Raw genomic sequence first — 57,671 nt, 5'->3', positions numbered from 1 at the left:
TTCCAACATTGACTTGCACCGTCGCAGTCGTTCCGACGATCAGGCGATCGACATCTTTGCGCGGGATGCGGACCCGAACCGGAATGCGCTGGGCGAGCCTGACCCAGGAGAACGATGGATTGACGCTGGCGAGCAGGCTTGACCCCAAACTTCGATCGCGGTCCTCTATTCCGCCAGCGATACTCTCGACCCGACCGCTCAGCGTCGTTCCGCTCATCAGCTTCACGTCAACGGCGTCACCGACGTGGATCCGCGGGATCTTGGTCTCCTCGAAATAGCCTTCGACACGCACGGTGTCGATGTCGATCAGCGCCATGATGCCGCGCCCCGCGGCGAGATAGGTGCCGGGCCGTAAATCGAAATTGGTCACGCGGCCGTTCGCGGGCGCCCGGATTTCGGATCGATCGAGATCGAGCCGCGCGATCTGAAGGTCGGCCACGGCCTCACCATAAAGCGCCTTGGCTTGCAAATCCGTAGCGCGGATCGTCTCGCGCTGTTGCTGCGACACGACACCTTCGCTCAGCTTCTCGTATCGTGCGCGGTCGCTCGCTGCCTTCTCCGCGGCGGCTTCGCGGTTGGCCAGAGACGCCTCTGCTTGTTGGACGGCGAGGCGGAAACGGTCGGGATTCAGCCGCAGCAAGATATCGCCCTTGCGGACGACCTGATTGTCCCGGACCAGCACCTCGTCGACCAGCCCGGAGACATCGGCGGCAACGGCGATGATGTCGGCGCGGACGCGGCCGTCCCGTGTCCATGGCGCCGCCTCATAATGCTCCCACATGCCGATGCCGACCGGTGCCGCGACGCTCACCATCAGGACAGTGAGCATCATGCGGGGAAACATCGAACTCATCGTTGTCATAGCGGCAGCTTTCCCAGAGCAGCGTAGAAGATCTTGGTCAGAATGACGAAGACGGCGAAGTCGAACAGCGCGGGGTGCGACGCATACCTTCGAATATGGACGCCGATGAATTTGCGGTTGGCCGCGGAGGCGATAAAGCAGGCCGCGAGCGCACAAGCACAGGCCAGCGCAAACGTCGGAACGTAGGCGCCGGCAATGGCGATTTCCTCGTTCATGGCATGGCCTTTCTGGACAAAGCATGAGCATCCGGAAACATCGTCCGACGCAGGCCGATCAGCGCGAGCGTTCGCTGCTGGCAGGCGGTCGTGTCTTTGCGCGTGTCGCACAGCGCGTTGTCGATCGCGGCCAGAAGGGCGCGCGCATCGTCAGGCTTCAGTTTCGCGTTGCCGCGGGCCAGCCAGCGGAATGCCTGCGACAGCATCGGCAGAAGCTGCTGGAGGCCAGGGTCGCTGCGCTCGTCCTCGTGCACTGCGGCTTGCCTGAGCGCGAGCAGATCGAGGCCGATTTGCAGCGCGGCCAAAGGACGGGCTTCCACCGCGATGTCCGTCGTCGCGCCAGCCAGCCGAGGGATCACCATGCCGAATCGATCAAGCATGATGCTGGTCCATCTGGCGCGGCTCATCGGCCGCCGTGCAGCAGCCAGCCTCGCCAGATCGGACCAGCCGTGGCGCAGCAGACGCTGCGCCGCTCCCGATGCCGACAGTGAACGCAGCAATCGAATTGCGATGAACGCTGTGAGAAGTCCGATCATCGCAGCCGCATTGCTATTGATGAACAGAGCGAAGTCGGCGCTGAATTTGTTCTGGAGGTCGAGCGCGCTGATCAGTCCGAGACCGAGCGCCAGCGCCTTGATGAAATGCCGGGGATTGGCCTGCAGATAGCCGATCACCAGAAAGGTCGGCGCCAGCGAGAACACCAGCATCGGAAAGCCGGTGATGGCCGGGAAGATCACGAACAGGTAGATCGCGGCGATCGGCAGGCAGGCCAGCGTCCAGAGCGCGGAGCAAATCAGCGTTGGCGCGGGATCGTCGAGGCTGCTGTAGAGCGCCGCGGCGATGGCGGCGATTTGCGTGGCGACGCCGCCTTCCGGCCAGGCCGTCGTGATCCAGACCGTGCAGCAGCCGAGCACGGCGACGCCAAGAGCCACGACCGACAGAACGGCAAGGCCGGGATCGCTGTGCAGGCGTCGCCTCACGTGTCGATCCCGCAGGCCAGCTTGGCTCCAAATGGCAGGGTGAGCACCGCTGTGCAATGCGCGCGACAGGTTTCGCGCGGCAGCCAGCGCTTCGATCAGCGTGGCCAATCTGGCCGCGGTTCCGGCCTCGATCAGCCGATCCCATTCGCTGCGATCGTTGCAACAGGTCGCTTCGAACGATGTGCACTTTCTGATCAGTTCGTCGGAAGTGGCCGGTGATCGCTCTGGCGCACGTGTCCAGTCGGCGAGTTCAGACAGCAGGTGGTTCAACTCGGCCGAGCGCCGCTCTCCCAAGGCGGCGAGTCCGTCCTCCACCGACAGCAGCATCGGCAAGACCAATGCGAGCTGGTCCTGCACGGCACCGATGGCGCGCAGGTCCGGCTTGCTCGCGGCGGTGTCGTAGCGCAGGTGCGTCGACAGGATCTCGATTTGCGTGATGTCCGCAGCGAGCTTCCAGCGCCCCGTATTCGGTGCCTTGTCGACGCGCGCGCAGAGCACATCGGTGGTCCGGGCGAAGGCGTCCGACGATGCGGCGCAGAGGGATTTCAGCACAGGAGTAGTGACGTCGCGCGGGAACAGCAGGGTGTGCACCAGGGTCGCACAGCCGATGCCGAGCAGGATCTCCTCGACACGCGACAGCGCGGTCACAAATACCATCGCCGGAACGTGGACGCTCGAGAACGCGATTGTCGTCGCGGTGTAGCCTGCCAGCAGGAAAGCATAGCTGCGCGGCGTGCGGTCCTGCAAGGAGATATAGAGGCAGAGTCCGGCCCATGCGGTAACGGCAACCGACAATAACGCGGGTTGATCGACCAGGATCGGGACCAGCGCCAGCGCCGCGCAGGCGCCCAGCAATGTCCCGACAAAGCGGTAGACGGCGCGTGACCGAACCGCGCCGGCGAACGGCTGTGCGGTCAGATAGACCGTGAGCATCGCCCAATACGGCCGCTCCAATCCGAGCCGGAAGGCAAAATAGATCGCGAGCATTGCCGCGATGAAGGAGTTCGCCGAGAACAGCGCCCATTTCGGATCGAGCCGGCCGGGCGCTGCTGCTGCGAGAAGCCGAGACAGAAATGGTGAAGGCATGATGTGATCGTCCGTGAAGCACGGAGACCATAGGCGTTGCTGCGTCGAGAGGATTTCGTTATTCTGCCAATTAATTGCTAAAGGATGACAATGCGCGGCACGCTCTATCAGCACTATCGGCGGTTCGATCCTGACATTGTGGACCGTCCGATCGTGGCCGGCATGGTGGATACCCGGGAGCAGGAGGACGAACTGCCGGTTCATATCCATCGCAAGGGACAGCTCGTCCTCGCCCAGCGCGGCGGTGTGACGTGCGAAGTGCCGAGCGGCCTGTGGATGGTCCCGCCGCGCTGCGGCGTCTGGATTCCCGGCGGTATGCCCCACAGCAATCGCGTCAGCGGCAACGCCAGCCTGCTGTTTCTCTATGTGGACATGGATGCGGCGAGCGTGCCGCAGGAATGCTGCACGCTGTCGATCTCACCGCTGTTGCACGAGCTGATCCATCGGATGGCGACGCTGCCCCCGCTCTACGATCCCGACGGCCCGCCCGCGCAGATCGCCGCGGTGCTCCTCAACGAGTTGATCGCCATGCCGACCGAACGGCTGCATCTTCCGATCACGCGGAGTTCGAAACTGCGTATGATCGCCGATGCCTTGATGGACAATCCGGCCGACCGTAGGACCGTGGCGGAGTGGGCGCAAGCCGTCGCGCTCGGCGAGCGGACGCTGATGCGCATTGTGCTCGCCGAGACCGGCATGACCTTCAGTCGCTGGCGTCAGCAGCTTCAGATCATCGTCGCCATCCAGAAATTGTCTGCTGGCAACACGGTTCAGTCCGTGTCCGAGGCGCTCGGCTACGAGTCGGTGAGTGCGTTCATCACCATGTTCAAGAAGGCGCTTGGCAAATCGCCGGCGCGCTACTTCTCCGAGCGCGAGGCCGGCCAGGCTGGCCCGGGGGAGACCTGCCGCGAGACCAACTGCAAGCTTCGCCGGATGCCTGAGGTGCGGGACGCGCTTAATGGACTTTCGCAACGCGGATGGCTGGAGTTAGAGCGCTTCGTTTCGGACGATCTCGATGCCGAAGCCTGACAGTCCCTTGAAGTGATGCGTCGACGACGTGAGGTGACGGATGGAGCTGATCTTGAGATCCCGCAGGATCTGGGCGCCGACGCCGATCTCGCGCCATTGCCGATTACGGTCGTCTTCGCGCGAACTGATCGGGCCTAGCGGCGCAGGCGGAACGCCCGCCGCGCCGTCGCGCAGATAGACGAGCACGCCGCTGCCATTATCCTTGAAGCGTTGCAGAATGACGTTCATCTTGGCCTGTTCCTGACCCGAGAACAAATCGCGCAGGATGTTGGGTTTGTAGAAGCGCGTAAGGACGTTGGTGCCGTCGCCCAGTTCTCCGTAGATATAGGCGACGTGATGAATTGGGTCGAACGGCGAGCGATACGAATAGCCCTGGAGCGGGCCGATCGGGCTCTCCGCCGTGACGCTCGAGACGCGCTCGATCAGCGTCTCGCGGGCCTGCCGGAAGCTGATGAGGTCTGCGATGGTGACCTGTTTCAGCTTGTGCTTGTCGGCGAACGCCGCGACTTGCGGCCCCTTCATCACCGAGCCATCGTCGTTCATCAGTTCGCTGATGACGCCGACCGGCTCGAGACCTGCCAGTCTGCACAGGTCGACGGCGGCCTCGGTGTGACCCGAGCGCATGAGTACGCCCCCTTCTTTTGCGATCAGCGGGAAGACGTGTCCCGGCCGGCAAAAATCGCCGGCGCCGGCGTTGGGGTTGGCGAGTGCACGGCAGCACGAGGCCCGCTCTTCGGCCGAGATGCCCGTACCGTTATCCGGCCGGTAGTCCACTGACACGGTGAACGCCGTGGTGTGAGCCGAGTCGTTGTTGACAACCATCGGGTCAAGCCGCAGGCGTCTCGCGTCTTCGAGGGTAATCGGAGCGCAGACGATTCCCGATGTATGGCGAATGATGAAGGCCATCTTCTCAGCGGTACACCGCGAGGCGGCAACGATGAGGTCCCCTTCGCCCTCGCGATCGTCGTCGTCGGTGACCACGACGATTTCGCCGTCGGCGAGCGCCTGCAGGGCCGCTTCGATCACACCCGTCATCGCGGTCGCTCTGCTCGCTGGAACCGACGGGTGCTCGCGTTGGGTCTTGTGCGGATTGTCAGGCTCGCAGCGCCGCTCGAGCACTCTGCCGATCTTAACTTCACCATTATTGTCAACTGGCCGGAGCGCATGGCGGGGCGCTTCATAGTCTTTCCACGCTGTAGCTGGGACGATTGGTGTCCAGCCCGATCGGCGCATCGGACAGCAAAGGACCAGTTGGGTCGTATCGGGGTCTTGGTGAGCGCTCCAGAGGGCGCGAGGGGTTGGCGCAAGCCTTGACGGTGACCGGCCGATTGGTGTCGATCGGCAGCACGGTCTTGTACGAAATGCGCTTGAGGGCCAGATTTGATCGAATGCTGCTGACGCCGGGGATGCGGGATAGTTTGTTGACAATCAGGTCTTCGAGATCTTCGATGTCGGCCGCCATGACGCGGAGCATGTAGTCGCTCTCACCGGTCATGAGATAGCATTCCATTACCTGGGCCAGCCGGTCGATGGATCGTGTGAAATTCTCGAGGGACGTCTGGACCTGCTTTTCCAGCTTGATCTGGATGAAAGCCGTTACACCAATGCCGAGCACGGCGGGATCGAGAAGGGCGATCCGTCGATCGATCACACCGAGCTTTTCGAGTGTTCTGACGCGTGCCAGACACGGCGACGGCGAGAGATTCACGCGTGATGCGAGCTCGACATTGGTCAAGCTCGCATTCTGCTGGAGCTCGTTGAGGATCTTGATATCTATTCTGTCGAGAGAGGTCGTTGACATCGCGTATCTCCCAATTATGGCAGTCTTCTGCAGCGCGTATCACCGTCGTTTGCGGGGTGATGACAATCGCGTGGTAAAAGCTAACCGCAATTGCGCTTGTGGGATTTCGACAAATCATCGACTTATATTGAAAAACCGTCAACCTTCGCATTGTGCATTGCGATCAGGAGGTTAGTTGCCTACTTCTGATACATTTTTTGCCTATGCGATATGCAGGCCGACGTTGATCCGCGGATTCGGTCAAGATGTAATGCCCGCCGCTCCATCGATTGGCTCCCCATGTCACTTGACGGGATGTGCAGCAGAGCTCGATGTCGAGAGCTGCCCTGTTTCGTACAACCGCCTGTCGTCGCGTGTGGCCCTGGTCCCACTTCGCTGACCACGCCGCGGGCGTTGCGTGAGACAAAAGGTTCGGCAGCAACGACGCCCACCCTCGTCAACCAGAAAATGGCAAAGATCGGCCGGATGCAGAGTTGGATCTAGCGACTCGACAAGTTGTTACAGCATAAAATGCTGATGAAGCTTCTGTGACAGGCGTTGTTCAAGCAGTAATGCTGAGAGGCTCGGGCGACTATCCACCCACGATCGCACTTGGGTAGCGACGGTTTGGATGTCGAGCGTGAAACTGAAGCAAGTCTATTTGACAGCGAACGATCCTGGACGCCTGGCCGAGTTCTACGAAGGCCTGGGTCTGAAGGTGCGCTTCGCTGACCCCGGCAAGTGGATCCAGTTCGTGAGCGATGCGGCTGCGTTCTGCGTCGCCGGACCGACGGAGTCGGTCTCGGACCAGCTGCAAGATGCCGTTCTTGTCTTCGATGTCGATGACCTCGAGGCCGCCATGGAGCGTGCCGCAGCCATGGGGGCGCAAGTCGGCGCAGTTCGGGACATGGCCAGTCACGGCCGTGCGGTGAAGGTGCGGGATCCGGGCGGCAACGTCATCCAGTTCTATCAAGCAGCCGGATAGCTCAGACGTTCACCGGGGCAGCGCTGCATGCCCGGACTCACAACCAGACAAAGAGGGCGCATCCATCCCATGAATCCAAGGGTCGTAGCCATGCCGTCCGCAACACCGCCGCTGTCCGAAACGAGCCCACTCGATGCCGCAGCATTCCGCGCTGCAATGCGCAGCGTGCCGGGCACCGTGTCGATCGTCACGGCAGGCCGGGCGCCGAACCGCCATGGTCTGACACTGACGGCGGGCTGCTCACTGTCGGCGGCTCCGCCCAGCGTGCTGGTTTGCGTCAATCGATCTGCCGGTGCGCACGAAACCATTCTCAGCAGTCGGTCGTTCTGCTGGAATATTCTGGGGGTCGAGCATCGCGATCTGGCGCTCAAGTTTTCCGGGCAGGACGGCAGCAAGGGCGATATCCGCTTCGGCGACGGTTTGTGGTGCGATCTCAAAACCGGAGCACCGAGTCTGGTCGGCGCGGTCTGCAGCTTCGATTGCCGCGTGGTGAATGCTTACAGCGACAGTAGTCACACCATTTTCACCGGAGAAGTGGTGGCTCAGACCACGAGAGCCGGATGTGAGTCGCTCGTCTACATCGACGGATGTTTCGCCGCGCCAAAGGCGGTCTGAAACACAGACGACGTCAGGCGCCGCTACGTTTCCGCTACAGCCAAGATGGAACCGATCAGCATGCAAGGAAGACGAAGACTTTCCATCGCGCATCCATCAGCGGTCGGTCGCTGATGCTGTCGCTCTGGCTCAATGTCATCGCCGGCGGGGTGCTCATCGGACTGGTTTACGGGCTCGTCGCGCTCGGTCTCACGATCATCTTCGGCGTCATGCGCGTGGTCAATTTCGCTCATGGCGAGATGGTCGTGTTCGGGATCTACATCGGATACTGGACCGTTCGAATTTGGGACGTCCCGATCTTTCTAGCCGCTGCGGTCGCCGCGGTCGTCATGTTCGTGTTCGGCTATCTGCTGGAGACGCTCGTCGTGAAGCGGTTCGTCAACCGGCCGCATCATTATCAGTTTATCGTCTTCATCGGCCTCTCACTGCTTTTCAGCGGCGTATTGCTGATGTCGTTCGGTCCGGATCCGCGGCCGACGGCGTCTCAGCTGTCCTTCCAGACCGTGAGCGTGGGACCGCTCACCTTGGATTGGGCCCGCATCCAGGCGGCCGCTACGGCCGGCCTGCTAATCGCCGCACTGGGAGCCTATCTGAAGTACTCCGCATTCGGCCGATCGCTGCGGGGCGCCGCCAATAATCGACTCGGCGGACTGGTGGTCGGGCTTAATATCCCTCGGGTCTATGCGGTGACCCTCGGCATCGGAGCCGCCTGCGCTGGCGTCGCCGGCGCATTGATCTCGCCGCTGTTCGATGCGCAACCCTATCTCGCCGTCGACTTCACGCTGCTGGCCTTCGTGACGGTGATCGTCGGCGGTCTCGGCAGCTTCGGCGGCGCTCTTCTGGGCGGCCTGACGATCGGAGTCGCCGAAGCGATCGCGGCCTTGATGTTCACGCCGTCGATGAAAACTGCACTCCCTTACGCGCTCCTGATAATTATCCTGATTTTACGTCCGAGGGGGTTTTTCGGTGCAAAGGACATCTGATCAAGCCAGCGACACCAAGCGTTGGGGCGCCGGCGCTCTGGTCTTCGCCGCCCTGGCCATGGTGGGTGGCATGTCCAACGCCTACGTCATCTCGCTTCTGACGATCGTCCTGTTGTTCACCTTCCTGGGACAATCGTGGAACCTGATGCTCGGGATCGGCGGGCAGCTATCCATCGGTCACGCGCTGTTCGTTGGAATCGGTGCGTATGCGGTGGCGATCCTGAACATCAAATACGGCGTCACCCCGTGGATCGGTCTGCTGCTGGGCGCGGTGATTGCGGGCTTCGTCGGCGCGGTGCTGGCGTGGCTGAGCTTCCGCTTCGAGGTCCGTGGCATCTATTTCGCGCTGCTCACGATCGCAGCCGCCGAATTCGCCCGGATCATGTTCGGCGGGTGGGACTATGTCGGCGGCATGCAGGGCCTGTTCTATCAGGCGCCGAGCGGCACGATGGACCTCGGGATGCTGCGCGGTGACGCGCGGTTTTACTACTTCGTCGCGCTCGCGCTTGCGGCCATCGGCGTCGCGGGCACGGAGCTGATCTCGCGGTCCTATTGGGGCTATGTCTGGCGGGCGATGCGGGACGACGACGAGGCCGCCCGCGCGCTGGGGGTGCGGACGTTTCGCCACAAGGTGCTGGTGGTCTCGATATCGGCCGCGACGGCCGCGATCGGCGGCGGCGTCCTGGGCCTGGTGCAGGGCGCGATCTTTCCGGATTCGATCATGGGCATGGCGATCTCGGTCGATGTCCTGATCGGCCCCGTGGTTGGCGGATTGGGCACTGCATTCGGCCCGCTGGTCGGCTCGATGGCCGCGATCCCGCTGCATCACGCCATGGGGGCGCTCGGCGACAGCCTGGGGCTCCCCGGACTGAACAGCGTCGCCTACGGGGCGGTGCTGATCCTGGTCGTGTGGTTTCTGCCCGACGGCATCTGGCCGGCGATCGTCCGGCTCTACGGGGCGATCCAGCTGCCGGCGCGCGGCCGGATCTCACAACTGCGGAAGGCCGAGGAATGACCGCGCTGCTCGAAGTGAAGAACTTGACCAAAGCGTTCGTTGGATTGGTCGCGGTCAATGACGTCAGCTTCTCACTGCAGGCAGGCCGCATCACCGCCCTGATCGGGCCGAACGGCGCCGGCAAGACCACCTGCTTCAATCTCGTCGCCGGGGCGCTGAGACCGACAGCCGGGCAGGTGTTGTTCGAGGGGTGTTCGCTCGAGCGCGAGCCGCCCGAAGCGGTGTGCCGCATGGGCATTGCGCGCACCTTCCAGATCGTCCGGCCGATGAAAGATATGTCGGTGCTCGAGAATGCCATGGTGGGCGCCTTCAGTTGGACGACGAACGTCAAGGAGGCGCGGGACAAGGCGTATGAGTCGCTCGAAAATGTCGGGCTCGCCGGCAAGGCGAATGCCCGGACGGATCAGTTGACGTTGCCCGATCGCAAGATGCTCGAGATGGCGAAGGCGCTCTCGACTCGCCCTAAGTTGCTGCTGCTCGACGAAGTGATGGCGGGGCTGCGTCCGACCGAAGCGGCCGGCGTCGTCGGCGTGCTGCACCGGCTCGCCGAGAGTGGACTGACGATCCTACTGGTCGAGCACGTGATGCGGATCGTGATGGAAGTGGCGTCGACCGTGGTGGTGCTTCACCACGGCGTCAAGATCGCCGAAGGCAAGCCGTCAGAGGTGGTAGCGGATCCTGCGGTGCTGGAAAGTTATCTGGGAGCCGGTTTCCATGCCTGACGACGCGCTTCTCGAAATCGACGACCTGTGCGTGGCTTATGACGGCTCCAATGCGCTGAACGGCGTGTCGCTCCGCATCGGCAAGGGTGAACTGATCTGCGTGGTCGGCGCCAACGGCGCCGGCAAGACCTCTCTGATCCGATCAATCGCGGGGATCGTGCCGTCGTCGCGCGGTTCCGTCAGGATCAACGGAGTCGAAATCTCGCGGCGACCGCCGTGGGACATCTGCGAAATGGGCATCGCTCAGGTCGCCGAGGGCCGCCAGATCTTCAGTGCGCTTTCCGTCGAGGACAATCTGCTGATCGGCGGCTCGCTGAAGCGGGCCAGGCACGACCTGGCAAATACGCTTGATTCCGTCTATCAGCTGTTCGGGCGACTTCGCGAGCGCCGCGACCAGCTCGCCGGCACGCTGTCCGGCGGCGAGCAACAGATGCTGGCGATCGGTCGGGCGATCATGTCGAAGCCAGAAATCGTGATGTTCGACGAGCCGTCGATCGGACTGTCGCCGGCGCTGACCGATGTGATGTTCGGCGTCGTCAAATCCCTTAACGAGCAGGGCATCACGGTCCTTCTCGTCGAGCAGAATGTCGCCAAGTCGCTCGCGATGAGCAGCCGCGGCTATGTGCTCGAGAACGGCTCCGTGGTGTTGCATGGATCTAGCCGCGATCTGCTCGAGAACCCCGATGTCCAGCGCGCCTATCTGGGATTGTGAGGCGCGCCGTCTCGGCGAGGCGTCGGGCGTTGCGGCTCTCGTCGCGCCGCCGTTCGGTCCACCGCTCCCCGGCTGTTGCAGCCGCCTCTCGCTTGGGTCTCATTGATGAACACTGCCACTTCTCTCCTGATCGAGCGTGATCAAGACCTGGTCACGATCACGATGAACCGGCCGCCGGCCAATGCGCTGAATGCGCAACTCATCGTCGAGTTGCTGGAGGCGATCCGGCGCCTTGCCGACGACGAGAATCCGCCCGGCATCGTGCTCACCGGAAGCGGCGACCGCTTCTTCAGCGCAGGCGGCGACATCAAGGAAGTCGTCGGGATCGACGTCGCGAGGCCGCGCATCCGGTTCTTCCACGAACTCCTCGTGGCGATGGAGAACTATCCGGGCCCGATCGTCTGCGCCGTCCGCGGCTATGCGGTCGGAGGCGCCCTGGAGTTTCTGCTGCATGCGGACTATGTTGTGGCCGATGCGGTGTGCAAGATTGGATTTCCGGAAATCAACCATGGCCTGCTGCCGGTGACCAAAGGCATGCGCCGGGCCGTCGAGAAGCTCGGCGTGCGGGCGGCGCAAGAGCTGCTCTACTGGGGCGAGCTCGTCGGCGCGGAGCGCGCCGTGGCGATCGGCGCCGTGAATGAGATCGTCCCGACCGAGGAGGTCGCGTCCCGTGCGCGAGACGTGTGCTGCGTGTTGCGGCAGAAAGACCGCAAGCTGTTCCATGCCATCAAGCGATCGCTCAACCTCACCGCGCAAATGAGCGATCAGGCGCTCGAAAAAATGACCGTGGCCGACCTCGATGCCTATGTCACAGCCGAGAGCTCAACCAACGCGCGTGCGAGATTTTTGTCGAAGAACAGTAAGGGCTGAGCCGATGACGCGCGGATATCCCGATCAGATCTATCTGGAGCAGATGAGCCACGAGGAAGTCGCCGCGGCGCTGGCCGATGGGTGCACGACGGTAGTGATCCCGCTGGGGGCCGTCGAGCAGCATGGGCCGCATTTGTCTTTGGGCATGGATGCGGATCATGCCGATGCTCTGGCCGAGCGGATCGCGCGCAGCCGCGGCAACACGCTGGTGGCGCCGACCATCACGGTCGGCTGCTCGTCTCACCATCTGCCATTCGCGGGTACGATCTCGCTACGGCCGGAGACGCTGGAAGCGATTTGTGTCGATTATTGCACAAGCCTGGCGCGGCACGGCTTCAAGCGTATCCTGATTCACTCGGGTCACATCGGTAATTTTCCGGTCCTGAAGGACATGCTCGGTCGCTTGCGCGAGGCCGTCCCCTCGGATGTCGAGATCCTGGCGTTCTTCGACTCGACGAAATGGATCGACACGTGGCGCGATGCGGTGCGCGAAGCCGGAGGAGACGTGTCGGCCGTCGGCGGGCACGCCGACATCGCCGAGACGTCGCTGATGATGGTCATTAGGCCCGACAGCGTCAGACCGGACCGCTTCGAGGTGGGCCATCTTGGCGGCTTGTCGGAGGCTGATCTCGAGCTGATGTGGAAGAACGGCATCCGATCGGTTTCGCAGAACGGCGTGATCGGAAGTCCGATCGGCTCGAGCTACGCCATCGGCGAAGCGTGCCTCGCGGCGGTCGCCGAGTTGCTGATCAAGACCTTCGATAGCGAGGCCGGAGCCGCTAGCGCCCGCCGTTGACGGTCAGCCCGTCCGCTGCGTGGCGAAGCTTCCCGGGGCGTCTGCCATGTTGCGAATGCTGACAGCATAAAATTCGGAAAGCGTTACTACGCAACGCGGCTTTCGGGCGAAAATATCGCCACGCCTATGAAACCCTGTGCCATCTCGCAAGCTAAAAGGATTGAGACATGGCACTTACGTTTGGGTTCTGGTCTGAACAGGAAACCCAGGTCGGCCACAGTTACTCGCGCAGGCTTCACGAACTGGTCGACGAAGTCCGTCTGGCCGAGAAGGTCGGCTTCGACTGCGTCGCGCTCTCCGAGCAGCACGTGGCACTGGGCGGGATCTCGAGCTCGGCGCCCGAAGTGGTGTTCGGCTATCTGGCCGCGGTGACGTCGCGCGTCAAGCTGCGCGCGGCGGTGACGCTGATGCCGCAGCGCATCAATCACGCCTTGCGTTCGGCCGAGCGGCTTGCCGTGACCGACATCCTGTCCAACGGCCGCATGGAATTCTACGGCGGCCGCGCCAACACCACCATCGCGATGCGGGCGTTCAACGTCGATCCGAATGAAACGCTGGCGCAGATGGAAGAAGGACTGGCGCTGCTGAAAACGGCGATGCGCCAGGACATTTTCACGTTTGACGGCAAGTACTACCAGATCCCTCCGCGCCAGCTGGTTCCGAAGCCGCTGCAGAAGCCGCATCCGGTGATCGGGATCGCGGCGACCAGCGAGCGCAGTCATCTCTGGGCGGCCTCGCAGGGCTTCGCCGTGATGAGCAGCAACATCTATCAGGGCTGGGAAGCTCAGCAGAAGCTGATCGACGCCTATCAAAAGAACTGGAAGTGCGACGCGGAGGGACCGCTGCAGCGTCCGCGTATCGGCATTCCGCTGTTCATCGGCATCGGGAAAACGGACGAGCAGGCCAAGGCAGATTATGCCGGCCCGCTAATGCACTATGCCAAGATCTCGACCGATGCCTATCCGCGTCTCGCGGCGATTGCCGACGACTACAAATACATGGGGGAGAGCGTGCCGTCGATGGAGCGCGCCGCCAACGACTGGGACTATCTGGTCAACGAGTCGGCCACGACGGTGTGCGGCAGCCCCGATACGGTCATTCGTCAGATCGAGAAGTTCGAGGCCATGGGTATCGACGAGGTGCTGCTGCACATGGACTCTGTCCCGCACGAAAAGATCATGGAGGCGATCGACATGGTCGGTCGCTACGTCATCCCGCATTTCAACGACGGGAACAATGTCGTGCGGCCGACCGAGGAGATCCTCGGGCAGATCCGGCTGATGCGGACCCAGAAGCAGTAATCGAACGGTGAAATCAATGTCGCAATACGGCTACAAGTACCTGATCGTCGAGCAGCGCGCCACTGGCGTCGCGATCGTCACGATGAACCGCCCGGAGATCCTCAACGCGATCAACTGGGAGATGCACGAGGAGCTCGAAGACGTCTTCGTCAAGCTGGATCACGACAGTTCTGTCAACGCGATCGTTCTCACCGGTGCGGGCCGCGGATTTTGCTCTGGTGGCGATCAGAAGTCGCTGGATAAGGGAACGCTGCCGTCCCCGACGCGCAGCGGTCGCCACCTCATCCGCAACATGCTGGAAGTCGAAGTGCCGATCGTCGCGGCCGTCAACGGTGTCGCGGTCGGCCTGGGTGCCACGCTCGCGCTGTTCTGCGACGTGATCTATGCGAGCTCGACAGCCCGTTTCGCTGACACGCACGTCAATGCCGGCGTCGTCGCGGGCGATGGCGGCGCGGTGATCTGGCCGCTGCTGATGGGGCCGGTACGCGCGAAGCACTATCTGATGACCGGCGAATTCATCTCCGCCGAGAAAGCGGCTGCTATCGGCATGATCAACGAGGTGGTCGCAGACGGCAACGTTCTCGATGCCGCGATCGAATACGCCGAACTGCTGGCAAGCGGGCCGAAGGAATCGATCGTGTGGACCAAGTACAGCGTCAACAAGATCATCAAGCAGTACGCCCACCTGCTGCTCGACACCTCTGCGGCGCTGGAGATGTTGACGTTCAAGTCGCCCGAGCGGGCCGAGGCGGTTGCCGCATTCGCAGCCAAGCGCAAGCGTTTCGCGGAGCGCTGAGATGAACGTCGCTGAGATGACATCCGGCGCCCAGTTGGCGGATACGACCGTCGTGCAGCTTTTGGCCGCGCGACTCGCGGAGCGGCCCGACAAGATCGCCTTGCAACAAAAGCGTCACGGCGCCTGGACCGCCATGACGTGGGGCGCCTATGCGCAGCGTGTCGTGAACCTGGCCAGCGCGCTGCGGCGTGCTGGTCTCGAGCGCGGCGATCGGGTCGCGATCATGGGCGATTCGTCCGAGGAATGGCTGATCGCGGACATGGCCACGATGTGCGCCGGCGGCGTCATGGTGGGCGTGTACTTCACCTCGTCACCCGAAGAAGTGGCTTACTGCTTCACGGATTCAGGCGCGAAGTTCGCGTTCGTCGGCGGGGAGCCGCAGCTTCGCATCGTGCTCGCCTCCGGTCGGGCCGAGCAGCTCCGCGGCATCATCGTGCTCGACCTGGATTGGACCGGCGAGGCCTCGGCGTCGATCAAGTCGCTGGCCGACTTTGTTGGAGCACTCGATGTCGATGCGCATGACTATCTGCAGAAGGAGAGCGCGACAGCAAAGGCGTCCGATGTCGTCAGCATCGGCTATACGTCCGGGACGACCGGAAACCCCAAAGGCGCCATGCTGACGCACCTTTCCATTCTCGCCGGCGTTCATTGCATCACCCTGTTCGGCCCCAGCATGCGCGAAGAGGAGCACCGGGTGGTCGTGCATTTGCCGATGTCGCACACCGTGGCGCGCGGGCAGGCGACCACGTTGCCGCTGATCGCCGACGCAGTTCCATATTTCGGCGAGACGACCGCGGATTTCGCCCAGACGATCAAAGAGGTGAAGCCGACCTACTATATGGCGCCGCCGCGGTTCTACCAGCGCTTTGCGACACAGATCCTCAGCAAGGTGCATCCCGCCGGGGAAGCGGGAGATCAGAACTACACGCTCGCCATGACGATCGCGCGCAGGGCGCTCGAAGACCGTCAGCGCGGCCACGAGGATGCCTTCGTCTCGAAACTGTTCGCGGCCTGCCGCGAGCAAGTGTTCCTACCGCTGCTCGCGGAGGTCGGTTTCGACGAGCTGAAGGTCGCGTTCACCTCGTCGGCGGCGATGCCGTCCGAGCTGATGTCGCTGTGGCAGTTGTGGGGCTTGCAGCTCAAGGAGTGCTACGGCCAGACCGAACTGGTCGGTGCCAATCTGGTGCAGATGGCGGAGTGGCCGAAGGCCGGCAACGTCGGGGTCCCTCTGCCGGATCCGGCCTGGGAAACCGCCGTGCTCCAGGACGGCGAGATGATCGTCCGTGGACCGGGATTGTTCGCGGGCTATTGGAACAAGCCGGACGAGACGAAAGCGGCGCTTCGCGACGGCTGGCTCTACACCGGCGACATCGTCGAAGTGTCGCCGGAAGGAACCTTCAAGCTTGTCGACCGGAAGAAGGAGATCATCAACACGTCGAACGGCAAATCGATCAGCCCGACTCAGATCGAAAACGAGCTGAGGCACAGCCCGTTCATCTCCGAGGCGGCTGTGATCGGCGAGGGGCGAAAATATCTCACCGCCCTGATCGAAGTGGATGCCACCGCCACAATGGACTGGGCGAAGTCGCGCGACGACAAGATCGCGAGTTACGCGGACCTGGCAGGCTCCGAGATCGTCAACCGGCTGATCGAGGCGGAGATCGGCAAGGCCAACGGAAGGCTGGCGCGAGCCGAGCAGATCAAGGCGTTCCGCATTCTGCCGGAGGAGCTGTCGCTCGAGAACGGCGTGATGACGCCGACGCGGAAGAAGCGTCGCAAGCAGATCAACGAGCGTTATCAGTCGCTGATCGCGTCGCTCTACGACGAATCCGAGGAGAAATTGATCAAGGCCGAGATGGGCCTTTGACGTCGGCGGTCGCTCCTCAAACGTACGAAACCACTAGTCGAGAAAGATTTCACCCCTTAGCAACAGGACATTGAGATGACCAAGCGAAGCGGAATCACGCGGCGGACGATTGTAGGAAGCGGATTGGGAATTGCGGCAGGCCTGGTATCTAGGCCATCGTTTGCGGCGAACACGAAGGTGAAGTTGGGAGCGATCATGCCCAGCAGCGGCGTGCTGGCGTTTCCCGGTCAAGCCTGCGTGCGCGGCATCGATCTCGGCGTCAAATTCGCGCGTGAGAAGTTCGGCCTCGACATCGAGATCGTTCACGCCGATACGCAAAGCCGTCCGGAGAACGGTCGGATTGCCGCCGAGAGCCTGATCCGGCAGGGCTGCACCGTGCTGATCGGCGCGTGGGATTCCGGCGCCACCATTTCGGCGTTGCAGGCCTGCGAGGCCGCCAAGGTGCCCATGGTGGTCCACATCGCGAGCGCTACCCAGGTGACTTCGCAGGGCTTCACCCAGGTGTTCCGCTATTATCCCACGTCGCTGACCATCGTGCGGCAATCGCTGACCGAGCTGAAGTCCGTGCTCGGCACGCTGAAGGATCCGCCGAGCAGCGCGGTCGTTCTCCATCTCAACAACACGATGGGGCAGTCGACGGCGGCCAGCATCGATCAGGCGTGGAAGGAAGTGGATGTTCCGCTCAAGATCGCGCAGTACATTGCCTATGACGAGAAAGCGAAGGATCTGTCGGTAGAGGTCGCCAAGGCGAAAGCGTCGGGTGCCGATGCTTTGATCTCGGTCACGCGCGTCAACGACGCGATCATGATCGCGCGCGAATGCATCAAGCAGGGCTGGGACCCAAAGATGGTGTTTTCGCCCAACTCCAACGGCGTGTCGGACAAGGCGTATCACGACGCGCTCGGAAAGTATGGTGACGGTCCGATTTTGTCGGCGTTGTGGCTCAATCCCAAGGGCGCCGAGACCGACAAGATCGTGAAGATGTTCGCGGCCGACTACCCGAATGACTGGTTCGATGCCAATGCGGGCTGCGCGTTCGAGGCGGTGCAGATCGTCGCAGACGCCGTGACGCGGGCGGCGTCGCCGGAGTCGGCGGCGATTCACGGCGCGCTCAAGAAGACCGACATGAAGCCGATCCTGATGTACGGCGACAACACCAAGTTCGACGAGACCGGCCAGAACATCCACTGTTCGATGGTGATGCTGCAGGGTTTGAAAGGCAGGCCGCGGGTGGTGGCTCCAAAGGCCATTGCGGAAGTGTCGCTCGAGTATCCGCTTGCGCCTTACAGCAAACGCTGACGTCGTTACGGGCGGCCCCACGAAAGCGTCGTGGGGTCGCGGTCGTGAAAGGCTCAGGCAGGGACGTGCGAACTAGGGCAAACCGTCCGAATTGATCAGGCGCGACCGCTCGGCGTGGAAGCGGCGGGGGCTCTTTCCCATCGTCTTCTTGAACATCGTGATGAATGCGCTGGGCGTTTCGTAGCCCAGTTCGAGCGACACAGCCTGGACCGAAGTGCCCGCCGTGAGGCGTTGCATGGCGATCAGAATGTGGAGACGCTGGCGCCAGCGCCCGAAGGTCATCCCTGTTTCCTTGGCGATGAAGCGTGCGAACGTACTCTCGCTCATCGCGTAGCGCGAGGCGACTTCGTCCATCGTGCTGCGGTCGCCCGGATTATTCAACAAGGAGGTCGCGAGGTGTTGAAGACGGGCGTCGGGGGAGATCGGCAGATACATTTCATCCGTTGTCGACATCTGCACGAGTTCGTCGAGCAAAACGCGGCCGAGACGGCTGGTTGGTCCTTCCAGCGGATAGAGCGGTGGGAACACCGAGAGACGGTGGATCAATTCGCGCACCAGCGACGTGATCATCAGCGTGCAGCAGGTCCGCGGCAGCATGCTGACCTGCGGATCGATGAACACGGTGTAGAGTTTGCCGAAATCGGCCACGCAATTGCTGTGCTGCACGCCGGCCGGGATCCATACCGCGCCTTGCGGAGGCACGATCCACAAGCCGCCAGGCGCCCGGCACATCACCGAGCCATGAGATGCGACGACCAATTGGCCTTTGCGGTGTGAGTGCAGCGGCAGATCGTCGTTGTCTTTGCTGGTTTCGAGACAGAATGAAGTGACGGGACGATCGAACTGATCCGGATCGACAGGATCATAGTTGATCCGAAGATCGGGCAGATCCATTCGCGCAAATTCGCGATCGAACTCGGTCTCGGGCGGCATTTCAATCCTGCCAATTCGTCAAGTCGGTCAAGCTTTGATGCAGATCCTGCTGCTAGCCGAGGTTAGCTGTTTTGAAAGGTCAGGTCACTAGTCGCGGCGAGCCGTCGAGTTCGCTGATCTGCGACAAGATGCCCGCTACTGCGGCGTGAGCGCTGAGCGATGCGGCATGCTGCGCCGTGACCAAGCGGGAGCACCTGTCAGGCGGCCGACGGCTCGATCACTCGCCCGATTAAACCAACAGCAGAGAATGCTGCAATGCGAGCCTCGGCGTCCCGCCGGAGCCGGGCAATCTGTCGGAACGCGGCCGTATTCAGCAGCACGTGCCATAGCACCCGATGCTACCAAGTGCGGGCTTTCGAGGAGCCCGACGCATGACTGCACACATCGATCCGCCACGCAAGGCCGTCAACGCCGATCAGGATGCGGTCGAAACCGCCGATTGGCTCGCCTCGCTTGGATCGCTCCACCACAGCGCCGGTGCCGAGCGCGTGCGATACATCCTGGCTGCGCTCGATCGGCGTGCGAAGGAGCTCGGCGTTCTGCTGGACTCTCCGCCGTTCTCGCCCTATCGAAATTCGATTCCGCTTGAGCAGCAGAAGCCCTACCCCGGCGACATCGCGATCGAGACCCGCCTGACGGCGCTCATTCGCTGGAACGCGCTCGCGATGGTGGTCCGTGCCAACAAGGCCTATGGGGAACTCGGCGGGCACGTCGCCAGCTACGCCTCGGCGGCAGAGATCTTCGAAGTCGGTTTCAATCATTTCTTTCGCGCGTCAAGCTCCGAGTCGGAGGGGGACTTGGTGTATTTCCAGCCGCATCCGTCTCCTGGAGTCTATGCACGAGCGTATCTCGAAGGCCGATTGTCGGACGAAAATTTGAAGCTGTATCGCCAGGAACTGAGTGGCCCCGGTCTGTCGTCCTATCCGCATCCCTGGCTGATGCCAGAGTTCTGGCAGGTGCCGTCGGCGTCGATGGGCCTCGGCCCGATCAGCGCGATCTACCAGGCGCGGTTCATGAAGTATCTGCAGCATCGCGGCCTGGTGCAGACGGCTGGTCGTCACGTCTGGGGTGTGTTCGGCGACGGCGAGATGGACGAGCCGGAATCGATCGCCGGGCTCGCCCTGGCGGCACGGGAAAATCTCGACAACCTCACCTTCGTCGTCAATTGCAACCTGCAGCGCCTGGATGGGCCGGTCCGCGGCAACGGGCAGGTGATTCAGGAACTCGAATCACTTTTCCAGGGCGCCGGCTGGAACGTCATCAAGGTGCTGTGGGGATCGGACTGGGACGATATCTTCGCGCGCGATATCAAGCATGCGCTGCTGCGCAAATTCGCCGACACCGTCGATGGCAAATATCAGACGCTCGGCGCCAAGGATGGGGCCTACAACCTCGCCAACTCCTTCAGCGAGGATCCCGAGGTCCGGGCGCTAGTTGCGCACATGTCGGACGCGGATATCGACGGCCTGAAGCGCGGTGGCCACGACTTCAAGAAGCTGTTCGCGGCCTTTGCCGCCGCGAAGGACATTAAGGGTCGGCCGACCGTCATTCTGGCGAAGACCAAGAAGGGCTACGGCATGGGCGGCGCCGGCGAGTCGCGCATGACGTCGCACCAGGCCAAGAAGCTCGACGTCGACGCGCTGTATGCGTTCCGCGACCGGTTCGCCCTGCCGCTCAGCAACAAACAAGTCGAGGATCTGGAATTCTTCAGGCCTGCGGAAGACAGCGCGGAAATTCAGTACCTACGCGCCCGTCGCGCGGCACTCGGTGGGTACATGCCGGCGCGGCGACGCGCTTCGGCGGCGCTGCCAGTGCCGCCGCTGCAAACCTACGCGGAGTTCGCGCTGCGCGGCGACGGCAAGGAGACGTCGACCACGATGGCGATCGTGCGGCTGTTCACCAATTTGCTCAAGGACAAAACGCTCGGCCCGCGCATCGTTCCGATCGTCGCCGACGAAGCCCGCACTTTCGGAATGGCGAACCTGTTCAGACAGGTCGGCATCTACTCGCCGGCGGGACAGCTCTACGAGCCGGAAGATGCCGGTTCGATGCTGTACTACAAGGAAGCGATCGACGGTCAATTGCTGGAGGAGGGGATCACCGAGGCGGGGGCGATTTCGTCATGGACCGCGGCGGCGACCTCCTACAGCATCCATAACTTCCCGTTGCTGCCGTTCTATATCTACTATTCGATGTTCGGCTTTCAGCGGGTCGGCGATCTGATCTGGGCGGCGGCGGACCAGCGCGCGCGTGGCTTTTTGATCGGGGCGACGGCCGGCCGGACGACGCTCGGCGGCGAAGGCTTGCAGCATCAGGACGGGTCCAGCCATCTGACGGCGGCGACCGTTCCGAACTGCCGCGCCTACGATCCGGCATTCTCCTACGAGGTGGCCGTCATCGTCGATCACGGCATGCGGTCGATGCTCGAGCAGGGCAACGACGAGTTCTATTACCTCACGGCGATGAACGAGAACTATGCGCAGCCCTCGATGCCCGACGATGCACGCGACGGCATCATCAAGGGTCTCTATCGGGTTCTGCCGAGCGCTGACGGGCCGGCGAAGATCAGGCTGGTCGGCTCGGGCGCCATTCTCCCGGAGGCGCTCGCCGCCGCAGCGATGCTGCAAAGCGAATGGAAAGTGGCCTGTGAAGTCTGGTCGGCAACGAGCTTTTCCGAGCTGGCGCGGGAGGCGCGCGATGTGGAGCGAACTAATCGGCTCTCGCCGCTGTCGACCCCGGTCGAGAGCCACGTCGTACAATGCCTCGGCGGCACGGTGCCGATCGTCGCGGCATCGGATTATGTCCGGGCGTATCCGCAACTGATCGGTTCTTACATCGAGGCGCCCTATACGGTGCTGGGCACCGATGGCTTCGGGCGCAGCGATACACGCGCCGCGCTGAGATCGTTCTTCGAGGTCGATCGCAAGCAGATCGTCGTTGCGGCGCTGTCGGCACTGGCAAAATTGGGTCAAGTGGCGCGTGAGCAGGTCGCCGAAGCCATCGCCAGCTACGAATTGCCGACCGGCGTTGCATCGCCTTGGTCGCGCTGAGAGAGGGCGAAGCGCGCATGTCTCGTTCAATTGAAGTCGTTCTGCCAGATATTGGGGACTACAAGGATGTCCCGGTAGTCGAAATCAATGTGTCGGTCGGCGACGAGGTCACGATCGACATGCCGTTGCTGTCGATCGAGTCCGACAAGGCGACGATGGAGGTGCCATCCCCAGCCGCAGGCACGGTGGCCAAACTGATGATCGACGTCGGGGTGCGGGTTTCTCAAGGTTCGGTTCTGATGGTCCTCGAAGGTCGCGGCGAATCCACTGCGCCTCCGCCGGCGACTGCGTCGGCACCGCTGGTGGAGCAACGGATCTCGCAGCAGGAGGCGCTGTCACGGCCGGCGCCCGCGGCTCCAGCCGATGACTCGCGAGCACGTGCACAGCAGCCGCAGCCTAGCGGGGCGGCGCATGCATCGCCGTCGGTCCGCGCTTTGGCGCGTGAGCTCGGCGTGACGCTGGACTCTGTCGTGCCCACAGGCCCCAAGGGCCGGATTTTGCGCGAGGATGTGGCGGCCTTCGTCAACGGACTGGGGCGATCGAGACCGGCGATGGCGCCTGAGCCCGGCGCCCCGGTCGATTGGCCCAAGGTGGATTTCGAGAGGTACGGCGCGGTCGAGCGCCTGCCGCTGACACGGATCCAGAAGCTGACCGGTACGAACCTCTCGCGCAACTGGAGCGTCATTCCCCATGTAACGAATTTCGACAGAGCGGATGTGACCGACGCCGAAGCCTTTCGTCAGCTCGCCAATGCCGAGGCCGCGAAGGACACGGCGAAGCTCACCATGGTGTCGCTGCTGATCAAGGCCGCGGCCTTGGCGCTGCAGAAATACCCGCGCTTCAATTCGTCGCTCGATGGCGATGAGTTGATCCTCAAGCACTACGTCCACATCGGCGTCGCTGTCGACACGCCGAGAGGTCTGGTCGTGCCGGTGATCCGGGACTGCGATAAGAAGGGCCTTCGGCAGATTGCCGCGGAGATGCGCTCGCTCGCCGACAAGGCGCACGCGGGGCAGCTCGCGTCGGGCGACATGCAGGGCGGCTGTTTCTCGGTGTCGTCTCTCGGCGGCATCGGCGGTCAGGGATTTACGCCCATTATCAACGCGCCCGAGGTGGCGATCCTCGGCGCCGGGCGGGCCGCCACCGAGGCGGTCTGGAACGGCCGCGAGTTTGAACCGCGCCTCATCCTTCCGATGAGTCTGTCGTGGGATCACCGGGTCGTCGACGGCGTGGCTGGGGCCCGGTTCCTGGGCTTCGTCGCGTCGGTGCTCTCCGATCTGCGGCGCTTCGCATTGTGAGGACGCAGATGCGGACAGAGGAAATCCGGGTCCCCGACATCGGGGATTTCCGAGACGTCGAAGTCGTCGAGGTCCACGTCAGGGCGGGCGACGTCGTCGTGCGGGAACAGGCGTTGATCACAGTGGAATCCGACAAGGCCACGCTGGAGATTCCGTCGCCGATCGCAGGGGTGATCACGAGCATGTCGCTGCGTGTTGGAGACAATGTGTCTCAAGGCTCCATGATTGGCACGGCGTCGGCGTCGGACGAAGCGGGCGCGCAAGGCCAGACGATCTCGGCGGATCAGGATGTTGGCCAGCGCGCAACAGATTATACGCGCTACGATCTTGTCGTGATCGGAGGCGGGCCGGGCGGCTATTCAGCAGCGTTTCGGGCCGCAGACCTTGGACTGAACACCGCGATCGTCGAACGATACGGCACCTTGGGCGGAGTTTGCCTGAACGTTGGATGTATCCCGTCGAAGGCGCTGCTTCATGTTGCGGCCGTCAAGGAGGAAGCCGAACGGATCGCGGACAAGGGCATTCGCTTCGCCGCGCCGCAGATCGATCTGCAGGAGCTGCGCGCCTTCAAGCACGGCACCGTCAAGAAGCTGACGGATGGGCTGAGCCAGATGGCGGCAGCGCGCCGCGTCACGGTGATCCGCGGCATCGCGAAATTCGCCTCCGCCATGCGGCTCGAGATTGTCGGTGAGGGGGCAGGCTCGCAGCAAATTGAATTTGGTCAATGCATCATCGCCACGGGCTCGCGCGCGGTGCAGCTGGCGGTGCTTCCCAAGGACGAGCGGGTGGTGACCTCGACCGGCGCGCTCGCGCTGCGAAGCATTCCGGGCCGCATGCTCGTGATCGGAGCGGGGATCATCGGGCTGGAGATGGCGACCGTCTACAGCTCGCTCGGCGCCAAGATCAATCTTGTCGAAAGGCTTCCCGATATCCTGGCGGGCGTGGATGCCGACGCGGTGAAGATCTGGCGTTCGCGCAACGCGCATCGCTTCGAGCATATCGACGTCGCAAGCAGCGTATCAACCGCCGAAATCACGCCGGACGGCGTGAGGGTCGGTACCACAGGCGCATCGGTACGGACACGATCGTACGATTTGGTGTTGCAATCGGCCGGCCGTGTTCCCAACAGTAGCGAGCTCGGCCTCGAACGGATCGACGTTGCCATCGATTCGAACGGCTTCATTCAGGTCGACGAGCAGATGAGAACGACGGCGCGCAACGTCTTCGCCATCGGCGACGTCGTCGGCGGTTCGATGCTGGCGCACAAGGCCGTTCACGAGGGGCACGTCGCCGCGGAAGTAGCTGCCGGGAAGCCGGCGGCCTTTACCGCGAAGATCGTCCCCAATGTCGCCTACACCGATCCTGAGATCGCCTGGGTCGGCAAGTCCGAGCGTGATGTCGCCGAATCCGGACGGAAGATCCGTTCGGCAAAATTCCCATGGGCCGCGTCCGGCCGGGCCATCGCGTCGGGCGCGTCCTATGGCATGACGAAGCTGCTGTTCGACGCCGAAACCGGTCGCATCGTCGGGGGCGTGATCGTCGGACCGCATGCCGGCGATATGATCGGGGAAATCTGTCTCGCTATCGAAATGGGGGCTGACGCGATCGATATCGGAAAGACCATTCACCCGCATCCGACCCTCGGCGAGACGATCGGCATGGCTGCCGAAGTCCATGAGGGCATTTGCACCGACCTGCCTCCAATCGCCAGAAAGCGGTAGATCAGTTGGCCCAATCGATGTCCGTTATCGAGGCCCTTGAACAACGTCGCGCCGGCGCCAAGCTCGGCGGCGGCGAGAAGCGCATCGACGCGCAGCATGCGCGCGGCCGCCTCACCGCGCGGGAGCGGATCGATCTACTGCTCGACAAGCATTCGTTCGAGGAGATGGACATGTTCGTCCAGCACCGCTCGACCGAATTCGGGATGGAGAAGACCAAGATTCCGGGAGACGGCGTGGTCACCGGCTGGGGCACCGTCAACGGCCGCAAAACCTTTGTCTTCGCCAAAGACTTCACGGTGTTCGGCGGTTCGCTGTCGGAGACCCACGCTCTGAAAATTACAAAATTGCAGGACATGGCGATGAAGGCGCGCGCGCCCATCATCGGCCTCTACGACGCGGGCGGCGCCCGCATCCAGGAAGGCGTGGCCGCGCTCGCCGGCTATTCCTACGTGTTCCGCCGCAACGTGCTCGCCTCGGGCGTGATCCCGCAGATATCGGCGATCATGGGCCCCTGTGCCGGCGGCGACGTCTATTCGCCAGCGATGACCGACTTCATCTTCATGGTGAAGAATACCAGTTACATGTTCGTCACCGGCCCCGAAGTCGTGAAGACCGTGACCAACGAGGTGGTTACGGCGGAAGAACTCGGCGGCGCCTCGGTGCACGCCACGCGCTCCTCGATCGCGGACGGTGCGTTCGAGAACGACGTCGAGACGCTGCTGCAGATGCGGCGGCTGATCGACTTCCTGCCGTCCAACAACACAGACGGCGTGCCGGAATGGCCGAGCTTCGACGACATCGAGCGGGTCGACATGTCCCTGGACACGCTGATCCCCGACAATCCGAACAAGCCCTACGACATGAAGGAGCTGATCCTGAAAGTCGTGGACGAAGGCGATTTCTTCGAGATCGCGGAGAGCTTTGCCAAGAACATCGTCACGGGTTTCGGCCGCATCGCCGGCCGCACCGTCGGCTTCGTCGCCAACCAGCCGATGGTGCTGGCCGGCGTGCTCGACAGCGACGCATCGCGCAAGGCGGCGCGCTTCGTTCGTTTCTGCGACGCCTTCAACATCCCGATCGTGACCTTCGTCGACGTGCCGGGCTTCCTGCCGGGCACCGCGCAGGAATATGGCGGCCTGATCAAGCACGGCGCGAAACTCCTGTTCGCCTATTCGCAATGCACCGTGCCGCTCGTGACCATCATCACGCGCAAGGCCTATGGCGGCGCCTTCGACGTCATGGCCTCCAAGGAGATCGGCGCCGACCTGAACTACGCCTGGCCGACCGCGCAGATCGCGGTGATGGGTGCCAATGGTGCGGTCGAGATCATCTTCCGCAGCGACATCGGCGACCCCGACAAGATCGCGGCCCGCACCAAGGAATACGAAGATCGCTTCCTGTCACCCTTCATCGCCGCCGAGCGCGGCTATATCGACGACGTCATCATGCCGCATGCAACGAGGCGCCGCATCGCACGGGCGCTGGCCATGCTGGGTGACAAGAAGATGGAAATTCCGGCCAAGAAGCACGACAACATTCCGTTGTAGGAAGAGCTGTGTTCAAGAAGATTCTGATCGCCAATCGCGGCGAAATCGCCTGCCGGGTCATCAAGACCGCGCGCCGCATGGGAATTGAGACGGTCGCGGTCTATTCCGAAGCCGACCGCGACGCCCTCCATGTCGAGATGGCCGACGAGGCCGTGCTGATCGGCCCGCCCGCCGCGGCGGAGAGCTACCTGGTCATCGAGAAGATCGTCGAGGCCTGCCGCAAGACGGGCGCCGAGGCCGTGCATCCCGGCTACGGCTTCCTGTCCGAGCGCGAGGCGTTTCCGCGCGCGCTGGAGGCCGCCGGCATCGTCTTCATCGGGCCCAACCCGGGCGCGATCGCGGCGATGGGCGACAAGATCGAATCCAAGAAGGCTGCCGCGAAAGCAAAAGTCTCGACCGTGCCCGGCTACCTCGGCGTCATCGAGGACGCCACGCACGCGGTCAAGATCGCCGACGAGATCGGCTATCCCGTGATGATCAAGGCATCCGCCGGCGGTGGCGGCAAGGGCATGCGCATCGCGCATTCGACAGCCGAGGTCGCGGAGGGATTCAATCTCGCCAAGGCGGAAGCGAAAGCGTCGTTCGGCGACGACCGCGTCTTCGTCGAAAAGTTCATCGTCGATCCCCGCCATATCGAGATCCAGGTGCTGGGCGACAAGCACGGCAACGTGATCTATCTCGGCGAGCGCGAATGCTCGATCCAGCGCCGCAACCAGAAGGTCATCGAAGAGGCGCCGTCGCCGCTGCTCGATGAGGCCACCCGCCGCAAGATGGGTGAGCAGTCCGTCGCACTGGCCAAGGCCGTGAATTACGACTCCGCCGGCACCGTCGAGTTCGTCGCGGGGCAGGACAAGAGCTTCTACTTCCTGGAGATGAACACGCGCCTCCAGGTCGAGCATCCCGTCACCGAGCTCGTCACCGGCGTCGACCTCGTCGAGCAGATGATCCGTGTTGCCGCCGGCGAGAAGCTCGGCATCGCTCAGAAGGACGTCACGCTGACCGGCTGGGCGGTGGAATCGCGCCTCTACGCCGAAGATCCGTTCCGCAACTTCCTGCCCTCGATCGGGCGGCTGGTGAAATACCGACCGCCGGCGGAAGTGAGCAAGGACGGCATCACCGTGCGCAACGACACCGGCGTGCAGGAGGGCGGCGAGATCTCGATCCATTACGATCCGATGATCGCCAAGCTCGTCACCCACGCGCCGTCGCGCGCGGCCGCGATCGAGGCGCAGGCGACCGCGCTGGACTCGTTCTACGTCGACGGCATCCGCCACAATATCCCGTTCCTGTCGGCGCTGATGCATCATCCGCGCTGGCGCGAAGGGCGGCTGTCGACCGGCTTCATTGCCGAGGAATTCCCCAAGGGCTTTGCGGTGCGCGTACCCGAAGGCGAGGTCGCCCGGCGCATCGCCGCGGTCGGCGCCGCCATCGATCACGTGCTGGGTGAGCGCAAGCGGCAGATCTCGGGTCAGATGGGCGGCCGCGTCGTACAGCGCGAGCGTCGCCGCGCGGTCTGGCTCGACCGTCAGGAGATCCAGCTCAAGGTCGCTCGCGAGGGCGACGCGATCGCGGTGCGCTTCGTCGACGCCGAGGGTAAGGCCGGCAATTCGCATCTGTTGGCCTCGCCCTGGAAGCCGGGCGATCCGGTCTGGCAGGGCACCATCGACGGCCATTTGGTCGCAGTGCAGGTGCGGCCGATACCCAACGGCATCCGCCTCGCGCATCAGGGCGTCGAGGTCCCGGTCTATGTCTGGACCGAAGCGGAGGCGACTTCGGCGCGGCTGATGCCGGTGACGACGGCCTCCGATACCGGCAAGAAGCTGCTTTGTCCGATGCCCGGGCTGATCGTCTCGATCGCGGTAACGGAGGGGCAGGAGGTCAAGGCCGGCGAGACGCTCGCGGTGGTCGAAGCCATGAAGATGCAGAACGTGCTCCGCGCCGAGCAGGACGGCACCGTGAAGAAGATCCACGCCAGTGCCGGTGCGACGCTCGCGGTCGACGCGCTGATTTTGGAGTTTTCCTGAATACCGCAAGAGGCGACCTGAGATGGGCAGCCTGACTGCAGGAATTCCGGTTACTTCCAGGTAGAAGTCATGTTGGGCAGCTCGGCGTCACTTGGGATTAGGTGGACTTGATGAAAACCGAACGGTTGGCATTGGCATCGGGCTTTGCGCCTGCTTCACGCCAGGACTGGCACAAGCTGGTTGATGGCGTGCTAAAGGGAGCGCCGTTCGAAAAGCTGATTGGTAGGACGTACGACGACTTGAGAATCGAGCCGATTTATCTCCGCGCGAAAGACATTGCACTAGTCGACGGGCGGGCACCCGCGGCGCCTTGGCAGATCATGCAGCGCATCGATCATCCAGACGCGGTGACGGCCAATAGGCAGGCCCTTCACGATCTGGAGAATGGGGCGACGGGCCTGGCGCTCGTCTTTGCCGGCGCCAACAGCAGCCGCGGGTTCGGTCTCGATCAAACGGCAGGTACCGTCGCCAAAGCTTTAAAGGACGTCCACCTTGATGCCGGCATCGGGATTGAACTCCAAATTGGTACAGACGGGCGTAAGACCGCGATCCATGTTGCGGAATATGTGAAGTCGGTCGGTCTCGATCCTGCCGTCTGCGACATTCGATTTGGGCTCGATCCGCTGGGCGCGTGCGCCCTAAGCGGACGCAGTCCATACACTTGGGAAGAAATCGCACGGAACGTTGCCAGCACGATCAAAGGGCTTGTAACGCTGGGGTTCAAGGGGCCGTTTGCCGCGAGCGACGGGCGTATCGTTCATGACGCCGGCGGCTCAGAAGTGCAGGAGCTTGCCTTTGTGCTCGCCTGCGGCGTGGCATATCTGCACGCTATGGAGGCAGCGCGCATTCCGCTGGATCAAGCGCGAAGTATGATCTATGCGCGACTCACTGCTGACGCCGACCAGTTTTTGACTATGGCTAAATTCCGCGCGTTGCGACTCCTCTGGGCGCGCATCGAATCGGTGTGCGATGTGGCGCCGAGGCCGCTGTTCATTGCTGCTGACACGTCCTGGCGCATGTTGACCCGGCGCGATCCCTACGTAAACATGTTGCGCGCTACCTTGGCTACATTCTCTGCGGGAATCGCCGGTGCCAATGCGATCACAGTCCTGCCGCACACGTTGGCGCTCGGCCTTCCAGACTCGTTTGCCCGGCGCGTGGCCCGCAACACGCAGCTTCTGCTGCTGGAGGAAAGCAATCTTGCCAAGGTTAGCGATCCTGCCGCAGGTGCTGGCGGCATTGAGGCGCTAACAACGGAGCTTTGCGAGGCGGCCTGGAGGAGTTTTCAAGAGACTGAAAATGCGGGCGGCATTTTTGCCGCTCTACAGCAAGGAACGCTTCAGGCGAAGATCACAGCTACACGCACAGCGCGCTGTGCAAATCTCGCGAAACGCAGCGACCCGCTGACCGGAGTGAGCGAGTTCGCAAACCTTGGCGAAGGCGCAGCGGCGGTACTAAGCGTAAGACCGATGGCTCTTCCGCTTAGCTTTGATCAGAAGTTCGTATTCGACCCACTGCCGCCGATCCGGCTTGCGGAACCGTTCGAATCGCTCCGCGATAAGTCCGATGCGATATTGAAGCTACTCGGCGCGCGGCCGCGAGTGTTTCTTGCTAATCTCGGCACACCGACCGACTTTACGGCCCGCGCGACATTCGCCAAGAGCTTCTTCGAAGCGGGAGGAATTGAGGCTATCGACGGCGCCGGCTTCGCCGACCCAGCCGAGCTTGCCCTCGCATTCACGGGCTCTGGTGCCGAACTTGCCTGCCTTTGCTCCAGCGATAAGATCTATGCGGAGTGCGCCGAAATCTCCGCCCACGCGCTTCAGCAAGTCGGAGCTAGGCACATCTATTTGGCGGGACTTCCCTCTCTATCCGAGCCCGCGTTTCGGCGGGCTGGCATCTGCAGCTTTATTCACGTCAGTTGCGACACCTTGGCAACGCTAAATGCCGCTTACAACCGGATCCAAAACCCGAAGGTTTCCGGATAATCGACAATCGAACGCGAACACTCAGATGTCATCCATCAGCGTTATCCCGAATTTTGCAAGTATTGCTTTCGAAAGGTGCTCGGTCGCCGCTTCTTCCGTTTCCGTCGATCCGTGGGTGACTCCGGAGGGCATTCCGGTCAAGTCGGCATACGGAGAAGCAGATATCGCCGGGCTCGATTTCCTTGAGACCTGGCCAGGCATCGCGCCGTTCCTGCGCGGTCCCTACCCGACCATGTATGTCAACCAGCCCTGGACGGTCCGGCAATATGCCGGCTTCTCCACGGCGGAGGATTCCAACGCGTTCTACCGCCGTAACCTCGTGGCCGGACAGAAGGGCCTCTCGGTCGCCTTCGATCTCGCCACCCACCGCGGCTATGACTCCGATCATCCGCGCGTCGGCGGCGACGTCGGCATGGCCGGCGTCGCCATCGATTCCATCTACGACATGCGCACGCTGTTCGCAGGGATTCCGCTCGACCAGATGAGCGTGTCCATGACCATGAACGGCGCAGTGCTGCCGATCCTCGCGCTCTATGTCGCCGCCGCCGAGGAACAGGGCGTGCCGCCGGAGAAGCTGTCGGGCACCATTCAGAACGACATTCTGAAAGAGTTCATGGTGCGCAACACCTATATCTATCCGCCGGCGCCCTCGATGCGGATCATTTCGGACATCTTTGCCTACACCTCACAAAGGATGCCGAAATACAATTCGATCTCGATCTCCGGCTATCACATGCAGGAGGCCGGCGCGACGCAGGACCTCGAGCTCGCCTATACGCTCGCTGACGGCGTCGAATATCTGCGCGCCGGCCTCGCCGCCGGTCTCGACGTCGACCGCTTCGCGCCGCGGCTGTCGTTCTTCTGGGCGATCGGCATGAACTTCTTCATGGAGGTCGCCAAGCTGCGCGCCGCGCGCCTGCTCTGGGCCAAGCTGCTGAAGCCGTTCAATCCCAAAGATCCTCGCTCGCTATCGCTGCGCACGCATAGCCAGACCTCGGGCTGGTCGTTGACCGCACAGGATGTCTTCAACAACGTGATGCGCACCACCGTGGAGGCGATGGCGGCGACCCAAGGCCACACCCAGTCGCTGCACACCAACGCGCTCGACGAGGCTTTGGCGCTGCCGACCGATTTCTCGGCGCGCATCGCCCGCAACACCCAGCTGTTCCTGCAACAGGAGAGCGGCACCACCCGCATCATCGATCCCTGGGGCGGCTCGTATTACGTCGAGCGGCTGACGCGCGACCTCGCGGCCAAGGCGTGGGGCCACATCCAGGAGGTTGAGGAACTCGGCGGCATGGCCAAGGCGATCGAGGCCGGCCTGCCGAAGCTGCGCATCGAGGAAGCCTCGGCCAAAACCCAGGCCCGCATCGATGCCGGCAAGCAGGCGGTGATTGGCGTCAACAAGTACAAGCCGACCGACGAAGCTCCGATCGACATTCTCAAGGTCGACAACACCAATGTCCGCCGCCTGCAGATCGACAAGCTGACGCGACTGAAATCCGAGCGCAACCAGAAGGACGTCGAAGCCGCGCTCGCCGCGATCACGCGTTCGGCCGGGGAAGGCAACGGCAACCTGCTGGCGCTGGCGATCGACGCGGCGCGTGCGAAGGCAACCGTCGGCGAAATTTCGGACGCGATGGAGAAAGTGTTCGGGCGGCACCGCGCCGAGATCAAATCCATCACCGGCGTCTACAAGCGGGAGGCGTCCAGCATGGGCAACCAGGTCGAGAAGGTTCAGGCGCTGATCGACGCGTTCGAGGAAGCGGAAGGCCGCCGTCCGCGCATCCTGGTCGCCAAGATCGGCCAGGACGGCCACGACCGCGGCCAGAAGGTGATTGCGTCGGCGTTCGCCGATATCGGCTTCGACGTCGACATCGGGCCGCTGTTTGCGACAGCCGACGAGGCCGCGCGGCAGGCGGTCGAGAACGACGTCCACATCCTCGGCGTCTCCTCGCTCGCGGCCGCGCACCTCACCGCGGTGCCGGAGCTGAAGGCCGCGCTGAAGAAGCAAGGCCGCGAGGACATCATGATCATCATCGGCGGCGTGGTGCCGCCGCAGGACTATGATGAGCTCTACGCCGCCGGTGCCGAAGCCATCTTCCCGCCCGGTACCGTGATCGCAGACGCCGCGGATCAGCTGATCCAGAAGCTCAATGCTCGGCTCGGGCACAGTGAGGCGGCATATAGTAAGCGCCACGGCAGATAGTAACGGCGTATCGGTCCAGATTGAAAGCTCAAAGCCGGGGCGTCGAACGTACGATTTGATCCTGCAGTCCGCAGGCAAAGTGCCTAACAGCGCAAATCTGGGCTTGGAGAAGATTGGTGTAAGATGCGACGCAAAGGTTTCGTTGCAGTCAATAGGCAAATGCGGACGAATTTGCCTCATATTTTCGCGATCGGCGATGTCGCGGGTAACCCGATGCTCGCCCATAAGGCGGTTCACGAGGGGCATGTCGCGGCAGAAGCGGCTGCCGGGCTCAAGAGCTTCTTTGACGCGAAGATCGTCCCGAACGTCGCCTACACTGATCCTGAGGTGGCCTGGGTTGGCATCATGGAACATGAAGCGGCCTCCTCAGGCCGGCACGTTAGATCCGCGAAGTTTCCGTGGGCTGCCTCGGGCAGAGCGATCGCCTCGGGCGCGTCTTATGGCATGAACAAGCTGATCATCGACCAAGAGACGCACCGCATCATCGGCGGTGTGAACGTTGGCCCGCACGCTGGCGACATGATTGGAGAAATCTGCCTGGCGATCGAGATGGGCGCCGATGCAATTGATGTCAGCAAGACCATCCATCCGCATCCGACGTTCGGAGAGACAATAGGCCTGGCTGGCGAAGTGTATGAAGGTGTTTGCACGGATGTGTTGCCGGGTCCGAAGAGATCGACCAAGCGCGCGAGCCACTAGAAATCCAAAAACCTGAGCCGGCATCAGGTGCCTCGCTGCCGTTCGTTCATAGGGGACCCGAATATGGCGGGGAGTTCTCGCAGGGAAGTAAAGGTACCTTTGAGCGTTCAAGAGGAGGAATTTGCCGCGGCATGTCGAGACTTCGTTCTGGAGACGAAACCTGATCTCGCGGCATCCATCGTCATTGTAGACAACCAGCTCAGGATTGTGAACGATCCCCATGTTCGGCTCGCGTTTGTAGAACTTGGTCTTGCCAGATTGGTACGAGTTCTACATCTCGCAATCGAGGGCAAGGCGATTGCGCTCAAAAGAGTGCCAAGACTCCTGTTCGATCTGGCGAGCTATAGAAGGAAGATACTCCGCGCGCTAGGTAGGGACGATTGAGGACAGCCCCTCGGGTCACTAGCACGATTCATTCAGCGCGCAGAGTCATGGAATAGATACTCATCGACGCAACGGGGACCGGCAGTCATCCCTTGGCAGGAGATTCGGATCTCTGAATTGCAAAGGCGGGTACGGCGGTGCGGGCATTGCGAGATCGGAGCCGGGCGATGAAATGAACCGGACGCGTGGAGCCTGGTGATCGGGACCTTCCAAGTCTCGCGCGCGCTCTTTGTCGTGCTGTCGAAATCGTACGACCCGTCAAATGCCGGAAACGGTGCGGAGAGATGCCGACTTCAGCACAAAATGCGGTCTGACATGTACGATAGTATTGCTGCCGGAGGTCGGTCGTTGGGTTTCTACGATCGAATTCCGCATTCGGCGTCTGCGAAAGATTTGCAATCTTTCGTTTTCCTCCCTCTACTCGGCCCGGCGCGATCGCCGGGCCCTTTTTCTCGGCTGCTGACGATATCTAGTGCCGCTCGAAGCCGGTTGATCAGCGTCGTATGATCTTCTTCAAGATTTCGGTGAGCGCTCGAAATTCATCTTGGGTCAGCGGAGCGAATGTCTCGCCGGAAATCTCGCCAATAGTTTCAATCGCTGCGTCCGCTATCCGTCTTCCCTTCTCGGTCAAATCTATCTCGCGTCGCCGCGGATCCAGAGGGTCTTTGGAGCTCTTGATGAGGCCGCGAGATTTCAGGCGATTGATAACGCCGGTGATGGTCGCCGAATCATAATGAATTAGCCGTCCTAAGTGGTTTTGCGAGCAAGGGCCTACCTCCTTCAATTTCGCTAGCGTCGAGAATTGGGGCCCCGTTAATTCTTCAATCATCTTAGCGGCAAAGATGGACGTGTGAGTACGGAGCGCGACTCGCAACAAAAAGCCCGGTGCGTCATCCAGCCGGTACGAATCTATAGCTTCTTTCACTTTCCCGGCCGCGCGCGGCTTTGTCATGGGTTGCACCACTTTTTGCTTCCTTGCCGTAGGTTGCCTCAGTTCAAGAAATACAGGCCTCAAGCTCCGAAGGTCTCCGGTGCCGGCCGATTGTCTACATTTCCCGACCTAGGAAATCCATCTTTGTTCGACTTCATTCTGTTTAATGCGATTTGCTTCGTTGAGAGCCCCGGAAGTGGCTCGCTTCGATGCGTCCGTCGTTCGCATATCGAAATCCGCTCCGCCTAAGAGGCAAACCCATTCTCGCACGCGCTGGGCTAGACCGATTCGCTCCGGCTTGCCTCCGATCACGGGAAGAGAACATCTAATACTTGCAAGCAAGTGCAGCACTTGCATACAAGTGATAAATGTTGTAGTGTCCTAAGATTGCTCCCCGGACCTTGGCTTCACGCCTTACGGACCGGCGCACCAAAGTACCATCGGATTTGCGTATGTCGGCGATTGACAACATGAGTTCCGTTCGGCCCGACCTGATCGAAAAGGTTACGGGCCGCGCCGAGTACGTTACCGACCTGACGGTTCCGGGGATGCTGCATGGGTTTGTGGTTCGCTCGCCAGCCATTCATGCCCGCATCGCTTCTATCGATTCGAGCGTTGCACGGGCCATGGACGGCGTTGTGGACGTGCTGATCGGCGAAGACGTCGCCTCGTTCGGTAACTGGGGCGTTGTGCTTAAAGACCGGCCGATCATTGCGACCGACCGCGTGAGATATGTGGGCGAACCCGTCGCCGTGGTGATCGCGGAGACAATCGAGATCGCAGAAAACGCCGCAGAACTAGTCGATGTGGGATACGATGACCTTCCGCGCGCAACGACCATCCAGGAAGCCCTGGCGGAAGAAGCGCCGCTCATCCACGAGCGCCATGAAAATCTGGAAGACTTTTATTTCAAGGGCGGCGCCCGGCCGACCCAGAACACCAACATTTTCCACACTTACCGGAACAACGTCGGAGACGTTGACGCGGCGGAGGCGACCGCAGCGTATATCCACGAAGATCGCTTCACTTTCCCGGCCATTTCTCACTTCGCAATGGAGCCGCATGCGGTCATTGCGGATTTCCAGCGGGACTCTCTGACGGTTTGGGCAGGTGCACAAACGCCGACCGCTGTTCAGAAAGTGCTATCGCGCCTCTTCGGGCTGCAACTGGCCAAGGTCCGGGTGATCGTTCCGTTTGTCGGCGGAGGGTTTGGCGGCAAGGCCTCGGTGAAGATTGAGCCTTTGGTCGCCGCTGCTTCGTGGAAGGTGCAACGCCCGGTCCGGATTGCCCAATCCATAGCTGAATCGATGCTCACGTGCAGAAGGTTGGGCGCCGACATCACGATTCGAACGGCTGTGGACGCCAACGGACGGATCCTCGCCAAGAGCGCCAAACTGCTGCTCGATGGCGGGGCATATTCCGACACAGGCTCGGCCGTCGCCACTAAAGCGGCAAATCGCATCATGGGCCCCTACGCGGTGCCCAATCTGCGTCTTGAGGCCTGCGCGGTCTACACGAACACCGTTCCAGGTGCGGCGTTCCGCTCGATCGGGGGGCCGCAAGCTGTTTGGGCCAAAGAATCGCACATGGATAATGTCGCGGCGGCAATCGGCATGGATCCGTCCGAGTTTCGGTTGCGGAATTTGGCGTCCCGCGGTGAGCGCATCCGCCCCGATTTGCGGGCGTTCGATATGGATATGAGTGAGCTGATGGGCCGAGTGACCCAGTCGTTCGCATCGGAGGTGAAGGCCTCCAACCGGCAAGCGCGCGGATTGGCAGTCGCCGCGACCGATCCGGCCAATACGCCGATTAGTAACGCGATCGTACGTCTCAAGATCGACGGGTCGATCCTCGTTTCGGTCTCCAGCATTGAAGTCGGCCAGGGCGCGCACGCGACCATGGCGCGCATCGCATCGCAGACCTTGAAGCAGCCAGCCTCCGCGGTAACCGTCTTGCGCACCGATACGGCCGTCGCCCCTTACGACTGGGGCACAGGCGCAAGCCGATCGACCGTGGTCGTCGGCCTTTCCGTCGAGAATGCCGCACTCGACGCAGCCGATCAGATACTCGAAATGGTTGCTGATGTTTGGGAGCTTCCCCGGGAGAACCTCTCGCTTGTTGAGGGCGGTGTCACGACCGGATCCGAGGTTCTCACTTTCCACCAGATTTTTCACCGCACGCTGGGTGTCGATTCGGGAGAGGTCATCGGCCGCGGCGCGATTACGCCACGCTCGAAGAAGGGCGCCCTGGTTGAGTCCCCTCTGTTCTGGGAGACTTCCGCGGGCCTCGCTGAAATCATTGTCGATGAAGACACCGGCGAGATCCATGTCACCCGATATGCCAGCGCCGCTGACGTCGGCCGCGTGATCAATCGCGTTGCGGCGGAAGGGCAGGACGAGGGGGCTGCAATCATGGGCCTCGGACACGCACTTTATGAAGTGCTGGAGTTCGAGGATGGCCAGCCGGTCAATGCGACGCCGATCGATTATTCGATACCGCGCATCTCCGACGTTCCCCCCGTATTTGACACCATCCTTGTCGAAAACGGCGACGGTCCCGGTCCAGGCGGCGCCAAGGGAATGGGCGAGGGAGCGATCCTTCCGGTCGCGCCCGCGATCGCCAATGCGCTGTACTCCGCCTACGGCATTCGGATCACCGAGCTGCCAATGACGCCCGAAAAGGTATGGCGCGCCCTGCAGAAGAGGAACTGAATTCATGGAATTCAATATGTCGATGGTGGTGCCCGCGACGCCGGCGGAGCTTTGGAGCACGCTGATCGACGTCCCTCGCATATCGGGTTGCATCCCCGGCTGCGAAAACGTCGAGGAAATCGAGCGGCTTGCAACTTACAAAGCGACCGTCAAACAGAAGATCGGCCCGTTCAAGGTCGAGGTCCCGGCCGACATCATCGTTGAATCGATAACGGAGCCGTCTCACGTCCGCACGCGCGCCACGGGCCGCGACAAGATCACCGGGACGAGGCTGGCGGTTGTTCTCGACGTGACTGTGACGCCGGAAGGGGCGGGGTCCACATTCGCCGTGGACGCGAAGGTCGACGTGCAAGGTCGCCTCGCGACTATGGGGTTCGGCGTCATCAAGCGTCGCGTCGATCAGAACTTCGAGGAGTTCGAGAAGCGGCTCAAAGAAATGTTGGGCGCGACCTGATCATGCTGCCTTCACCCTTCGCATTCGAGAGGCCTTCGACGATTGCCGGCGCCGTACGTGCGGTCGGAAAGTCCGGTGACGGCATGTTCTACTCCGGCGGAACTGAATTGCTACTGGCGTTGAAGTTGCGCGTCATCCATACGGACCGGCTCATCGACATTAAGGGAATCAACGGACTTGACCGCATTGCTCTGAACGATGCGAATGACATCGAACTCGGTGCGCGCTGTACGCACAACAAGATCGCCAATGATCCTGTTATTCGCGCGCATGTGCCGGCGCTGTCCTCGCTCTGTGCCAACGTTGCGAACATCAGGATCCGCAGCGTTGGAACGATCGGAGGCAATCTGTGCTTCGGAGAGCCCCACGCCGATCCGCTGACTATGCTCGCGGCCTTGGACGCACGGCTGGTGCTTATTGGCCCCAGCGGTACGCGTGTCGTTCACGCTGACGATTTCATCCGAAGTGAGCTGGAAACGGTGCGGGAGCCGGATGAGCTTCTGACAGTCATTGCGTTTTCGCGCCCTACCGGACCGGTGACCTATCGGCGGTTCAAGCATGGTGAGAGGCCCTCGGTGAATGTCGCGATGGCTTGGTCGCTGGGCCCCAGCGGAAGGACGATCAGAAGCGCCCGCGTGCGGGTCGGAGCGCTCGGTTCGCGACCTCAGCCTTTGAAGGCTATCGAAGATGTCCTCCAGGGCATATCCGTCGCTGAAGTCCGCCCGGCGATCGAGGCGGTGCTCCCGACGGCGCTGGGCGAGTTGGAAGTCAACGAGGATCGGCATGGCGGCGCCGAATATAAGCGGCACCTTGCAGGTGTCTTGCTTCTGCGAAACGCGGACGAGGCGATCGCCGCAGCCGGGAGCGCGTGAAATGACACATGTGCTGCCCATTTCGTTCTCGCTGAACGGCCAGGCGATCGCGATCGACGTTCCTGCCCATACGCTATTGATCGACCTGATCCGGGATCGCCTTGGCCTGAAGGGGACGAAGCGCTCCTGTGACATGGAGGTGTGCGGCGCCTGCACCGTTCTGCTCGACGGTGAGCCGATCTCGAGTTGCACCACGCTCGCCGTCGATGTCGATCAGCGGGAGGTCACGACGATCGAGGGCGTAACGCCGCCCGAGGGCCTATCGCGGATTCAGAAGGCGTTCGTGCTTCACGGCGGCCTTCAGTGCGGCTTCTGCACGCCGGGCTTCATTATGGCTGTCACAGCGTTGCTGAAGGCGACGCCGCACCCGACTGACGAAGAAATCCGTCACTACCTGCACGGCAACCTCTGCCGCTGCACCGGATACACCAAGATTGTCGAGGCCGTAAGGAGCCTTGCCGCCGAGCAAGTCTCCGAAGACGCCGCCGAGCCCGTCGCAAGATAGCGCAATGTCGTTTGGAGATATCATGATTCTTGAACAGGTCAGTAAATCGAGTGTCCTCATTGCCGGCGCCGGCATCGGCGGCTTGGCGATGGCGCTTTCGCTGCTTCGTCGCGGCATCGATTGTGACGTATTTGAGCAAGCGTCCGAGTTGCGCGAGGTCGGAGCCGGCCTTTGGATCTCCATGAACGGCGTGCGCGTTCTTCGGGATCTCGGCCTCACCGAACAGGTCGAGCAGAACTGCATCGCGGCCGAGCGACGCTCGATCCGGCTCTGGAACACCGGTGATAGGTGGCCCCTCTACAACCGCAGCTCCGACGCGGCGCGCAATCAGCCCTATCTGCTGCTCCGTGCTCACCTGCTGAAGATTCTCGTCGACGGCGTGCGCGAGTTGAAGCCGGGCGCCATTCATCTGAGCGCCCACGTTGTCGGGTTCAGTCAAGACGACGAAGGGGTTCGGGCCAAGCTTGCTGATGGCTCCGAAGTCGAAGGACGCGCGCTGATCGGCGCTGACGGTGCGCATTCGAAGGTCCGCCTTGGCCTCATCGGCAACATCGAGAGCGAGTACACGAAGGCCATCGCCTGGCGTGGTCTCGTGCCCGTCGACCGCCTTGCGCGGCATCAGCGCGAACCCGAGGTGGCAACCTGGATCGGACCCACCGCTCATGTCACTGCCTATCCGGTCCGTTGGCAGAACACCGTCATGATGACCTTTTCGGGCCAGGTCGACCATGACGACTGGCTCCTCGAATCCTGGTCGGAGAAGGGTTCTGTCGAGGAATGCCTGAAGGACTTCAAGGGCTGGCATCCGGACATCATCGAACTGGTCGGGAATGTGGATACCCTGAACAAGTGGGGACTGTTCGTGCGGCCGTCGCTGGGTACGTGGTCGAAGGGATGCGTCACCCTGCTCGGCGACGCCTGCCATTCGATGCTGCCGTACCTCGGGCAGGGCGTGAACATGGCCCTGGAGGATGCATCCGTCCTCGCCCGTTGCTTCGAGGAGAATCCCGATGACATCGCGGCGGTATTCAAGACGTATCAGGGCCTGCGGCTCGATCGCACCACCAAGGTCGCAAAGTCGGCGGCCGGCATGCTGCCGATCTTTCATAACCAGGCGCTGTGCAAGCCGGAGACAGCGGGTGACTACATCAAGACCCAGTGGGCACCGGACGCGACGGCTGCGCGATACGATTGGATCTACCAGTACGACGCGGCCACCGCGCCGCTTCACTGACATGCTCACGATTGTGACCTCTGGAGCGCAACAGTGACTGGCACCAGGCACCCCTGGGACGACGTGATACCGCTGGACGAGCGCGAAACCTATGCCCTCGCAGGGCTGGGTGGTGCGGCGGGATTCGGCAGACGACCGGCGTTGCTGGTCATCGACGTGCAGTATCGTTCGGTCGGCGACCGGCCGATGCCGATCCGCGACGCGATCAAGCAATACCCCACCAGCTGCGGCGAGGCCGGTTGGCATGCGATCGCACACATCGCCGAATTGGTGCTGCTGTTTCGCGAGAAAGAACGGCCGGTGATTTTCCCGCATGTCGCGCGGAAGGTAGGCCAGGACCAGGGCGCGTTCTCCGCGAAGATCCCGGGTATCATGCGGATCCCGTCCGAGGGCTACGACTTCGTCCGAGAGGTGGCTCCGGAGCCCGGCGAGTTGCTGCTGCCGAAAACGCAGGCAAGCGCGTTCTTCGGCACTCCGCTTGCGACGTATCTGATCGGTGCCGGCGTCGACTCGCTGGTGGTGACCGGCTGCACGACCAGCGGCTGCGTGCGGGCCTCGGTCGTGGATGCGTGCGCGTTGAACTTCAAATCAATTGTGCCAAGCGACGCGGTCTACGACCGCTCGCCCACGTCGCATGCCGTTAACCTGTTCGATATTGCGAGCAAATACGCGGATGTCATGCCGACGGAGGCCGCCATTGAGCGGCTTCGCGCGCTGTCGGATGACCACATCGAGGATCAGCAGACGTGAGCAGTGCCGCGACATCCGGATTGCTTTACGGCGCCAATGTGCGAGCCAACGGCATTCGGCAGCATTACCTGCGGTTCGGCGGAGCCGGGCCGGCGATCATCATTGTCCCCGGCATCTCGACGACTGCGGCGCAATGGGCCTTCATCGCAGAGCGTCTGTGCTCCGGGCACGACGTTTTTGTGCTCGATGTCCGCGGTCGCGGCCTTTCCGAAAGCGGCCCGCATCTCGACTACTCGCTCGACGCATGCGCATCCGACCTCATCGGGTTCGCTGAAGCGCTTGGAATGGGCTCTTATACGCTGATGGGTCACTCGATGGGTGGCCGCATCGGGATCCGCGCCGCGCGTTGGCGGCCGTCGTCCATGGACCAATTGATACTGGTCGACCCGCCAGTTTCCGGTCCTGGACGTCGCGCCTATCCGATTCCGGTCGAACCGCTTCTCAAATTGCTGCAAAGCGCGAAGCGCGGAGAAGCCGACGCGGCGCTACGGAGCCCCTCTGCTCCACGGTGGCCCGAGCAGCACATCCGCACCCGGGCCGAGTGGATGCACACCTGCGACGAGCGAGCGCTCATCGAGAGCCACAAGGGGTTTCATCACGATGATATTCACCGCGACCTCGCCCATCTCAGCGTTCCGACCGCATTGATCGTTGCGGGAAGCGGAGGGGTCATTCGGCCCGAAGATGAAGAAGAATTTCGCAGATTGCTGCCGTCGATCGCGACCAGGACGCTGGAAAGCGCGGGTCACCAAATGCAAGTCGACGATACCGAGGGTTTCCTTTCAATCGTTGAAGAGCTTCTAGCGCGACCGCACGATCGGTTCGACGGTCGCGTGTCTACGTTCGGCAAACAGGAGGTCAGTTAAGATGTCCCGACAAATCGTTGATGTTGAAATGCTCGAGCTCTTCAAGGCCGAACTTACGCTCTGCAAGGTGAAGAAGGACGAAGTCGTTGCGGTCCTGAGTGGCGGCGAGGATCAGCAGGAATATGCTCACGCTTTCATGCTGGCCGCGCGGAGCCTGGGCGCAACAACCTTTCATCTGAATGTGCCGAAGTACGGCCAGGGCAAGGTCGCGGGCTTGCAGGGCCGGCATGCGCTCACGGGCAACCAGCCCGCGATCGATACGCTCAAGCGCGTGGACATGGTGATCGATCTCCTCGGGTTGCTATTCTCTCGTGAGCAAGCCGAAATTCAGGAAGCTGGCACGCGCATCTTGCGCGTGATGGAGCCATTCCACATCCTTAAGAAGATGTTTCCGACTGAAGATCTGCGTCGGCGAACCGAGCTCTCTCGAACCCTTCTCCAGTCAGCCAGAAAAATGCGGATCACGTCGCCGGGCGGAACGGACGTAACTTATGGCCTGAAGCAATACCCGGTCATTTCCGAATACGGATACACGGATGAGCCCGGGCGCTGGGATCACTTCCCGTCAGGCTTTGCCTTCACTCAGGCGACCGACGGCGAGGTTAACGGCACGGTGGTGCTGATGCCAGGTGACATCCTCTGCGCGTTCAAGCGCTATATCCAGTCGCCGGTCACGTTGACCGTAAAGGACGGTTACATCGTCGATCTCAAGGGCGAGGGGACCGACGCGCTCCTCATAAAAAACTATATCGACAGTTTCGGCGATCCGCGCGGTTGGGCGATCTCTCATATCGGCTGGGGATTGAACGAGCGTGCCACCTGGCACCACATCGCGGCCTCCCAGGAACTCTCGTCGGAGCACATCATGAATGCGCTTTCGTTCTACGGGAACGTCCTGTTCTCGACGGGTCCGAACACGGAGCTCGGCGGCACGAATGACACGCCGTGTCATTTGGACATCCCGCTTCGCGGCTGCAGCCTGTGGCTCGACGATATCCACATCCTCGACAAAGGCGACTTTGCTTATCCGGAATTGAGAGCGCTGGGCCGCTAGGCCTAGCTCATCAAAATCTGTGCCCGGAGCCGCATTTGCGACTCCCAATGACGCGGAAAGCGCTCGGTAACGACCATCACTTGTCCAGTTTCTTTTCGGGAAGCGCACCACATGTCTACAACTATCAGAACTTCGGAAGATTACACAGCGAGGCAACGGTATTCGATTATGATCTCAGCGATGCTGGGCTACATTCTCGACTTCTACGACGTTCTGATCTTTCCGTTCCTTTTGCCCGCGATCCAACGGTCGATGTCGCTATCGCTCGCCGAGATCGGTTCACTGCAGGCTCTCACATTGTTCGGATCGGCCATTGGCGGCGCTTTATTCGGCGTCATCGGTGACCGACTTGGCCGAAAGACCTCGCTTCAGCTCACGATCGCATTGTTTTCCGTTGCTGCGATTGTTTCCGCATTCGCATGGAATTACTGGTCGCTTGCCGGGCTGCGGTTGATCACCGGCATCGGTCTTGGCGGCGAGTATGGCGTGGGCATGGTGCTCTTCAACGAGGCCTGGAAAAAAGGCAGCCGAGGTTTGGGGGCGGCCGCGCTTCAAGGCTGTGCCGTGATCGCGTCATCCACGGCTTCAATCGTTGGCATCTGGCTGATTGCGACGTTCAGCGACGAATGGAGCTGGCGCATCGGCCTGCTGAGTGGCGGCGTGCCCATTCTGCTGATTGTCTTCATTCGTTTCTTCATGCCTGAATCCAAGATTTGGCTGGAGTATGAGGCCCAACGCAAGGTCGGTCAGGTCACCGGAGAAGCTCGCACACTTCCCCTTGCGGACCTTTTCCGCAATGGGCTAGCACGGCAGACCGTCATCGCGTTCGTATGGCTGATGAGCTACATGCTCTGCTACTACAGCGTCGTCTCCTTTATCCCGACCCTGCTGCTGCGGGATATGCATACGCCGGGTGATGTTGTTCGCACGACGGCCGTTCTGCTCTCCGTGGTCAGCGGCGTTTGCTACCTCGCGAACGGCTTTTTCAACGACAGAGCTGGCCGCCGCTTCGGAGCTCTCGTGCCCGCCCTGTTTTGGGTTGGGTCTCTGGTTGGTATGGCCCTCTGGGGCAGCCAGCTCTACGCCGGATCGAAGGCTGAATGGCCGATGTTCTGGCTCTACATCTGTTTCGGCATTGGCAACGTGGCCCTGGGTGTGACCGGCGTCTGGATCTCCGAGCTCTATCCGGTCAACCTGCGTGCGACGGCGGTGTCGACGTTCTATATGGGAGGTCGCGGGCTTGGCAGCATAGCCCCTGTGATCGTGCCACTTGCGGCCGCCCATTTTGGCGGAAGCCTGCTCAACGGCATGGTCGCGGTGGCCCTGCCTGCTGCGACTGTCTTCATTATCGCCTCTCTTCTGCTTCCAGAGACCCTCGGTCGTGATTTGTCCGCGAAAGGCTTTAAGGTCGAGACGGAAACGGAAGCCGAGATGAAGGCCGCTTCGGTGAAGGGTGTTTGACCGTGGAAGGACGTTTGACCAGCGAGATGAGCGTTGTCGATCTGGCATGCGTAAAGAAAAGGAGCGGGCACTCCGTCAACCGGGGCCTTGTCAAGGATGTCTGATCCAGCCTTGCCATGTCGCAGTTGAACGCCCGGAAGCCGGATCTGACCGTTATTCTCCCTGGCGAGTGCATGCAAAGCGGAGATTACAAAATCGCATCTCCAAAGACGTCTGCCGCCTTAGCGTGGGGATAAGTCAACTCGGTAGAAAGGACGCTTCACGGACAAGTCTGTTGCTTTGCGGACTTTCTCGGCTGTCCTTTCAACATTTCTCGATTGGAGAAATCGGGATCTGCTTATGCGACGCTGTTCGCAGCGTCCAGCGGCCAGCACCACCTCGTACTTGATGAAAGTTGCCGCGATCTCGTGCGTCGCCCCGCCGTTCGGAGGGCGTATTGCACCAAGGCGCAGCCCGTGACGTAGTCTTCGTGGTCGAAGAGATGAAAGAGGTGGCACGTGCAGATGATGCGCGTGAGGAAGCTCGATAACCGTAATCAGCATCTTGAGGGTTGATGTATTCGCGATATCTGCGGCCAAATTGCCATCGGGCAACGGCGAGCGCTTCTGGATAATCTTTCCTTCGTCGACGATTGCCAGCCGCGCGACGTCGCGAAAACTGAAGTTATTGGTTTTGGGCTGTCTGCGCTTGTAGATCGGTCTGATCTCGGACACCCAAAGCCACGCGAGGTCATCATCCCTGTTCTCACGGGGGGCATTCCTCCCGTGCAGCCCGGTTCTTTTGCTGCGTCATCTTGACAAAACGAAACGTACTGTATCTAAATGGCGGGAAAGAGGTCAGAAGGTCAGATATTGATGAGCGATTTGAGAGACGAGCAAACCACGCCCCTCGCCGCAATCAAATACAAGCCGGTCCGACGGATCGTCACCGGCGAAGATAGCGAGGGGCGCTCCTTGATCGTGTCCGACGGGCCCACGCCCAATGTCACAATCACGAAGTTTGCATCAGCGGCACAGGTTCCATGGGCCACAGGCGCTGCGGCCGCGCCGGGAGATGATCCTGCGCCTGCCGGCCACATCTTCGGATTCCACTCCGAAGGTGGGTCGCTGCTGAGGATCGCCGACTTTCCGCCCGATCAAGAGATCGACATTACAAAGCTCGCCGAATTCCTCGCCGAAAACCACGTTGTCGGAGATCGGCCTGGTCGACACTTCTGGTTTCACAAAACGCTCTCTCTGGACTATGCGATCGTGCTTGAGGGCGAGATCTACGCCATGATGGACAAAGGCGAGACGCTGATGCGCGCCGGTGATGTCCTGATCCAACGCGCAACCAGCCACAGCTGGTCGAACCGCTCGAGCAAGCCATGCCGCATGGCCTTTGTGCTTCTTGCGCTTCCGGATGACGACAGCAGATGAGGGCGCGGCTCGTCGTGCCGGCACGCGCAAGCTCGGACGAGCCGATGCCGTCTGCCCCCGGGGCTGACGAGGCAGTGATCTGGGAGGATTTTTGAATGCGGCGTCACTTCAGGCAAGATACCGTCAAGCTTTCGAATGGACTTGCGGTGCACTACCACGAATGGGCGGGGCAGGGACCAAACCTGATATTTTTGCATCCCTCCCTTGGCTATGGTCGGATGTTTGAGTTCATGGCCGATGCTATGGGGGATCGGTTTCACGTCCACGCTCCCGACCAGCGAGGGCATGGCCGCACGGACAAGGCCGCCGGCGACTATTCGGCGCAAGAATACACGGAAGATCTTGCAACCTTCATGCAGGAACTGGGGATTGATCGTGCGATCCTTGTCGGGCACTCCCTCGGCGGGCGCGTTGCCCAAGTGTTCGCGGCCCGGTATCCGCAGCGCGTGTCAGCCCTTGCGCTGATCGCCGGTCCTCATCTCAGCAACTTCTATGGTACACGCGAGAGTGCGCAGAGTGTCCTCGAAGGTGCCTGCAGCACGATAAGTCATCCTGATGAATTCAAGTCGAAGGAAGAGGCCTATGCTTTCATGAGGCCGAGAAAGCCTTTCACTCACGATCCAGATGCTGCGCTCCATCATCGCATTGAACACAACTATGTGCATATCGGGGACGGTCGATTGATCCCGCGGTATGACAAGATACGCGTGGCGCAGGGGCTTGCGCACCTCAGCAATAATCTGCGTCCTTACGCAGCACGGGTCGAATGTCCCGTCTTGATCATGCGGGCGAGTCTCGGTGCTGCGCTCTCACGCGAGCAAGCTGATGAAATCGCGCGCTTTTGGCGAAACGCCCAAGTGGTGGACGTCGAGGGACACTACGCTCTTCAATTTGAAAACCCTGCCGGTGCAACAAAGGCTATCACGAGATTTTTGTCGGACACCGGTGTGATCTAGAGTGTTGGGCTGGCTTGCCGGACGACGTGTGATGGGCCTGACTAAGCGTGACTGATGTCGAGGACGACAGGGACCGAACCTCCAAGCTCCTTTTCGAATGTCGCTGCTTTGTTAAAGACGTGCTGCATCCAGTACTACCCTGGCGAAGGCGGCCTTGCGGCAGCGATTTCGGGATGGGTATGTTGGGATGGACGCTACTGATATGGTTCTTGCGGGGAGTGGCCCCTCGGCGGATGTGCCAAAGAAATGGTTAGCAAGCGGGTGATCGCAAACGGCATCTATCGATCGTCACCGCTAGGAGGCGCATTGGAGATCATTTGCAGCATTTTGACGTCCTTGTTTCAGGGTGTGGACCGACCGGCGGCGTGCTGTCAAACCTCCTTGCCGCGCAGGGTCTGAGCGTCTGCGTCGTAGAGCGGTTTCCGGAGGTATACCCGACTCCGCGCGCCATTGTTCTGGACTGGGAAGCGATGCGCACGCTGCAATATTGCGGCGTCGCCCACACGCTCTTCCCCAGCACGCGGCCGCATCCTGGAACGGACTTCCTCGGGGTCGATGGTGAGATCATCAAGCTGTTTGATCCGGCCCCGCCGCCGTATGCACTCGGCTGGCCGTCGACTTCGACCTTCGTCCAGCCGGAGCTCGAAAAAATGCTCCGTCGTGCGCTCAGCCTGCGGGCGAACGTCACGACGAAACTCGGCTGTACCGTTACAGACTTCGCCGAAGATAGTGCCCGTGTCGTTGTAACAATTGCCAACAATGCGACCGGCGCCAGCGAGACCGCGACGGCCACGTTTCTGGTCGGCTGCGAGGGGGCAAACAGCGAGATCCGCAAGCGTCTCGGTGTCAATCTCGAAGACTATCGGTTTGACGAATGGTGGATCGTCATCGACGCTTGGCAGCTTCGCGACACCGACCTGCCGCGCAAGACCACGCAATATTGCTGGCCGTCGCGGCCCGCGACCTATGTCGTCGGTCCCCGCAATCTGCGCCGATGGGAGATCAAGTTGCTGGCGCAGGAGAGCCCGGCTGAGTTCGACGATCCGGCGCGGGTGCGCGCCGTGATGGCCAATTATGTCGACATCCGCTGCTTCGACATCTGGCGCAGCGCAACCTACCGCTTTGCGGCACGGGTTGGAGATCGCTGGGCGAGCCGACGCGTGTTCCTGGCCGGTGACGCCGTCCATCAGATGCCGCCTTTCCTTGGCCAGGGTCTCTGCGCAGGCCTGCGTGACGCCTTCAATCTCGCATGGAAGCTCGTTCTTGCGCAGCGTAACGGCGGGTCCGATATCCTGCTGTCAACTTACGAGACCGAGCGGAAGCCGCATGTCGCAAAAGTCATCCAACACGCCAAGGAGTTCGGCCTCATCATCGGCGAAATGGACGAGGCACGCGCGCGCGAGCGAGACCGGATACTACGCGCGGAACTGCGCGAAGGGCGGATGACGACGACGCGCCAGGCCTTCATTCCCAATCTGACGAATGGCATTCTCACCAACGATCTATTGTCGGGAAGCCTCATGGTTCAGCCGGAGGTCGTCATCAGCGGCCGCACCCGGTTGATGGATGACATTTGCCCGATGGCTTTTCTGTACGTGACGGCAAATCCGGCGGCGCAGACCTGGATGGAACCTCATGCGGATGCCTGGCGTCGCATTGGGGGGCAACGGATTGTCATTCAATCGTCCGCAGAGCCAGTGCCGGATGGTGTCGTTGCGCTAGTCGAAGCTGGCGACATTTTTGCCAGATGGGCCGCCGCCAACGATACGGCAGCGGTGGTCGTGCGTCCCGATCGCTATGTCTATGCCACGGTGCAGGACGAAAACGATCTGGCACACAAGCTTAAGCGTCTGGATGGCCAGTTGGGACTCGTCGGCTGAAGCAGGAGAGACGAGCTCTCGCTACCACCGCCAGCCGTGACATTCACGCCGGCGCGCTCGGCATCGTAGTGACCGACCAGACAACGGACACGTTGTATCCGCCCGGTCGTGAGAAGGCTAATTCTTACTCAAGATATTGCCCACCACATCGCCTTTACAAACGATAAGGTGTCGCGGCTACATCGCTTCGCCTTTCGTCGTGAGCCGTTGAAGCTGGGAAACGATCTGGAATCGCAGGGGCTGACCAGAACGCATCGACGATCCGACGCCATTGCCGGCGTCGCGCACCGCGATCCGATATCGGTCGCATGCCACATAGAAACCTGCGACTCGGCGGACAGCGTCGAACGGCAGATCGTGCTCATCTTTAGACGTTCCAAGTTCCGCGAGCCGTCAGGGCGCAGAACACGCGGACAGTTCGATGCCGGCATGATAGCGCAGCGCAATTTCTGTCGCCCTTGCTTAGACGCGCCACACAACTGGGCTGCCTCATTGTCCGTCGCAGTCTCATCAGCCCATGAACCGGTTGACCGGACTTCTTAGATATGAAACGATCCGTACTGTAATAAAAATCACATAGGGCAGGAAAGCTGGGGAATCCGGGATGGACACTCAAAGTGGTTTGCACGGCGAGCTGTGGCGCGGTCGCGACGTCATTCTTGGCTGTCTGCTCGGGATGACGACTGGGATTACATCAATCTTCTTCTATAGTTCGGGGCTGTTCCTGAAGCCGCTCGCAACCGAGTTCGGCTGGAGCCGCGGAATGGCGTCGCTTGGTGTTTTGATCCCGATGCTGACGATCGGCATCATCAGCCCCTTTTCGGGTCAATTGGTCGACAGGTTCGGCGCTTACCGAATGGCGCTTGTGTCCGCGGGTGGATTGGCGCTGTCATTTCTCTTGCTCGGAATCGCAACAACGGGATTGCTGAGCTTCCTCGTTCTCACGTTCTTTCTTGCTATCCTTGGCAACGCGACCACCCCGGTCTCGTACGGGCGCTTCGTGCTCGCCAATTTTCCGAGACGTTTGGGCCTCGCCTATGGAATCGTCTATTGCGGACCCGGTCTTGGCGCTCTGCTGTTTCCATCGCTGGTCAACAAGTTGCTGACTGCCTACACGTGGCGCGGCGCCTACATTGGCTTATCCGGGCTCGTCGTTGCGGCAATCCCGATCGTGGCTTGGCTCCTGAAGAACCAGTCCGCGCGTGATCCTGCCGAGGCCGGTGCCACGCAATGGAAATGGCAGTTGTACGCCAACAAGCGCTTCATGTTGTTAGCGCTGGTTTTCCTGTTGGCCTCGATAGGGATATTCGGAACGATCGTTCACCTTGTTCCGATGCTGACAGATCGTGGCCTGTCGGCGGCCGACGCAGCGCAGTTGGCCGGACTTATGGGCTTCGCCGTCATTGTCGGGCGGCTGATCACCGGGTTTTTGCTGGACCGCCTGGAGGCGAACTTGCTCGCGGCGACGATCTTCGGACTGTCCGCGTGTGGTGTGGTCATGCTGGCGTCGGGCAACTCCGAGTTGATCTTGCCGGGCGCCTTGGCGGTGGGCTTCACGATTGGATCTGAACTCGATCTGGCCTTCTACCTGATCGGTCGGCGCTTTCCGTCGAAGCATTTCAGCTCGCTCTTCGGCGGCATCATGCTTGCCGTGTCGATCGGTGGCAGCGCGGGGCCGCTGGTGGCTGGCCTCGCATACGACGCGGCAGGCAACTATCTCCCCTGGTTCGCTCTGGCGGCTTGCAGCATGCTGAGTGCTTCCATTCTCAGCCTCATTGGACGCTTGTCGGTCTTTCGAGAGGGGCTGGCCAACCTTGCAGGCGAGAGAACGGCGGCAGGATCGAAGATTGACGCTGCCGTTCACACGATTGCGCGGCCCGAACACTAGTTTCCGTACGGGCACGCCGAAGATCAAGATCAGCTTGGGCGTGATCCCGATGGAAGACCGCATCAAGCCGAAGAGTTGGTCGGGACTCCCCTATCAGACACAACGCGATCGACGGTAATGACGAGCTTTTCATCGTGCGCTACGCCGAACGCACCGTTCGGCGGGTCAAGCAGTCCGGCATCGGCGACGAGTTCGGCCAAGAGGGACTGAAGAAGTTACCACGATTTGAACAATGTGTTGCTGTGCGGCTTGCGATCCAGTGGCACACGCTTGCAGCGTGCAAGCATCATGATCGGGAACAAGCTTCAGACATGATGCAGAACGCAAGTTCGAGCCTCCCACGCAGGTGGAAGCCGGTCGAGCCGGAATCGCGCGACGCTATCGACAGGAGGAGATGTTGTCGACATCAAGAACACAGCGCGGACAACCCGTCGGCCAAGGCAAAGACCATACAGTGACCGATACCGGCTATGCGTCGCGATGTGTCGAGCAGGGTTTGCTGGAATGCCGGGCGTGCGATCGAGAGCACCGCGGAGGCAATGTCGTTCTCACCTGATCCGGCGGGAGCACAGCCTGCCTCATGACTTCCTCCGTCAATCCGCTATTTCCCCAGCCTATCAGCCGCGCCCGGATGCTGGAAGCATCGCCCGTGTTTCCACGCACCGCGTGCGTGCCGTCGCCGATGGCGAGACGCTACTTCTTCGGGCCCGGCTGCGGCGCCTTTGGTTTCGTGTCAGTTGAGAATAGGGAATCCACGCTCTTGCAGAGCAGCCCGACGAACTCATCGTCGAGCGGCTGGCCAAAGATCAGTCGGCGGTAGATCGGCGAATACAGCATCTCGACTGCCCATGCCGCATCGACATCGAGCCTGAACAAGCCCTCCCGCTGTCCTCGCTGAAAAGTCTCCTGCACGAGGCGCCGCCGGTTCTTGGAGAATCGTTCGTTAAAGTCGGCGAGAAGTGCATCGTTGTTGTGGCCTTCGCTCAGGATCTGCACGACCAGCTTCCCGGCGCGCCCACTGAAATATTGCACGAGTGAGGTGAGATGTCGTTTGAGGGCAGTCCGCGGATCGACTGCGGTCGGCATGGGCGTGTTGCTGAAATGGGATTCCATGAACGCGTCGATCACGAGTGCGGCCTTGCCGTCCCACCATCGATAAATCGTCGCCTTCGAAACGCGCGCCTCCCGCGCAACCGTTTCGATCGCAAGGTCTGTGACCGACATGGTTTGGAGCAGGCTCATCGTCGCCGACAGGATCGATCGCCGCGAGGCGAGATCGCGCGGTCGCCCGGCCGGCCTCGGATCAGGAGCGTCGGATCCTTGAGAATTCATCACTGCTTCAGTAACAGCTCTCCTGTAGGCGCGTTTCGCTTGGATTAATGCCATTGAAGGTTCTTAGCGGTTGAAGCAAAAGGGAGCCAGTTGGTCTCCGTAGCCTCGAGGGGCCCGGATCCAATATTATTTCAACGTGTCAATACGATACGATCCGTATTAAAGCAAGGCGCGTATATCTGCTCGCATTTGGGTAATAGCGTTGGTGCTGGCCGATGCCGCGCACGATGGCGGCGACAGATCGGCAGTTCCCCATAGCGACCGACCCGGATGCTCTAACCGATTTAGCGGATCCGCCGAGGAATCCGGAATGGAAGCCTGGTCTCCTCGCCAACCACGTTACTGCTCGGCCAATGGTGTTAGCGTACGAATGGATATCGGATCGTTTGGAGAGCGGCCAGCTCCGGAAGAAATCGCCTTGATAATACAAGTGCGGCGGATTCGGCATGGAGCCCATGATCCGGAACCAGACTTCCGAGCTTGCGGAGGTCAGCTCTCCCGGGATTTGGCAAGCCGCTGGCACTCTTGCCGGTCAGGACAATCAGACGGCTGCTGTACGGAGGAGGACACCCGCCGCGGCATCGGGCAATTGCCCCGCGACTTCTTCGCTGTGGCGCGCTAAGGCTGGAGTGCAAGCGTAGAGGCCTCATCCGCCTGGACATCGGGCCTGAAGGAGGCGCCCGACGTTCGTGGCCCGACGCTTGCGGAAATCCAGAGGACGGCCGCTGCAACGCGATGGCGATCGCGTCGCCTACACGGTCCGATGCGGGATTCGCCGTTCCACAGGCTCGAGGAATTGTTCGATAGCCTGGAACGCGTAGTGGTGGAAAGCTATTCGGAGGCAACCCAGTGGCGCAGGCCCTCCATGGTGCGAAATCCATCGGCCGCGTAGCAGCGCAATTCCGGACGAAAGGCCTGCATCATTTCGGTGAGCGCATGTCCCGGACCGAGGTCCAGCACCCGGGTGGTTCCCAGCTCTGCGAGGGCTTCCAGAGTCGCTTCCCAGTCAATGAACTGTGCGACCTGGCAGGCAAGCTTCACTGTCGCATCGCTTGCCGAGAAGATGCGCTCGCCGTCGCCTCCCGCGAGCAGGATTCGCCCGCTTGCAATTGGGGCGCGCCTGCTGTCGTCGAGCGCCTCCTGCAATGGTTTGCAGGCTCTCGCGAGCCGTGAGGTGTGGGAAGCGATCTTCACTGAGAGAAGACCGCTGCGCACGGCGCCCCGTCGAACTGCCTCCTGGCAGAGATCGGTCACGTCCTGCTCAGAGCCCCCGATCACGACAAGACGATCGGGATTCCGGATCGCGATCTTGCAGCGGTATGCTTCGAGCAGAGGTTCGAGCGCGGCCTGATCGAGGCCGCGTACATAGCCGAGGCGACCGCCCGGTCCGGCCACGCGGTCCATCAGCTGCGCGCGGACATCCGTCAACCGCAAGGCTTCTTCGGCCGTCCATATTCCGGCAATGCTCCAGGCCGCCATCTCGCCGACGCTGTAACCCGTGACGGCAGTTTGCCGGGTCAGCAGGTCGGCAATGCAGCCGTGGATCGCCAGCGCCGATGTGACGGTCAGGATCTGGCTGACATGGTTGGCGGACAGTTCGTCGCTGCCTTGCGTCCTGACCAGCTTCCGGGGATCCTCGCCGAGACAGGCGGTCGCCGCAGCAAAGATCGGCTCTGCGGCAGCTCGATCGGCGACCAGATCGAAGACCTTGTCCGAAAGCGTACCTTGTCCGCCGCAGAGCAGCGCTAGCATCAGCGCTCCAGCCGATCGACGAACAGCGCCATGGCGAGCAGATCCGCCGAGCCGCCCGGGCTGAGATTGCGCGCCACGAACGCGTGATGAATATCGACGGCGCGGGCGCGCCACTCCGCAGACCCGACGCCTCCGGCGGAGAGGAATGCCGATGCGCTGGCTTGCGCGAAGCGCAATCCCTCGGGTCCGCCCCGATGGAGCAAGTTGGTGTCGGCAACATTGGCGATGAGGGTCATGCATGTCTGAATGCGAACCGCTTCCTCGTCATCAGGTGCGCGCGTCCGTGCCGCGCGCAACGCGGGCAGTGCGATGTCATAGACCGACGGAAAGCCATCGGCCGCTTCCGCCCTGGCGCCGCCGGCGCCGTAGCGCCGGGCGGCCACGGAGCCATGGCTGCGCAGCGATATCGGGCCGGACAGGATGTCGTCGCCCCACCTTTGCGACACGACATCGCCGAGCGACTTTCGAAGGCCGAGCGCGCTGCGAAAACCGGCCGCGGCGCAGAGGAGGCCCAGCCCGAAGATTGCGCCGCGATGCGTGTTCACTCCTGCTGTAGCCGCGAGCATGGCGCGCTCGGCCGCGACCCCGATCGCGCGCAGTCGGCTCATGCCGGCGCCCTCGGCGCCCGCGACCGCCAACTCACGGAAGAAGGCAGTGAGGGTATCGGCACTGCGGCACAGCAGCTCGGCGTCCATGTCGCTGTGTGCGCCGTTGTCGATCTGGCTGACGAGCCCCGGCTTCGGATGCGTTGTAACCTCAAGCTTGAGGCAAAGCGATGCGAGATCACCGATCTGCTCCGCATGGAGCTCGCGTCCCGGCTGTGATTGCCATCTCAGCGAAATAGTCATGGCGTCCTGCCTGCGAGAAAAGCGGCTCTAGTCATGCTTTGAACACCGCTGTGCCGCTTCACGAGAACTTCGTCCGCGTTCGCGCCTGTCAATTCACGCCATTGCACGCCGCCTGCGGCACAGATGATCTCTCCGTCCAACCGCATCGGCGCTAGGTGCGCAATGTCGGCGATCTCGAAGGGCAGGGTGCTCGCCTGCTGGGGTGCCAGTGCGGGCCACAGCAGGTCGAGGTCCGACTGATCCGAAAGATAGGGCAGGCCGGTGAGATGTTGCCAAGCCAGGCTGCCGAAAGTTCGGGTTTCCGGACACAGGCGGACAAGCCGATCGATCGTGTCCTGCCACGCGGCGGGGGCGGACGCGGCCGCGTCGGCCAGCAGCGGAGGCGGCTTCTGCTCGATAATCTCGCCGGCATCGAGCGCGACCGCGATGCGCCGCTTGCCGTGAGACGGCGGCAGCGGCATTCCGACCGGAATAGTTCCCGCGGGATCGCTGCAGCCTGGCCGCCGCACGACGAGCGGACGGCAGGCGCGCGCCCAGCCTTCGACGATCACATGCTCGGCTAACTCCGGGTGCCGTGCCATCACCGCGGTCCAGGCGGCCGGGGAAGTCTTCACCATCGTATGGCGTTCGAGAGGATCAGCCACGGCGCAGGTCCCGGGATGCGCTCGTCGCCATCGCGACGACCCGGTCGGCGATGTCGGCTGCCTTCCGCCGTCCACCTCGTTCGGCCCCGAGCCGGCCGCGATTATCCTGTCCAATAGGCCGATCCAGCACGGCCGCAAGCTGCGGCGCCAACGGCGCAGTTTCGTCCCAGACAATTTGAATGCCGCCGGTGCGAACCATGTTGTCGAGCCCGGGAGCGAATACCGGCGTCGCTTCCGCCTTGGCCTTCAAAAGCTCGATCGGAAGCTTGGTGACCCGCGCCATCGACGGCAGATCCATCACGGCGGGATGCGCGCCCGGAAGCGCCACCAGCGTGCCGGTGGCCAGCGCCGTTGCGATGAACGCGCCGGCCGCGCTGCCGCCGTAGAGCAGACCGACGGTGCGGTGACCTTCTGCCTCCGCCAGCAGCAGCGCCTTGGCGAGATGCGACAGGTACTCGCTGAGGCCGAGCAGCTCGTCGCGCCGGCTCATGCGCTGACTGGCGGAATCCACCAGAACCAGGATCGGAGCGCGGTCTTGCGATCCGATGATCTCGATCACATGGCCTGCGAGCTCGATCGCTTCGTCCACGCCAAGGTCCTGTCCTTGGGTGATGCCGAGCACGTGGACCGGCTTTCCATCGGCTAGCGTCGCCTTGCCGGCGATGATCGCACCGGTGACCTCGATCTTGCTGCCGTTCGGGAAGAGGCCGGCCAGAATGTTATCGAGCGTCATCGGCGTTCTCCCTGTTGCCTGCCGCGCGAAGGAACGCGTCCGTTGGAAGCGCGGGGATATTTGTCGGGCCGTTGAGGCCGAGTGCCTGCCAGATATCGACGGCATCCTCAGCGTCGCCGAAACGCTGTAGCCGCCGCTCGAGGCGCTTCTGCTCCGCCTTGAGAACAGCTAGGTCCCACCGTCGCCTGAACTCGAGCGCGTCGATTGCGGCCAGACGGAATGCCGACGCCTCGTCGTCGATGAACATGTCGGCGCCGCCGATCAGGTAGCGATGCTTGCCGCCCATCGTGCGCCAGACCAGCGCGCGGTCGCGCGAGTCGAACTCCTCGATGCCTCTGTTGGTCTCGATCACCTCGGGGCCGCTGACACTGATCCGGCCCTGCTCCGACACGATCAGGCGCGAGCAGGTGCCGGCGATCAGGCTCCCGCCGCCATAGCATCCGGCGCGTCCGCCGATCAGCCCGATGACGCTGATGCCCGCGCGCCGCGCCTCGACGATAGCCCGCATGATCTCGGCGATCGCGAGCTCGCCGGCATTGGCCTCCTGGAGCCGCACGCCGCCGGTGTCGAACAGGACTAGAACGTCCTGCTGCAGCGTGCACGCCGCGCGCAGCAGTCCGGTGAGTTTCGCGCCATGAACTTCACCGAACGCGCCGCCCATGAAGCGTCCTTCCTGTGCGGCAACGAGCACGGATGAACCGTCCACCCGGCCGCGCCCGATCACAATGCCGTCGTCGAACTGCTCGGGCAGATCGAAGATCGAAAGATGCGGACTCGTCTCCCTCAATTCGGGGCCGATCAGTTCACGAAAGCTGCCGGCATCGACGAGAGCATCGATGCGCTGCCGGGCGCTAGCCTCATACCAGCTCAGCGAAACATTGTTGGCTGTGGCGGCTGTCATCGTTCCGGCTCCTCGATCTTGCGGACGCCCTGTGCGAGCCGCAGCGCGACAGTGTCGGGCCGGGCTCCGCCGTCATTGATGGAAATGCGCAAGCCACCGGCCGACCGGCGGGCGACGAAGTCGCGGACCACGGCATCCCACACCATGCCGAAGCCATGCGCGGCCGTAGCGATCTCGATGGTGCAGACATCGGGGGGCGAGGTCCGTTCCAGCAGGACCTCGAGATTGCCGGACGCGACGACGCCGACGATCGCCTGCGGGCGAGTGCCGCTGGCGCTGCTCGGGGAAGACAGTCTGAAGCTGAGCTTTTCCATGCAAAACTCCTCACCAATTGCGGAAGCGGCTGGGCGGGCGGTAGAGGCTGCCGGAGGCCAGCATGAGGTCCTTGATCGACCGGGCCGCCAGCAGATTCCGGTCGGCGTCGAGCGGATCTATTCCGAGATCTTCGGGGCGCTGAATCACACCACGCTGCCTGAGCTGCTCGACAAGTTTCGGATCGCGGGCCCGGCCGATGCCGGTGTATCCGGCAACTCCGCGTATCGCCTGCTCGCGCTCGTCCTTGGTGCGGCACATCAGGAGGTTGGCGATACCTTCCTCGGTTACGATGTGGGTCACGTCGTCGGAATAGACCATCACTGGCGCGAGATCGAGCTTGAGCTCGCGCGCCAGCTCGAGCGCGTCCAGCCGCTCGACGAACAGCGGGGCGTTGCGTTCG

51 protein-coding genes (2 of these 51 running past the window's edge) are annotated in these 57,671 nt (G+C 62.0%); 35 read left to right on the top strand and 16 right to left on the bottom strand.

What is annotated here, in order from left to right; all coding sequences use genetic code 11:
- The 3 genes in view from BRA1253DRAFT_RS12400 to BRA1253DRAFT_RS12390 are tightly spaced (each overlapping or abutting the next) and all read right to left on the bottom strand, a layout consistent with a single transcriptional unit that may run on beyond the window.
- Window positions 1-862, bottom strand: partial view of an HlyD family secretion protein gene (locus BRA1253DRAFT_RS12400; RefSeq protein ID WP_007594476.1) — the 5' portion only. Its footprint begins 41 nt before the window's first position; 862 of the gene's 903 nt are visible here — the first part of the coding sequence; its start codon is at window positions 860-862; its stop codon lies off the left edge, out of view.
- Complete coding sequence (locus tag BRA1253DRAFT_RS12395; protein WP_007594475.1) at window positions 859-1,077, bottom strand: DUF1656 domain-containing protein; 219 nt, start codon at window positions 1,075-1,077, stop codon at window positions 859-861. Before BRA1253DRAFT_RS12395 ends, BRA1253DRAFT_RS12400 begins: the two co-directional genes overlap by 4 nt.
- Window positions 1,074-3,143, bottom strand: a complete 2,070-nt coding sequence (locus BRA1253DRAFT_RS12390; protein WP_007594474.1) for an FUSC family protein — start codon at window positions 3,141-3,143, stop codon at window positions 1,074-1,076. The genes BRA1253DRAFT_RS12395 and BRA1253DRAFT_RS12390 overlap by 4 nt, the downstream gene beginning before the upstream one ends.
- A gap of 90 nt (window positions 3,144-3,233) precedes the next feature.
- Between BRA1253DRAFT_RS12390 and BRA1253DRAFT_RS12385 the strand changes: the two genes are divergently transcribed.
- Window positions 3,234-4,172 carry a helix-turn-helix domain-containing protein gene (locus tag BRA1253DRAFT_RS12385; RefSeq protein ID WP_007594473.1) on the top strand — a complete coding sequence of 313 codons (939 nt, stop codon included), beginning with the start codon at window positions 3,234-3,236 and terminating at the stop codon, window positions 4,170-4,172.
- On the opposite strand, the gene ribB is transcribed toward BRA1253DRAFT_RS12385, so the two are convergent.
- Window positions 4,131-5,207 (bottom strand): 3,4-dihydroxy-2-butanone-4-phosphate synthase, encoded by a 1,077-nt coding sequence (gene ribB, locus BRA1253DRAFT_RS12380; RefSeq protein ID WP_007594472.1) that lies wholly within the window; start codon window positions 5,205-5,207, stop codon window positions 4,131-4,133. The genes BRA1253DRAFT_RS12385 and ribB overlap by 42 nt on opposite strands.
- Window positions 5,208-5,349: 142 nt before the next feature.
- Window positions 5,350-5,907 (bottom strand): Lrp/AsnC family transcriptional regulator, encoded by a 558-nt coding sequence (locus BRA1253DRAFT_RS12375; protein WP_245285907.1) that lies wholly within the window; start codon window positions 5,905-5,907, stop codon window positions 5,350-5,352.
- A gap of 676 nt (window positions 5,908-6,583) precedes the next feature.
- Between BRA1253DRAFT_RS12375 and BRA1253DRAFT_RS12370 the strand changes: the two genes are divergently transcribed.
- From BRA1253DRAFT_RS12370 to BRA1253DRAFT_RS12315, 12 genes are all read left to right on the top strand, one after another.
- Entirely contained in the window at window positions 6,584-6,937 is a 354-nt protein-coding gene (locus tag BRA1253DRAFT_RS12370; RefSeq protein ID WP_007594462.1) for a VOC family protein, read from the top strand.
- 156 nt (window positions 6,938-7,093) lie between these two features.
- Window positions 7,094-7,552, top strand: a complete 459-nt coding sequence (locus BRA1253DRAFT_RS12365; protein WP_245285906.1) for a flavin reductase family protein — start codon at window positions 7,094-7,096, stop codon at window positions 7,550-7,552.
- 113 nt (window positions 7,553-7,665) lie between these two features.
- Window positions 7,666-8,535: a branched-chain amino acid ABC transporter permease gene (locus tag BRA1253DRAFT_RS12360; RefSeq protein WP_007594459.1), complete on the top strand. Its 870-nt coding sequence runs from the start codon at window positions 7,666-7,668 to the stop codon at window positions 8,533-8,535.
- Window positions 8,519-9,550, top strand: coding sequence for a branched-chain amino acid ABC transporter permease (locus tag BRA1253DRAFT_RS12355; RefSeq protein ID WP_007594458.1), 1,032 nt, complete (start codon window positions 8,519-8,521; stop codon window positions 9,548-9,550). Before BRA1253DRAFT_RS12360 ends, BRA1253DRAFT_RS12355 begins: the two co-directional genes overlap by 17 nt.
- Complete coding sequence (locus BRA1253DRAFT_RS12350) at window positions 9,547-10,272, top strand: ABC transporter ATP-binding protein (RefSeq protein WP_007594457.1); 726 nt, start codon at window positions 9,547-9,549, stop codon at window positions 10,270-10,272. Before BRA1253DRAFT_RS12355 ends, BRA1253DRAFT_RS12350 begins: the two co-directional genes overlap by 4 nt.
- Window positions 10,265-10,984: an ABC transporter ATP-binding protein gene (locus BRA1253DRAFT_RS12345; RefSeq protein WP_007594456.1), complete on the top strand. Its 720-nt coding sequence runs from the start codon at window positions 10,265-10,267 to the stop codon at window positions 10,982-10,984. Before BRA1253DRAFT_RS12350 ends, BRA1253DRAFT_RS12345 begins: the two co-directional genes overlap by 8 nt.
- Before the next feature lie 105 nt (window positions 10,985-11,089).
- Window positions 11,090-11,854, top strand: coding sequence for an enoyl-CoA hydratase/isomerase family protein (locus BRA1253DRAFT_RS12340; protein ID WP_007594455.1), 765 nt, complete (start codon window positions 11,090-11,092; stop codon window positions 11,852-11,854).
- Window positions 11,855-11,858: 4 nt separating this feature from the next.
- Window positions 11,859-12,650 (top strand): creatininase family protein, encoded by a 792-nt coding sequence (locus BRA1253DRAFT_RS12335; RefSeq protein ID WP_007594454.1) that lies wholly within the window; start codon window positions 11,859-11,861, stop codon window positions 12,648-12,650.
- Window positions 12,651-12,817: 167 nt separating this feature from the next.
- Window positions 12,818-13,951, top strand: coding sequence for an LLM class flavin-dependent oxidoreductase (locus BRA1253DRAFT_RS12330; protein ID WP_007594451.1), 1,134 nt, complete (start codon window positions 12,818-12,820; stop codon window positions 13,949-13,951).
- 16 nt (window positions 13,952-13,967) lie between these two features.
- On the top strand, window positions 13,968-14,747 hold the full coding sequence (locus BRA1253DRAFT_RS12325; protein WP_007594449.1) for an enoyl-CoA hydratase/isomerase family protein: 780 nt from the start codon (window positions 13,968-13,970) through the stop codon (window positions 14,745-14,747).
- Window position 14,748: 1 nt separating this feature from the next.
- Window positions 14,749-16,614 (top strand): long-chain fatty acid--CoA ligase, encoded by a 1,866-nt coding sequence (locus BRA1253DRAFT_RS12320; protein ID WP_007594447.1) that lies wholly within the window; start codon window positions 14,749-14,751, stop codon window positions 16,612-16,614.
- Window positions 16,615-16,689: 75 nt separating this feature from the next.
- On the top strand, window positions 16,690-17,913 hold the full coding sequence (locus BRA1253DRAFT_RS12315; RefSeq protein ID WP_007594445.1) for an ABC transporter substrate-binding protein: 1,224 nt from the start codon (window positions 16,690-16,692) through the stop codon (window positions 17,911-17,913).
- 72 nt (window positions 17,914-17,985) lie between these two features.
- Here the strand turns inward: BRA1253DRAFT_RS12315 and BRA1253DRAFT_RS12310 are convergent, their stop codons facing one another.
- Complete coding sequence (locus tag BRA1253DRAFT_RS12310; protein ID WP_035995142.1) at window positions 17,986-18,807, bottom strand: helix-turn-helix domain-containing protein; 822 nt, start codon at window positions 18,805-18,807, stop codon at window positions 17,986-17,988.
- Between the two features lie 410 nt (window positions 18,808-19,217).
- On the opposite strand from BRA1253DRAFT_RS12310, the gene mdeB reads away from it, so the two are divergent.
- The 8 genes from mdeB (at window position 19,218) to BRA1253DRAFT_RS12270 (ending at window position 33,382) form a co-directional block, all read left to right on the top strand.
- Window positions 19,218-21,896 (top strand): alpha-ketoglutarate dehydrogenase, encoded by a 2,679-nt coding sequence (gene mdeB, locus BRA1253DRAFT_RS12305; RefSeq protein WP_007594441.1) that lies wholly within the window; start codon window positions 19,218-19,220, stop codon window positions 21,894-21,896.
- Between the two features lie 17 nt (window positions 21,897-21,913).
- Window positions 21,914-23,194, top strand: a complete 1,281-nt coding sequence (locus BRA1253DRAFT_RS12300; RefSeq protein ID WP_007594439.1) for a 2-oxo acid dehydrogenase subunit E2 — start codon at window positions 21,914-21,916, stop codon at window positions 23,192-23,194.
- 8 nt (window positions 23,195-23,202) lie between these two features.
- Complete coding sequence (gene lpdA, locus BRA1253DRAFT_RS12295; RefSeq protein ID WP_007594438.1) at window positions 23,203-24,915, top strand: dihydrolipoyl dehydrogenase; 1,713 nt, start codon at window positions 23,203-23,205, stop codon at window positions 24,913-24,915.
- 17 nt (window positions 24,916-24,932) lie between these two features.
- Complete coding sequence (locus BRA1253DRAFT_RS12290; protein ID WP_007594437.1) at window positions 24,933-26,462, top strand: acyl-CoA carboxylase subunit beta; 1,530 nt, start codon at window positions 24,933-24,935, stop codon at window positions 26,460-26,462.
- 8 nt (window positions 26,463-26,470) lie between these two features.
- Window positions 26,471-28,486: an acetyl/propionyl/methylcrotonyl-CoA carboxylase subunit alpha gene (locus BRA1253DRAFT_RS12285; RefSeq protein ID WP_007594436.1), complete on the top strand. Its 2,016-nt coding sequence runs from the start codon at window positions 26,471-26,473 to the stop codon at window positions 28,484-28,486.
- Between the two features lie 110 nt (window positions 28,487-28,596).
- Complete coding sequence (locus BRA1253DRAFT_RS12280; protein WP_007594435.1) at window positions 28,597-30,474, top strand: methylmalonyl-CoA mutase family protein; 1,878 nt, start codon at window positions 28,597-28,599, stop codon at window positions 30,472-30,474.
- Between the two features lie 34 nt (window positions 30,475-30,508).
- On the top strand, window positions 30,509-32,683 hold the full coding sequence (gene scpA, locus BRA1253DRAFT_RS12275; RefSeq protein ID WP_035995140.1) for a methylmalonyl-CoA mutase: 2,175 nt from the start codon (window positions 30,509-30,511) through the stop codon (window positions 32,681-32,683).
- A 159-nt stretch (window positions 32,684-32,842) separates the two neighbouring features.
- Window positions 32,843-33,382, top strand: coding sequence for an FAD-dependent oxidoreductase (locus BRA1253DRAFT_RS12270; RefSeq protein ID WP_051058417.1), 540 nt, complete (start codon window positions 32,843-32,845; stop codon window positions 33,380-33,382).
- Between the two features lie 877 nt (window positions 33,383-34,259).
- Here BRA1253DRAFT_RS12270 and BRA1253DRAFT_RS12260 read toward each other — a convergent pair.
- On the bottom strand, window positions 34,260-34,718 hold the full coding sequence (locus BRA1253DRAFT_RS12260) for a MarR family winged helix-turn-helix transcriptional regulator (protein ID WP_035993203.1): 459 nt from the start codon (window positions 34,716-34,718) through the stop codon (window positions 34,260-34,262).
- Window positions 34,719-35,149: 431 nt separating this feature from the next.
- Between BRA1253DRAFT_RS12260 and BRA1253DRAFT_RS12255 the strand changes: the two genes are divergently transcribed.
- The 9 genes from BRA1253DRAFT_RS12255 to BRA1253DRAFT_RS12215 all read left to right on the top strand — a co-directional run bounded on the left by BRA1253DRAFT_RS12255 (window position 35,150) and on the right by BRA1253DRAFT_RS12215 (window position 44,604).
- On the top strand, window positions 35,150-37,408 hold the full coding sequence (locus BRA1253DRAFT_RS12255) for a xanthine dehydrogenase family protein molybdopterin-binding subunit (protein WP_007594427.1): 2,259 nt from the start codon (window positions 35,150-35,152) through the stop codon (window positions 37,406-37,408).
- 16 nt (window positions 37,409-37,424) lie between these two features.
- The gene (locus BRA1253DRAFT_RS12250) at window positions 37,425-37,862 is read left to right on the top strand and encodes a CoxG family protein (RefSeq protein WP_231142519.1); all 438 of its coding nucleotides are present in this window, start codon (window positions 37,425-37,427) and stop codon (window positions 37,860-37,862) included.
- A 2-nt stretch (window positions 37,863-37,864) separates the two neighbouring features.
- A complete protein-coding gene (locus BRA1253DRAFT_RS12245) occupies window positions 37,865-38,734 on the top strand; it encodes a xanthine dehydrogenase family protein subunit M (protein WP_007594422.1) in 870 nt (289 codons plus the stop codon).
- A gap of 1 nt (window position 38,735) precedes the next feature.
- Window positions 38,736-39,239 carry a (2Fe-2S)-binding protein gene (locus BRA1253DRAFT_RS12240; protein WP_007594419.1) on the top strand — a complete coding sequence of 168 codons (504 nt, stop codon included), beginning with the start codon at window positions 38,736-38,738 and terminating at the stop codon, window positions 39,237-39,239.
- A 22-nt stretch (window positions 39,240-39,261) separates the two neighbouring features.
- Window positions 39,262-40,473: an FAD-dependent monooxygenase gene (locus BRA1253DRAFT_RS12235; protein ID WP_007594417.1), complete on the top strand. Its 1,212-nt coding sequence runs from the start codon at window positions 39,262-39,264 to the stop codon at window positions 40,471-40,473.
- A 33-nt stretch (window positions 40,474-40,506) separates the two neighbouring features.
- On the top strand, window positions 40,507-41,223 hold the full coding sequence (locus BRA1253DRAFT_RS12230; protein ID WP_007594416.1) for an isochorismatase family protein: 717 nt from the start codon (window positions 40,507-40,509) through the stop codon (window positions 41,221-41,223).
- Entirely contained in the window at window positions 41,220-42,089 is an 870-nt protein-coding gene (locus tag BRA1253DRAFT_RS12225) for an alpha/beta fold hydrolase (protein ID WP_007594415.1), read from the top strand. Before BRA1253DRAFT_RS12230 ends, BRA1253DRAFT_RS12225 begins: the two co-directional genes overlap by 4 nt.
- A 1-nt stretch (window position 42,090) precedes the next feature.
- Window positions 42,091-43,143, top strand: coding sequence for a hypothetical protein (locus BRA1253DRAFT_RS12220; protein WP_007594414.1), 1,053 nt, complete (start codon window positions 42,091-42,093; stop codon window positions 43,141-43,143).
- A gap of 180 nt (window positions 43,144-43,323) precedes the next feature.
- Entirely contained in the window at window positions 43,324-44,604 is a 1,281-nt protein-coding gene (locus BRA1253DRAFT_RS12215) for an MFS transporter (RefSeq protein ID WP_245285904.1), read from the top strand.
- A gap of 221 nt (window positions 44,605-44,825) precedes the next feature.
- Here BRA1253DRAFT_RS12215 and BRA1253DRAFT_RS43510 read toward each other — a convergent pair whose 3' ends face one another.
- A complete protein-coding gene (locus BRA1253DRAFT_RS43510) occupies window positions 44,826-45,317 on the bottom strand; it encodes a hypothetical protein (RefSeq protein WP_157158577.1) in 492 nt (163 codons plus the stop codon).
- 141 nt (window positions 45,318-45,458) lie between these two features.
- On the opposite strand from BRA1253DRAFT_RS43510, the gene BRA1253DRAFT_RS12210 reads away from it, so the two are divergent.
- The 5 genes from BRA1253DRAFT_RS12210 to BRA1253DRAFT_RS43505 all read left to right on the top strand — a co-directional run bounded on the left by BRA1253DRAFT_RS12210 (window position 45,459) and on the right by BRA1253DRAFT_RS43505 (window position 51,204).
- Entirely contained in the window at window positions 45,459-46,022 is a 564-nt protein-coding gene (locus BRA1253DRAFT_RS12210) for a cupin domain-containing protein (RefSeq protein WP_007594412.1), read from the top strand.
- A gap of 95 nt (window positions 46,023-46,117) precedes the next feature.
- Complete coding sequence (locus BRA1253DRAFT_RS12205) at window positions 46,118-46,978, top strand: alpha/beta fold hydrolase (protein WP_007594411.1); 861 nt, start codon at window positions 46,118-46,120, stop codon at window positions 46,976-46,978.
- A 317-nt stretch (window positions 46,979-47,295) separates the two neighbouring features.
- On the top strand, window positions 47,296-48,858 hold the full coding sequence (locus BRA1253DRAFT_RS12200) for a bifunctional 3-(3-hydroxy-phenyl)propionate/3-hydroxycinnamic acid hydroxylase (RefSeq protein ID WP_007594409.1): 1,563 nt from the start codon (window positions 47,296-47,298) through the stop codon (window positions 48,856-48,858).
- 604 nt (window positions 48,859-49,462) lie between these two features.
- A complete protein-coding gene (locus BRA1253DRAFT_RS12195) occupies window positions 49,463-50,746 on the top strand; it encodes an MFS transporter (protein ID WP_007594407.1) in 1,284 nt (427 codons plus the stop codon).
- Between the two features lie 134 nt (window positions 50,747-50,880).
- Window positions 50,881-51,204: a hypothetical protein gene (locus tag BRA1253DRAFT_RS43505; protein WP_157158576.1), complete on the top strand. Its 324-nt coding sequence runs from the start codon at window positions 50,881-50,883 to the stop codon at window positions 51,202-51,204.
- 235 nt (window positions 51,205-51,439) lie between these two features.
- On the opposite strand, the gene BRA1253DRAFT_RS12190 is transcribed toward BRA1253DRAFT_RS43505, so the two are convergent.
- The 8 genes from BRA1253DRAFT_RS12190 to mdcA form a co-directional block, all read right to left on the bottom strand.
- The gene (locus BRA1253DRAFT_RS12190) at window positions 51,440-52,078 is read right to left on the bottom strand and encodes a TetR/AcrR family transcriptional regulator (protein WP_007594405.1); all 639 of its coding nucleotides are present in this window, start codon (window positions 52,076-52,078) and stop codon (window positions 51,440-51,442) included.
- A gap of 831 nt (window positions 52,079-52,909) precedes the next feature.
- Window positions 52,910-53,830 carry an acyltransferase domain-containing protein gene (locus tag BRA1253DRAFT_RS12185; RefSeq protein WP_007594403.1) on the bottom strand — a complete coding sequence of 307 codons (921 nt, stop codon included), beginning with the start codon at window positions 53,828-53,830 and terminating at the stop codon, window positions 52,910-52,912.
- Window positions 53,830-54,678: a triphosphoribosyl-dephospho-CoA synthase MdcB gene (mdcB, locus tag BRA1253DRAFT_RS12180; protein WP_007594401.1), complete on the bottom strand. Its 849-nt coding sequence runs from the start codon at window positions 54,676-54,678 to the stop codon at window positions 53,830-53,832. The genes BRA1253DRAFT_RS12185 and mdcB overlap by 1 nt, the downstream gene beginning before the upstream one ends.
- Window positions 54,675-55,322, bottom strand: a complete 648-nt coding sequence (gene mdcG, locus BRA1253DRAFT_RS12175) for a malonate decarboxylase holo-[acyl-carrier-protein] synthase (RefSeq protein ID WP_007594400.1) — start codon at window positions 55,320-55,322, stop codon at window positions 54,675-54,677. Before mdcG ends, mdcB begins: the two co-directional genes overlap by 4 nt.
- Window positions 55,315-56,055, bottom strand: a complete 741-nt coding sequence (mdcE, locus tag BRA1253DRAFT_RS12170) for a biotin-independent malonate decarboxylase subunit gamma (protein WP_007594398.1) — start codon at window positions 56,053-56,055, stop codon at window positions 55,315-55,317. The genes mdcG and mdcE overlap by 8 nt, the downstream gene beginning before the upstream one ends.
- Entirely contained in the window at window positions 56,042-56,956 is a 915-nt protein-coding gene (locus BRA1253DRAFT_RS12165) for a biotin-independent malonate decarboxylase subunit beta (RefSeq protein ID WP_007594396.1), read from the bottom strand. Before BRA1253DRAFT_RS12165 ends, mdcE begins: the two co-directional genes overlap by 14 nt.
- Window positions 56,953-57,270, bottom strand: coding sequence for a malonate decarboxylase acyl carrier protein (mdcC, locus tag BRA1253DRAFT_RS12160; protein WP_007594395.1), 318 nt, complete (start codon window positions 57,268-57,270; stop codon window positions 56,953-56,955). Before mdcC ends, BRA1253DRAFT_RS12165 begins: the two co-directional genes overlap by 4 nt.
- 10 nt (window positions 57,271-57,280) lie before the next feature.
- A protein-coding gene (gene mdcA / locus BRA1253DRAFT_RS12155) for a malonate decarboxylase subunit alpha (RefSeq protein WP_007594392.1) crosses the window boundary here: on the bottom strand, window positions 57,281-57,671 show its 3' end. Its footprint extends 1,256 nt past the window's final position; 391 of the gene's 1,647 nt are visible here — the last part of the coding sequence; its start codon lies off the right edge, out of view; the stop codon is at window positions 57,281-57,283.

The sequence above is a fragment of the Bradyrhizobium sp. WSM1253 genome (assembly GCF_000244935.1).
GTDB classification, from domain to species: domain Bacteria; phylum Pseudomonadota; class Alphaproteobacteria; order Rhizobiales; family Xanthobacteraceae; genus Bradyrhizobium; species Bradyrhizobium canariense.
Note: the sequence above shows the minus strand (reverse complement) of the source record. Positions and strands in the feature narration are given on the sequence as shown.

Coding starts and splice junctions, on each gene's coding strand:
- BRA1253DRAFT_RS12195 (WP_007594407.1), top strand. CDS start 49,463: ATGGACACTCAAAGTGGTTTGCACGGCGAGCTGTGGCGCGGTCGCGAC.
- mdcB (WP_007594401.1), bottom strand. CDS start 54,678: ATGACTATTTCGCTGAGATGGCAATCACAGCCGGGACGCGAGCTCCAT.
- BRA1253DRAFT_RS12365 (WP_245285906.1), top strand. CDS start 7,094: ATGCGCAGCGTGCCGGGCACCGTGTCGATCGTCACGGCAGGCCGGGCG.
- mdeB (WP_007594441.1), top strand. CDS start 19,218: ATGACTGCACACATCGATCCGCCACGCAAGGCCGTCAACGCCGATCAG.
- mdcC (WP_007594395.1), bottom strand. CDS start 57,270: ATGGAAAAGCTCAGCTTCAGACTGTCTTCCCCGAGCAGCGCCAGCGGC.
- BRA1253DRAFT_RS12280 (WP_007594435.1), top strand. CDS start 28,597: ATGAAAACCGAACGGTTGGCATTGGCATCGGGCTTTGCGCCTGCTTCA.
- BRA1253DRAFT_RS12210 (WP_007594412.1), top strand. CDS start 45,459: ATGAGCGATTTGAGAGACGAGCAAACCACGCCCCTCGCCGCAATCAAA.
- BRA1253DRAFT_RS12190 (WP_007594405.1), bottom strand. CDS start 52,078: ATGAATTCTCAAGGATCCGACGCTCCTGATCCGAGGCCGGCCGGGCGA.
- BRA1253DRAFT_RS12390 (WP_007594474.1), bottom strand. CDS start 3,143: ATGCCTTCACCATTTCTGTCTCGGCTTCTCGCAGCAGCAGCGCCCGGC.
- BRA1253DRAFT_RS12255 (WP_007594427.1), top strand. CDS start 35,150: ATGTCGGCGATTGACAACATGAGTTCCGTTCGGCCCGACCTGATCGAA.
- BRA1253DRAFT_RS12340 (WP_007594455.1), top strand. CDS start 11,090: ATGAACACTGCCACTTCTCTCCTGATCGAGCGTGATCAAGACCTGGTC.
- mdcE (WP_007594398.1), bottom strand. CDS start 56,055: ATGACGCTCGATAACATTCTGGCCGGCCTCTTCCCGAACGGCAGCAAG.
- BRA1253DRAFT_RS12320 (WP_007594447.1), top strand. CDS start 14,749: ATGAACGTCGCTGAGATGACATCCGGCGCCCAGTTGGCGGATACGACC.
- BRA1253DRAFT_RS12345 (WP_007594456.1), top strand. CDS start 10,265: ATGCCTGACGACGCGCTTCTCGAAATCGACGACCTGTGCGTGGCTTAT.
- BRA1253DRAFT_RS12350 (WP_007594457.1), top strand. CDS start 9,547: ATGACCGCGCTGCTCGAAGTGAAGAACTTGACCAAAGCGTTCGTTGGA.
- BRA1253DRAFT_RS12205 (WP_007594411.1), top strand. CDS start 46,118: ATGCGGCGTCACTTCAGGCAAGATACCGTCAAGCTTTCGAATGGACTT.
- BRA1253DRAFT_RS12270 (WP_051058417.1), top strand. CDS start 32,843: ATGCGGACGAATTTGCCTCATATTTTCGCGATCGGCGATGTCGCGGGT.
- BRA1253DRAFT_RS12395 (WP_007594475.1), bottom strand. CDS start 1,077: ATGAACGAGGAAATCGCCATTGCCGGCGCCTACGTTCCGACGTTTGCG.
- BRA1253DRAFT_RS12250 (WP_231142519.1), top strand. CDS start 37,425: ATGTCGATGGTGGTGCCCGCGACGCCGGCGGAGCTTTGGAGCACGCTG.
- BRA1253DRAFT_RS12215 (WP_245285904.1), top strand. CDS start 43,324: ATGCTGGGCTACATTCTCGACTTCTACGACGTTCTGATCTTTCCGTTC.
- BRA1253DRAFT_RS12360 (WP_007594459.1), top strand. CDS start 7,666: ATGCTGTCGCTCTGGCTCAATGTCATCGCCGGCGGGGTGCTCATCGGA.
- BRA1253DRAFT_RS12235 (WP_007594417.1), top strand. CDS start 39,262: ATGATTCTTGAACAGGTCAGTAAATCGAGTGTCCTCATTGCCGGCGCC.
- BRA1253DRAFT_RS12240 (WP_007594419.1), top strand. CDS start 38,736: ATGACACATGTGCTGCCCATTTCGTTCTCGCTGAACGGCCAGGCGATC.
- BRA1253DRAFT_RS12325 (WP_007594449.1), top strand. CDS start 13,968: ATGTCGCAATACGGCTACAAGTACCTGATCGTCGAGCAGCGCGCCACT.
- BRA1253DRAFT_RS12165 (WP_007594396.1), bottom strand. CDS start 56,956: ATGACAGCCGCCACAGCCAACAATGTTTCGCTGAGCTGGTATGAGGCT.
- BRA1253DRAFT_RS12335 (WP_007594454.1), top strand. CDS start 11,859: ATGACGCGCGGATATCCCGATCAGATCTATCTGGAGCAGATGAGCCAC.
- BRA1253DRAFT_RS12330 (WP_007594451.1), top strand. CDS start 12,818: ATGGCACTTACGTTTGGGTTCTGGTCTGAACAGGAAACCCAGGTCGGC.
- BRA1253DRAFT_RS12245 (WP_007594422.1), top strand. CDS start 37,865: ATGCTGCCTTCACCCTTCGCATTCGAGAGGCCTTCGACGATTGCCGGC.
- BRA1253DRAFT_RS12370 (WP_007594462.1), top strand. CDS start 6,584: ATGTCGAGCGTGAAACTGAAGCAAGTCTATTTGACAGCGAACGATCCT.
- lpdA (WP_007594438.1), top strand. CDS start 23,203: ATGCGGACAGAGGAAATCCGGGTCCCCGACATCGGGGATTTCCGAGAC.
- BRA1253DRAFT_RS12300 (WP_007594439.1), top strand. CDS start 21,914: ATGTCTCGTTCAATTGAAGTCGTTCTGCCAGATATTGGGGACTACAAG.
- BRA1253DRAFT_RS12185 (WP_007594403.1), bottom strand. CDS start 53,830: ATGCTAGCGCTGCTCTGCGGCGGACAAGGTACGCTTTCGGACAAGGTC.
- BRA1253DRAFT_RS12290 (WP_007594437.1), top strand. CDS start 24,933: ATGTCCGTTATCGAGGCCCTTGAACAACGTCGCGCCGGCGCCAAGCTC.
- BRA1253DRAFT_RS12315 (WP_007594445.1), top strand. CDS start 16,690: ATGACCAAGCGAAGCGGAATCACGCGGCGGACGATTGTAGGAAGCGGA.
- BRA1253DRAFT_RS12260 (WP_035993203.1), bottom strand. CDS start 34,718: ATGACAAAGCCGCGCGCGGCCGGGAAAGTGAAAGAAGCTATAGATTCG.
- BRA1253DRAFT_RS12385 (WP_007594473.1), top strand. CDS start 3,234: ATGCGCGGCACGCTCTATCAGCACTATCGGCGGTTCGATCCTGACATT.
- BRA1253DRAFT_RS12220 (WP_007594414.1), top strand. CDS start 42,091: ATGTCCCGACAAATCGTTGATGTTGAAATGCTCGAGCTCTTCAAGGCC.
- ribB (WP_007594472.1), bottom strand. CDS start 5,207: ATGACGGGTGTGATCGAAGCGGCCCTGCAGGCGCTCGCCGACGGCGAA.
- BRA1253DRAFT_RS12310 (WP_035995142.1), bottom strand. CDS start 18,807: ATGGATCTGCCCGATCTTCGGATCAACTATGATCCTGTCGATCCGGAT.